Annotated in this window: 52 protein-coding genes and 2 tRNA genes; 29 read left to right on the top strand and 25 right to left on the bottom strand. The window is 41.2% G+C overall.

The genetic code is table 11. The annotated features are described in order from the left end of the window. On the bottom strand, positions 1-419 hold a 419-nt coding region (locus ACTB1O_RS02245), incomplete at its 3' end, for an asparagine synthetase B family protein (protein ID WP_462993511.1). A 202-nt stretch (positions 420-621) separates the two neighbouring features. Between ACTB1O_RS02245 and ACTB1O_RS02240 the strand changes: the two genes are divergently transcribed. Then, positions 622-3,192: an oligosaccharyl transferase, archaeosortase A system-associated gene (locus tag ACTB1O_RS02240; RefSeq protein ID WP_462993510.1), complete on the top strand. Its 2,571-nt coding sequence runs from the start codon at positions 622-624 to the stop codon at positions 3,190-3,192. Positions 3,193-3,291: 99 nt separating this feature from the next. Here the strand turns inward: ACTB1O_RS02240 and ACTB1O_RS02235 are convergent, their stop codons facing one another. Further along, positions 3,292-4,458 (bottom strand): YcaO-related McrA-glycine thioamidation protein, encoded by a 1,167-nt coding sequence (locus tag ACTB1O_RS02235; RefSeq protein ID WP_462993509.1) that lies wholly within the window; start codon positions 4,456-4,458, stop codon positions 3,292-3,294. An 82-nt stretch (positions 4,459-4,540) separates the two neighbouring features. On the opposite strand from ACTB1O_RS02235, the gene ACTB1O_RS02230 reads away from it, so the two are divergent. Then, the gene (locus ACTB1O_RS02230; protein WP_462993508.1) at positions 4,541-4,825 is read left to right on the top strand and encodes a DUF2098 domain-containing protein; all 285 of its coding nucleotides are present in this window, start codon (positions 4,541-4,543) and stop codon (positions 4,823-4,825) included. 73 nt (positions 4,826-4,898) lie between these two features. Here the strand turns inward: ACTB1O_RS02230 and nikR are convergent, their stop codons facing one another. After that, the gene (gene nikR, locus ACTB1O_RS02225) at positions 4,899-5,330 is read right to left on the bottom strand and encodes a nickel-responsive transcriptional regulator NikR (protein ID WP_462993507.1); all 432 of its coding nucleotides are present in this window, start codon (positions 5,328-5,330) and stop codon (positions 4,899-4,901) included. 333 nt (positions 5,331-5,663) lie between these two features. Between nikR and ACTB1O_RS02220 the strand changes: the two genes are divergently transcribed. The 8 genes from ACTB1O_RS02220 to ACTB1O_RS02185 all read left to right on the top strand — a co-directional run bounded on the left by ACTB1O_RS02220 (position 5,664) and on the right by ACTB1O_RS02185 (position 10,729). Next, entirely contained in the window at positions 5,664-6,899 is a 1,236-nt protein-coding gene (locus tag ACTB1O_RS02220; RefSeq protein WP_462993506.1) for a translation initiation factor IF-2 subunit gamma, read from the top strand. After that, positions 6,896-7,276 carry a type II toxin-antitoxin system VapC family toxin gene (locus tag ACTB1O_RS02215; RefSeq protein WP_462993505.1) on the top strand — a complete coding sequence of 127 codons (381 nt, stop codon included), beginning with the start codon at positions 6,896-6,898 and terminating at the stop codon, positions 7,274-7,276. The genes ACTB1O_RS02220 and ACTB1O_RS02215 overlap by 4 nt, the downstream gene beginning before the upstream one ends. Before the next feature lie 29 nt (positions 7,277-7,305). Next, on the top strand, positions 7,306-7,878 hold the full coding sequence (locus tag ACTB1O_RS02210) for a DNA-directed RNA polymerase (protein WP_462993504.1): 573 nt from the start codon (positions 7,306-7,308) through the stop codon (positions 7,876-7,878). After that, positions 7,862-8,065 carry a transcription elongation factor subunit Spt4 gene (gene spt4 / locus ACTB1O_RS02205; RefSeq protein ID WP_462993503.1) on the top strand — a complete coding sequence of 68 codons (204 nt, stop codon included), beginning with the start codon at positions 7,862-7,864 and terminating at the stop codon, positions 8,063-8,065. The genes ACTB1O_RS02210 and spt4 overlap by 17 nt, the downstream gene beginning before the upstream one ends. A gap of 2 nt (positions 8,066-8,067) precedes the next feature. Further along, complete coding sequence (locus ACTB1O_RS02200; protein WP_462993502.1) at positions 8,068-8,553, top strand: GTP-dependent dephospho-CoA kinase family protein; 486 nt, start codon at positions 8,068-8,070, stop codon at positions 8,551-8,553. Between the two features lie 80 nt (positions 8,554-8,633). After that, complete coding sequence (locus ACTB1O_RS02195) at positions 8,634-8,939, top strand: 30S ribosomal protein S24e (protein WP_462993501.1); 306 nt, start codon at positions 8,634-8,636, stop codon at positions 8,937-8,939. 5 nt (positions 8,940-8,944) lie between these two features. Continuing rightward, the gene (locus ACTB1O_RS02190; protein WP_462993500.1) at positions 8,945-9,127 is read left to right on the top strand and encodes a 30S ribosomal protein S27ae; all 183 of its coding nucleotides are present in this window, start codon (positions 8,945-8,947) and stop codon (positions 9,125-9,127) included. A 6-nt stretch (positions 9,128-9,133) separates the two neighbouring features. Then, positions 9,134-10,729 (top strand): bifunctional N(6)-L-threonylcarbamoyladenine synthase/serine/threonine protein kinase, encoded by a 1,596-nt coding sequence (locus tag ACTB1O_RS02185; RefSeq protein WP_462993514.1) that lies wholly within the window; start codon positions 9,134-9,136, stop codon positions 10,727-10,729. Positions 10,730-10,888: 159 nt separating this feature from the next. On the opposite strand, the gene ACTB1O_RS02180 is transcribed toward ACTB1O_RS02185, so the two are convergent. The 5 genes from ACTB1O_RS02180 to ACTB1O_RS02160 are packed head-to-tail and all read right to left on the bottom strand — an operon-like array spanning position 10,889 to position 15,478. Next, entirely contained in the window at positions 10,889-11,725 is an 837-nt protein-coding gene (locus ACTB1O_RS02180; RefSeq protein ID WP_462993499.1) for an ABC transporter ATP-binding protein, read from the bottom strand. Then, positions 11,722-12,843, bottom strand: a complete 1,122-nt coding sequence (locus tag ACTB1O_RS02175; RefSeq protein ID WP_462993498.1) for a FecCD family ABC transporter permease — start codon at positions 12,841-12,843, stop codon at positions 11,722-11,724. The genes ACTB1O_RS02180 and ACTB1O_RS02175 overlap by 4 nt, the downstream gene beginning before the upstream one ends. Continuing rightward, positions 12,843-13,658 (bottom strand): methyltransferase domain-containing protein, encoded by an 816-nt coding sequence (locus ACTB1O_RS02170; RefSeq protein WP_462993497.1) that lies wholly within the window; start codon positions 13,656-13,658, stop codon positions 12,843-12,845. The genes ACTB1O_RS02175 and ACTB1O_RS02170 overlap by 1 nt, the downstream gene beginning before the upstream one ends. Further along, a complete protein-coding gene (locus ACTB1O_RS02165) occupies positions 13,655-14,911 on the bottom strand; it encodes an ABC transporter substrate-binding protein (protein ID WP_462993496.1) in 1,257 nt (418 codons plus the stop codon). Before ACTB1O_RS02165 ends, ACTB1O_RS02170 begins: the two co-directional genes overlap by 4 nt. Positions 14,912-14,914: 3 nt before the next feature. Further along, entirely contained in the window at positions 14,915-15,478 is a 564-nt protein-coding gene (locus ACTB1O_RS02160) for a hypothetical protein (RefSeq protein ID WP_462993495.1), read from the bottom strand. Positions 15,479-15,664: 186 nt separating this feature from the next. On the opposite strand from ACTB1O_RS02160, the gene ACTB1O_RS02155 reads away from it, so the two are divergent. From ACTB1O_RS02155 to ACTB1O_RS02125, 7 genes are all read left to right on the top strand, one after another. Next, positions 15,665-15,859 (top strand): hypothetical protein, encoded by a 195-nt coding sequence (locus tag ACTB1O_RS02155; RefSeq protein WP_462993494.1) that lies wholly within the window; start codon positions 15,665-15,667, stop codon positions 15,857-15,859. Then, on the top strand, positions 15,807-16,016 hold the full coding sequence (locus tag ACTB1O_RS02150; protein WP_462993493.1) for a hypothetical protein: 210 nt from the start codon (positions 15,807-15,809) through the stop codon (positions 16,014-16,016). Before ACTB1O_RS02155 ends, ACTB1O_RS02150 begins: the two co-directional genes overlap by 53 nt. Before the next feature lie 168 nt (positions 16,017-16,184). Continuing rightward, positions 16,185-17,918, top strand: a complete 1,734-nt coding sequence (locus tag ACTB1O_RS02145) for a CotH kinase family protein (protein WP_462993492.1) — start codon at positions 16,185-16,187, stop codon at positions 17,916-17,918. A 30-nt stretch (positions 17,919-17,948) separates the two neighbouring features. Continuing rightward, on the top strand, positions 17,949-18,764 hold the full coding sequence (locus ACTB1O_RS02140) for a polyphosphate polymerase domain-containing protein (protein ID WP_462993491.1): 816 nt from the start codon (positions 17,949-17,951) through the stop codon (positions 18,762-18,764). After that, complete coding sequence (locus ACTB1O_RS02135; protein ID WP_462993490.1) at positions 18,758-19,393, top strand: DUF4956 domain-containing protein; 636 nt, start codon at positions 18,758-18,760, stop codon at positions 19,391-19,393. The genes ACTB1O_RS02140 and ACTB1O_RS02135 overlap by 7 nt, the downstream gene beginning before the upstream one ends. A 118-nt stretch (positions 19,394-19,511) precedes the next feature. Further along, complete coding sequence (locus ACTB1O_RS02130; RefSeq protein ID WP_462993489.1) at positions 19,512-19,943, top strand: hypothetical protein; 432 nt, start codon at positions 19,512-19,514, stop codon at positions 19,941-19,943. A 219-nt stretch (positions 19,944-20,162) separates the two neighbouring features. Beyond that, on the top strand, positions 20,163-20,765 hold the full coding sequence (locus tag ACTB1O_RS02125) for a GNAT family N-acetyltransferase (protein WP_462993488.1): 603 nt from the start codon (positions 20,163-20,165) through the stop codon (positions 20,763-20,765). A gap of 137 nt (positions 20,766-20,902) precedes the next feature. On the opposite strand, the gene ACTB1O_RS02120 is transcribed toward ACTB1O_RS02125, so the two are convergent. Further along, positions 20,903-21,454 (bottom strand): hypothetical protein, encoded by a 552-nt coding sequence (locus ACTB1O_RS02120; RefSeq protein WP_462993487.1) that lies wholly within the window; start codon positions 21,452-21,454, stop codon positions 20,903-20,905. Positions 21,455-21,583: 129 nt separating this feature from the next. Then, on the bottom strand, positions 21,584-22,591 hold the full coding sequence (gene rnhC, locus ACTB1O_RS02115) for a ribonuclease HIII (protein ID WP_462993486.1): 1,008 nt from the start codon (positions 22,589-22,591) through the stop codon (positions 21,584-21,586). A gap of 241 nt (positions 22,592-22,832) precedes the next feature. On the opposite strand from rnhC, the gene ACTB1O_RS02110 reads away from it, so the two are divergent. The 3 genes from ACTB1O_RS02110 to ACTB1O_RS02100 all read left to right on the top strand — a co-directional run bounded on the left by ACTB1O_RS02110 (position 22,833) and on the right by ACTB1O_RS02100 (position 25,376). Beyond that, on the top strand, positions 22,833-24,260 hold the full coding sequence (locus ACTB1O_RS02110) for an MATE family efflux transporter (protein WP_462993485.1): 1,428 nt from the start codon (positions 22,833-22,835) through the stop codon (positions 24,258-24,260). 56 nt (positions 24,261-24,316) lie between these two features. Continuing rightward, positions 24,317-24,865 carry an RdgB/HAM1 family non-canonical purine NTP pyrophosphatase gene (gene rdgB, locus ACTB1O_RS02105; protein WP_462993484.1) on the top strand — a complete coding sequence of 183 codons (549 nt, stop codon included), beginning with the start codon at positions 24,317-24,319 and terminating at the stop codon, positions 24,863-24,865. 364 nt (positions 24,866-25,229) lie between these two features. After that, the gene (locus ACTB1O_RS02100; RefSeq protein ID WP_462993483.1) at positions 25,230-25,376 is read left to right on the top strand and encodes a 50S ribosomal protein L40e; all 147 of its coding nucleotides are present in this window, start codon (positions 25,230-25,232) and stop codon (positions 25,374-25,376) included. Positions 25,377-25,590: 214 nt separating this feature from the next. Here the strand turns inward: ACTB1O_RS02100 and ACTB1O_RS02095 are convergent, their stop codons facing one another. Then, entirely contained in the window at positions 25,591-26,244 is a 654-nt protein-coding gene (locus ACTB1O_RS02095; protein ID WP_462993482.1) for a putative phosphothreonine lyase domain-containing protein, read from the bottom strand. Between the two features lie 229 nt (positions 26,245-26,473). Between ACTB1O_RS02095 and htpX the strand changes: the two genes are divergently transcribed. The 4 genes from htpX to ACTB1O_RS02075 all read left to right on the top strand — a co-directional run bounded on the left by htpX (position 26,474) and on the right by ACTB1O_RS02075 (position 30,617). After that, positions 26,474-27,361: a zinc metalloprotease HtpX gene (gene htpX, locus ACTB1O_RS02090; RefSeq protein ID WP_462993513.1), complete on the top strand. Its 888-nt coding sequence runs from the start codon at positions 26,474-26,476 to the stop codon at positions 27,359-27,361. Positions 27,362-27,498: 137 nt separating this feature from the next. Continuing rightward, positions 27,499-27,569, top strand: a tRNA-Gly gene (locus tag ACTB1O_RS02085). A 222-nt stretch (positions 27,570-27,791) separates the two neighbouring features. Next, a complete protein-coding gene (locus tag ACTB1O_RS02080; protein ID WP_462993481.1) occupies positions 27,792-29,501 on the top strand; it encodes a PAS domain-containing protein in 1,710 nt (569 codons plus the stop codon). A gap of 162 nt (positions 29,502-29,663) precedes the next feature. Continuing rightward, positions 29,664-30,617: an aminoglycoside phosphotransferase family protein gene (locus tag ACTB1O_RS02075; protein WP_462993480.1), complete on the top strand. Its 954-nt coding sequence runs from the start codon at positions 29,664-29,666 to the stop codon at positions 30,615-30,617. An 18-nt stretch (positions 30,618-30,635) separates the two neighbouring features. Here ACTB1O_RS02075 and ACTB1O_RS02070 read toward each other — a convergent pair whose 3' ends face one another. After that, complete coding sequence (locus ACTB1O_RS02070; RefSeq protein WP_462993479.1) at positions 30,636-32,027, bottom strand: MFS transporter; 1,392 nt, start codon at positions 32,025-32,027, stop codon at positions 30,636-30,638. A 98-nt stretch (positions 32,028-32,125) separates the two neighbouring features. Then, positions 32,126-33,211, bottom strand: a complete 1,086-nt coding sequence (gene cofH, locus ACTB1O_RS02065; RefSeq protein ID WP_462993478.1) for a 5-amino-6-(D-ribitylamino)uracil--L-tyrosine 4-hydroxyphenyl transferase CofH — start codon at positions 33,209-33,211, stop codon at positions 32,126-32,128. Positions 33,212-33,419: 208 nt separating this feature from the next. On the opposite strand from cofH, the gene ACTB1O_RS02060 reads away from it, so the two are divergent. Continuing rightward, positions 33,420-33,493, top strand: a tRNA-Val gene (locus ACTB1O_RS02060). A 304-nt stretch (positions 33,494-33,797) separates the two neighbouring features. On the opposite strand, the gene ACTB1O_RS02055 is transcribed toward ACTB1O_RS02060, so the two are convergent. Together ACTB1O_RS02055 and ACTB1O_RS02050 are read right to left on the bottom strand one after the other, a co-directional pair. Then, positions 33,798-34,325: a hypothetical protein gene (locus ACTB1O_RS02055; RefSeq protein WP_462993477.1), complete on the bottom strand. Its 528-nt coding sequence runs from the start codon at positions 34,323-34,325 to the stop codon at positions 33,798-33,800. 73 nt (positions 34,326-34,398) lie between these two features. Further along, positions 34,399-35,319 (bottom strand): hypothetical protein, encoded by a 921-nt coding sequence (locus tag ACTB1O_RS02050; RefSeq protein WP_462993476.1) that lies wholly within the window; start codon positions 35,317-35,319, stop codon positions 34,399-34,401. A gap of 155 nt (positions 35,320-35,474) precedes the next feature. On the opposite strand from ACTB1O_RS02050, the gene ACTB1O_RS02045 reads away from it, so the two are divergent. Continuing rightward, entirely contained in the window at positions 35,475-35,999 is a 525-nt protein-coding gene (locus ACTB1O_RS02045) for a hypothetical protein (RefSeq protein ID WP_462993475.1), read from the top strand. Here the strand turns inward: ACTB1O_RS02045 and ACTB1O_RS02040 are convergent. Next, positions 35,991-36,788, bottom strand: coding sequence for a DUF2321 domain-containing protein (locus tag ACTB1O_RS02040; protein ID WP_462993474.1), 798 nt, complete (start codon positions 36,786-36,788; stop codon positions 35,991-35,993). The genes ACTB1O_RS02045 and ACTB1O_RS02040 overlap by 9 nt on opposite strands. A 174-nt stretch (positions 36,789-36,962) precedes the next feature. Here ACTB1O_RS02040 and ACTB1O_RS02035 point away from each other — a divergent pair, with 174 nt between their 5' ends. The 3 genes from ACTB1O_RS02035 to ACTB1O_RS02025 all read left to right on the top strand — a co-directional run bounded on the left by ACTB1O_RS02035 (position 36,963) and on the right by ACTB1O_RS02025 (position 37,674). After that, positions 36,963-37,088, top strand: coding sequence for a hypothetical protein (locus ACTB1O_RS02035; RefSeq protein ID WP_462993473.1), 126 nt, complete (start codon positions 36,963-36,965; stop codon positions 37,086-37,088). An 86-nt stretch (positions 37,089-37,174) separates the two neighbouring features. Then, positions 37,175-37,423: a hypothetical protein gene (locus ACTB1O_RS02030; RefSeq protein WP_462993472.1), complete on the top strand. Its 249-nt coding sequence runs from the start codon at positions 37,175-37,177 to the stop codon at positions 37,421-37,423. Next, positions 37,420-37,674, top strand: a complete 255-nt coding sequence (locus tag ACTB1O_RS02025) for a type II toxin-antitoxin system RelE family toxin (protein ID WP_462993512.1) — start codon at positions 37,420-37,422, stop codon at positions 37,672-37,674. Before ACTB1O_RS02030 ends, ACTB1O_RS02025 begins: the two co-directional genes overlap by 4 nt. A gap of 58 nt (positions 37,675-37,732) precedes the next feature. On the opposite strand, the gene ACTB1O_RS02020 is transcribed toward ACTB1O_RS02025, so the two are convergent. The 9 genes from ACTB1O_RS02020 to ACTB1O_RS01980 form a co-directional block, all read right to left on the bottom strand. Next, positions 37,733-38,491, bottom strand: a complete 759-nt coding sequence (locus tag ACTB1O_RS02020) for a hypothetical protein (RefSeq protein WP_462993471.1) — start codon at positions 38,489-38,491, stop codon at positions 37,733-37,735. 142 nt (positions 38,492-38,633) lie between these two features. Beyond that, positions 38,634-39,245 carry a helix-turn-helix transcriptional regulator gene (locus ACTB1O_RS02015; protein ID WP_462993470.1) on the bottom strand — a complete coding sequence of 204 codons (612 nt, stop codon included), beginning with the start codon at positions 39,243-39,245 and terminating at the stop codon, positions 38,634-38,636. Positions 39,246-39,332: 87 nt separating this feature from the next. Beyond that, positions 39,333-39,641, bottom strand: a complete 309-nt coding sequence (locus ACTB1O_RS02010) for a hypothetical protein (RefSeq protein ID WP_462993469.1) — start codon at positions 39,639-39,641, stop codon at positions 39,333-39,335. Between the two features lie 110 nt (positions 39,642-39,751). Then, positions 39,752-41,401, bottom strand: coding sequence for a PEGA domain-containing protein (locus ACTB1O_RS02005; protein ID WP_462993468.1), 1,650 nt, complete (start codon positions 41,399-41,401; stop codon positions 39,752-39,754). A 57-nt stretch (positions 41,402-41,458) separates the two neighbouring features. Then, entirely contained in the window at positions 41,459-42,886 is a 1,428-nt protein-coding gene (locus ACTB1O_RS02000; protein ID WP_462993467.1) for a hypothetical protein, read from the bottom strand. A gap of 21 nt (positions 42,887-42,907) precedes the next feature. Next, positions 42,908-44,473, bottom strand: coding sequence for a hypothetical protein (locus ACTB1O_RS01995; protein WP_462993466.1), 1,566 nt, complete (start codon positions 44,471-44,473; stop codon positions 42,908-42,910). Further along, the gene (locus tag ACTB1O_RS01990; RefSeq protein WP_462993465.1) at positions 44,470-47,724 is read right to left on the bottom strand and encodes a tubulin-like doman-containing protein; all 3,255 of its coding nucleotides are present in this window, start codon (positions 47,722-47,724) and stop codon (positions 44,470-44,472) included. Before ACTB1O_RS01990 ends, ACTB1O_RS01995 begins: the two co-directional genes overlap by 4 nt. A gap of 5 nt (positions 47,725-47,729) precedes the next feature. Further along, on the bottom strand, positions 47,730-48,515 hold the full coding sequence (locus ACTB1O_RS01985) for a hypothetical protein (RefSeq protein WP_462993464.1): 786 nt from the start codon (positions 48,513-48,515) through the stop codon (positions 47,730-47,732). 147 nt (positions 48,516-48,662) lie between these two features. Continuing rightward, positions 48,663-50,068, bottom strand: a 1,406-nt coding sequence (locus tag ACTB1O_RS01980; protein WP_462993463.1) for a PGF-pre-PGF domain-containing protein, incomplete at its 5' end; no start/stop codon positions are given.

Raw genomic sequence — 50,068 nt, 5'->3', positions numbered from 1 at the left:
CTCTTCCGATCTAAGAGCTCTTTTTCTTTATCATCCCATATTGCAAATGCCCACATCCCATTGAATTTATCAAGGCATTTGTGCCCCCATTCTTCAAATGCGTGAATAATTACTTCACTATCGGTTTTAGTCCGGAATGTGTGGCCTGATTTGATTAGCTCTTCCCTTAGCTCCTGATAGTTGTATATTTCGCCGTTGAAAACAAGCCATATGGTTTCATCCTCGTTTGCCATTGGCTGTTTTCCGTCACAGGAGAGATCGATGATGGAAAGTCTTCTATGAACAAGTCCTATCTTCTCGCCTGTATAAACTCCGAAATCGTCAGGACCCCTGTGCATTAGAGAGTCTGACATACCATTTAGAAGTTTTATATCGGGTTTGTGACCCGAAAAGACATACTGTCCGGCAATTCCACACATATGATACCACTTTATTTGAAAACTATGGTTAATATGATTTTGTTGATGCTGTTTTACTATTCTGGTTTATTTAATATGTACCACACTTCGGTATTCCTCATCCAAATGTGTTAAGGCAGACGCTTTCATACTCTGTTTGTTTATGTATGTAACAAAAATCTATAATAAATTCAAATAAAGATATTAATCTTAGGAATATTGCATGAACATATTTGAAATTGCCAAATACAGGAATTATATAATACTCGGGCTACTGGTGATCTTTTCGGCATTTGCCCTGTGGATCAGGCTGATTCCGTCCGAAGGGCTGGTGACGGATGCCGGTGTCAATCTTCTTGGAAATGATCCCTGGTACAATCTCAGGCAGATTGAGGTCATGGTATCAAACTCACTTCAGTATCCGTGGTTTGACCCTATGACACGCTATCCTATCGGAACACAAAATTTCTGGGGCCCTCTGTATCCTATGCTTGCGGCGATTATGTGTATTATTACAGGAGCTGCAACCAGGACAGAGATAATGTATGTTTCATCATGGCTTCCGCCTTTAATGGCGACAGCAATGGTGCCTTTGATGTATCTTATCGGTGAGAAGGTCGCAGGTTGGAAGACCGGCGTTATTGCAGCCCTTTTTATGGCTGTTGTCTCCGGACAGTATGTGTACAGGTCGATGTTTGGATTTGTCGATCACCATATTGCCGAGGTTCTGTTCAGCGCACTCTTCTGTTTTGCATACTTGTATTACATCTCATATACAAGGGAAAATCCTGTTGATTTCAAATCAGCTGATACACTGAAGATACCTGCACTTATTGCGGTTTTCTCAGGAGTGGCATATGTTCTTGGACTTTATGTGATGCCGACAATGGTTCTCTTCGCCTTTATTGCAGCGGTTTATACGGGTATTCAGTTCATATGGGACAGGCTGAAAGGAAATTCAACTGAATATCTTGTCCTATTAAATGTCGTCACATTTTTAGTTGCAATCATCGGAGTTTTTTTAATAGGGATACGCCACGAAGGCATGACTATGGTAGTATATTCACTTGGCCATATCTTTGCATATCTTGCAATAATTTTTGCAACACTTGCACTTTATGGACTTGAAAAGGGATTGAAGGATAAGTCGTTTTCATATTACATTGGAGCATTATTTGGCCTCATTATTGTGGGAATTCTCTTTATGGTGTATTTTTTACCTGAGTTCTTCTCTTTTTTTATATCAGGCCTCTTTTCTTTCTTCGGATATACAACAACACTTCTGACTATTCAGGAGGCAAAACACTGGGAACTGGCATCTGCGTGGCAGGCGTTTAACTTTGGTATTTTAATGCTTATACCTGGTTTTGTAGTGGCTGCTTACAAATTTATAAAAGAGTCACGCCAGACTTATCTTTTCATAGTTGTCTGGTCGGCAGTTGCACTTTATTCAACGACAGTTCAGATAAGATACGAATATTACCTTGCGGTAAATGTAGCCATTTTATCAGCTGTCTTTGTTGCCTGGGCAGTAGAATATGGATTAAAAGATCTCCTGCTTTTGATCGGGGTGGATTTAAAGTCAGAATCTCCGGCTTTATCAGAGAATGAGGAAAAAACCTCAAAATCAAAGAAAAAATCACATAAAAAACCATCCACGCCTAAAAAACCAAAAGTATATGGTGTAAACGTTCTGGTAGCAGTACTGGGAATTATTCTTGCAGTTTTATTTTTCTATTCATCAGTAACACTTGATCTTGCAACAGCGAATGGTCTTAAGAATGCCGGGATGACGCCTGACTGGCAGGAATCTCTTGAATGGATGGGTGAAAACACTCCGGATACCGGAATAGACTATTTTATGGCCTATGATCCTGATACATATGAAAATCCTTCCGAGTCATATGGTGTTATGACCTGGTGGGATTATGGTCACTGGATAACATTCATTGCAAAAAGACCTCCGAATGCAAATCCTTTCCAGGAGGGGGTAGGAGATTCCGCGGCATTCTTTATCCAGCAGGATGAGTCTGATTCTAACAAAATTCTTGACAAGCTCAATACACGTTATGTTATAACAGATGTTGAGATGGATTCACTCAAATTCTGGGCAATGACAACCTGGTATAATCCTTCTCTTATGCAGACACCATATCAGAAAGATCTTGCCCAGATGGCACAGGACGGAAGCATTAGTTCTACAAGGCTCAATAATGAGAATTATTACCAGACAATGATCTCGAAACTGCACAATTTCGACGGTTCAATGACAGAACCTGACATGGTTTATTACATTGAGTATGTGGACGGCGCACAATACGGCTCACCTTTGCCGATAATTGCAGCGGCTGATCCTCTTTCATATGATGATGCAAAACAAAAAGCGGATGCATTCAATGCAAACGCAAAGGCAGGCACAGGTGCGGTTTTATTAAATGTGGATCTGTTATCTCCTCTCTCAGAGGTTCCTGCACTTCAGCATTACCGAATAATCCATGAATCGCCGACAAATGTTGCAGGTGACGGTTCTGATCTGCGTTATGTAAAGACCTTTGAATATGTTCCCGGAGCGATAATTAAGGGTGAGGGAATAATAAGCCTTCAGCTGACAACAGATCAGGGAAGGGAATTTGCATACAGACAGAGAAGTACTGACGGTGAGTTTGTTGTTCCTTACTCCACAACAGGTGACAACTACGGAACAAAAGTTTCCGGGGAATATATTATCGAAGGTACTGATAAGACATTCTCTGTCAGTGAAGATGCGGTATTAAACGGCCTTTACATAAATTAAGGAAAAAATCTTATTTTTTTTAAATTTCAATATTTATTTCAATTTTTAATTTTTGATATTTTGTCTGGTTTTGAAAAAAAATTATTTATTGAATATTTATCAGAACATCTGTTTGTTCTGTGTTTTTTTACGTGCAGGATTCACATAAGAAATTTCAAATCCGGGAATCACAACCCTTACAACAGGAATTTCTGTCTTTGAGAGATCGCAGACGAAAACATGTTCTGTATGCTCTTTTAGCTCTTTTAACACTGTTCTGATATCGTCATCAATGTAATCTGTGCTTCTATCTGGGATTTCTGATATGGATATTTCATCTCCTTTATCTGAAAACCACATCCTGTTGATCTTTTTAAGCCTCTCGTATCCTGCTTTTTCTAAAATTGCCCTGCGGTTCTCATTTTCACGGTCCCCTTTAATGTAGCTTCCCCTGCTCTGTGCAACTTCAGTTAAGGCTCTGAATGCTGCAATTTCAGGATTTAAATGAGTGCCCGAACCGGTTACAAGAAGTCCCGGGTCTTTTGCAACTGTATCGTCTCCTGCTGCTGCAACAGTGTGAACACCGGTTTTTCCGTTCAGGTACCAGAGATGAATTTTTATTCCGTTATCCTCAAATGTCTGTATGAGATCCAAAAGCGGCCCTTTTTTGTCAATTATGAGCTTTTTTCCAAGTAAACGGTTTTTTTCCGCACAGCTCAGGGCGTCTCTTTCTATTACTTCATATATGGCGTGAAGAACTGCCTCTTCCATTACATTTCCTGATGCAAGGCCGTTTGTATCACTTCTGAACAACTGCTGTGCCATTCCGACAGGATCATAAGGATGAAACACAGCGTTTGCGGGGATAAAAATTTCGCATTCGTTTAAAATATCCCATGCAGGGATCCAGTGCATCTCTTCTCCCATCTCAGGCTCACGCGGCAGGATGAGATCTTTTGGATCCAGTGCCTTTGTAAGTCCGAGCTGCTCATAACTTGAAAACTCCATTCTCTCGCCGCGGTATTCTGCACTAAAACGCTCTATTGCCTCCATCATCGCAGAAACCTCGGCATCAGCCGGGGTGAGTCCCTTTCCCGCGTGCACTTTTGTTCCGCCCCATGCCGCATTTGGCCTTATTGCGGAGAATACAGGAATATTTAACCGGTCAAGATCTGTGATGTCTGTACTCTCTAAAACACCGATCTCACTCATAAGCGCCTTTATTCTTTTGAGGGTATTTTCCGGCTTCTCTGCCCTGTGTGTCCCGTTGAAATATTCTTTTTTCACTCTGTTTATCGGGATAACCGTCATTGTAGAAATTTTTAGACTCCCAATGTTTATATTTTAGACGCACACAAACCTATCCTGTATGCCGGATGAGGAAATATCTGTGGGCGATATCGTAAGGTACCCGCGTACAGGAACAACCGGAAAGGTTGTGGAAATTGATATATCAGACGGATTTAATTTCGCAAAGCTTGACTCCACAGGGCTTAAATACAGGACTGATACGCTCATTCCCGCCAAATCAGTGACTGTGAAAAAAGAACGCAGTGAAAGTGCTGATCTCGACAGACTCAGAAGGCCTGAGGATCTGAACTCTGAGGATATTGCGTCTGCATTTGATGATGTGACAGGTGTCGGTGCAGGATAAATTAAACCCGGAAAAAAGGATAAAAATAAAAATTTTAAAAGATTAAAACATTTTTTTTATTGCAGTTTTAAATTCAGTGCTGGTGCTCTTCTACCGGTATTGTTGTGAGCTTTACCGAATCCACGCCTTTTTGTGCCATTAGTGTCTCTGCAATCTTTTTAATTTCCCCTGCATCGCCGCGTACAAGTATGACCTCAAGGCATTTTTCATGGTTTACATGTGAGTGAAGGGAGGACTGGATAATATGGATGTGTTCGTGCTGAATTTCGGTGAGTGTCTGCAGAAGCCCACGGTGTTCATGATCGTACACCATTGTAATTACTCCCTGTCTTTCCCCCTGCACATCGGACATCCACTGGTAGTATGTGATATAACTCCGTATTGCATCGCGGATTCCTTCAGAACGCGATGAATATCCGCGGCAATTTAGAATTTCATCAAATTTGTCCAGAAGATTTTTTGGAAGTGATATTCCTATTCTTGAAAGGTCTGATTCATGTACCATAATAATCACGTTTTTGTCACAAATAAGCAGAAATTTCCTTTCTGATTATTCATACTTATATATGATTTTACTTTTTGTGTGCTTTATTATAATTGTTTCTTACTAATTGTGCTAAAATATGGTATTTTTGGTTTAAGAAACAGAAGTGCGGGTTCATACAGGAACAGATAATTCAAATATTTTTTTTGTATTTTTATACCAAAGTTTATTGAATTTACAATATAAATATGTACAAAGATCACTCACAATTCTGTAATGTTTTTCTGGGTTTTAATTATCGCAGAGCAGGTGCATGAATTGATGATATATATCAATAAGGAGGTTTGAGAAGTAGTGAGTAGCGAATTTATCCCTGATGTGAATATTGGTCTTGTGGGCCATGTGGATCACGGAAAGACCACACTGGTTTCAGGAATTACAGGTCAGTGGGCAGACAGGCACAGTGAAGAGATAAAACGTGGTATATCCATCCGCCTTGGGTATGCTGATGCAACAATATACAAATGCCCGAAATGTGAAGGCTCTGAATCATATTCGACGTCTGAGGAATGCCCTGTATGCGGTGGGAAGGGCGAAGCATACAGAACATTTTCGTTTGTTGACGCGCCGGGTCACGAGACCCTTATGGCTACAATGCTTTCCGGATCAGCTTTAATGGACGGCGCTATGCTGGTTATTGCAGCGAATGAGATATGCCCGCAGCCACAGACAAAAGAGCACCTGATGGCTCTTGAGCTTGTGGGAATTAAAAATATAATAATCGTCCAGAACAAGATAGATGTCGTCTCACAGGAACAGGCACTTGCTCACTATAAACAGATTAAAAAGTTCGTTAAGGGAACTATTGCGGAAAATGCACCTGTGATCCCTGTTTCCGCACAAAAAGGCATCAATATCGGGGTTTTGTTAAAGGCCATTGACGAATACATTCCTGCTCCGAAACGTGATCCAAACGATGATCCCCTTATGCTTGTGGCACGTTCTTTTGACATAAACAAACCGGGATGCAGCTGGCGTGATGTAAACGGCGGTGTCATCGGCGGTTCTTTAACCCAGGGTATTCTAAAAGAGGGTGACGATATAGAGATAAGGCCCGGAAGAAAGGTTGAGGCTGAAAACCAGATTCACTGGGAGCCTATAACAACAAAGATTACAACAATAAACGCAGGCAACAAAAAAGTTGCAGAGGCAACACCGGGTGGTCTTCTTGGGATCGGGACAAAACTGGATCCGGCAATTACAAAAAGCGATGCGCTTTCAGGCCAGGTTGCCGGACATGTGGGAAAGCTTCCGCCTGTCTGGAACAATCTGTCATTTAAGGTTTCCTTAATGGAGAGGGTTGTCGGTGCAACAGATGATGCGCTAATCGAGCCCCTGAGACATAAAGAGCCTCTGATGCTCTCTGTCGGAACAGCAGTGACGGTCGGTGTCGTTGTCAACACAAAAAAAGACGTCGTTGAAGTTGTACTGAAGAGACCTGTATGTGTGGCCGTAGGCTCACGTATTGCAATCAGCAGGCAGGTTGGCGGACGCTGGCGTCTTATCGGTATGGGAACACTGGTAGAGTGAAAGTCCTTTTTGATGCCAATGCACTGATGATTCCGGGACAGTTCAATGTGGATGTATTTTCCGGAACCGAGGCTCTCATAGGCTCTTTTGAGCCTGTAACCCTCGAAGGTGTGGTGTCAGAACTTGAAGGGATATCACTTGGCAGGGGACGTGACGCCTCCGCCGCACGGGTTGGTCTGTCGCTTTCCCGGCGGTGTAAGGTTTTAAAAAATCCTGACAACAGTATTCCTGTCGATGACATGATATTGAAATATGCAGATGAGAACGGCTGCACTGTCATGACAAATGACCGGGGGCTTAGAAATAAGCTTCTTGACTTTCATATTGATGTAATAGTATTAAGAAATCAGAAGACTCTTGAGATTTTAAGAGGCTAATATCCGGGCAGAAAAAGGAGAATTAAGACATGTATTATAAGATAAAACTTCAGGACAAGGTGCGTGTTCCGCCTGTCCGTCTTGGAGAAGACTTAAAGGTTGTTGTTCTTGACGAACTTCAGAAACAGCTTGAAGGCACTATTGACAAGGAAATCGGAATTTTCATAGCAGTAACCGAGATTTACGATATAGGGGAAGGCGACATCATACCGAGTGACGGCGCAGTCTATTACTATGTCGAGTTTAATGCTGTTGTACTGCGTCTTGCGATGCAGGAGATAGTTGAGGGAGAGGTTGTTGAGACCACAAGTTTCGGAGCATTTGTATCTCTCGGACCAATTGATGCAATGCTTCATGTAAGTCAGATCTCAGACGAATACATCAACTACGATGAGAAGAACGGAAGACTGATCTGTCAGGAAACAAAGCGCCAGATTGCAGTGGGCGACGGCGTACGTGCCCGTGTTGTATCTCTGAGTCTTTCTGAGCGTGATCCGCGTGAGAGTAAGATTGGTCTTACCATGCGTCAGGCAGGTCTTGGAACTGAGAACTGGATTGAAGAAGAGCTTGAGGCAGCAAAGGCAGATGGCGCCAAAGAGTAAGAAGCAGGTACGGGTCTGCCGCAACTGTCATCACGTTGTTGAAGGCGAGTCCTGTGTCACATGCGGAAGTTCAAATTTAAGCGAAGACTGGGCAGGTTATCTGTATATTGTTGATCCAAAAAATTCGATGATTGCAGAGAAGATGAAGATCGAGATGCCCGGAAAATATGCCTTAAAAGTACGCTGAAAATGTGGTTTCTGCCGGAAACTGAGAGAGATAAATTTAAGGAGCCCTTTGGGGCCCTTTTTCCTGATATAGTTAAGGCTCTGGAGTATCTGGGTGATGCACCTGTCTATGCAGTAGGGGATGTTGTTACAAGAAACCTCAGAAGAAAAGGCATTGTGCCTGATATTTCTGTGATAGACGGCAATACCATGCGTGAACCCTGCCTCTGTACACCTCTTCTGCCTGTAAAAAGAATTGAGGTGAAAAATCCTGCGGGGTACATAACCGAAGAACTCATCTCTGCGCTCAGGGCAGGAGTGGATAACCCTCCGGCACTTGTGCATGTCGACGGAGAAGAGGATTTGGCGGTAATTCCTCTTGTTATGATGCTTCCTTTGAAAAGCGCAGTTCTTTACGGTCAGCCCGGGGAAGGGGTTGTTGTAAGAATTGTGGATTCTGCGTCAAAAAAACGTGCACAAGAGCTTTTCTCCCTTTTTGTAAAGGTATGATCTAAAAAAATACCTGTCTTTTTTCTTAATTACGGCTATTGGTTTTAAATAAATTTGTAGACAATATTTGAGGGATATCGATGGACTTCGAATTTACCAGAGACGAGGAAAATAAGCTTCTTAACCGCACAGAGCTTGATTTTGTCCTTACATATGAAGGCGCAACACCTTCAAGGAAAGAAATGATGGGCAAACTCTGCGCACTTCGCAATGTAAATCCAAAAAATTGTGTGGTGGATTCACTTGCAGGAGAGTTTGGAAAGCAGGAAATTGTAGGTCAGGCACGCTTTTACGAGAGCGAGGAAGAACTAAAGGCAACAGAACTTGACTACATTGTCAAACGCTGCAACAAGGAAGAGAAACCTGAAGAAGAGGCGGAGGCCTGAACATTATGGCAGCTAAACAACCGGCAAAAAGTAATGCCGTAAAGCGTTCCTCAATGTATAAGATCGAGGACGACAAGGCTGTTGCACAGCGCAGACACTGCCCGCGCTGCGGCCCCGGTGTATTTATGGCACAGCACAGCGATCGTGTTGCATGCGGTAAATGCGGATATACAGAATTTAACAAATAAATGACAATGCCTGGTGATGGGCACATACTGGGTATTGAGGGGACAGCATGGAACCTCAGTGCCGCTGTTTTTGGAGAGAAATTAATTTCTCTGTATTCTAATCCTTATAGTCCGCCGAACGGAGGTATTCATCCGCGGGAGGCGGCGCAGCATCATGCGACTGTTCTAAAGGATGTTGTTTCAAAGGCTCTTTTGGGCGTTGATCAGGACAAAATTTCAGGCATCGCTTTTTCAAGAGGTCCCGGCCTTGGCCCGTGCCTGAGGACTGTTGCAACCGCTGCACGCTCGCTTGCAGTGGCACTTGATGTTCCCTTAATTGGTGTTAACCACTGTGTGGCACATGTCGAGATAGGGAGGCATGAATGCGGCTGTGATGACCCTGTAGTTCTTTATGCGAGCGGTGCGAATACGCAGGTTCTGGGATTTTTAAAATCAAGATACCGGATATTTGGCGAAACCCTCGATATAGGGCTTGGAAATGCACTTGACAAGTTTGCAAGAAGCAAAGGACTTCCCCACCCGGGAGGTCCGCTTGTCGAAAAATATGCAAAAGAAGGGACTCCTGTTGATCTTCCCTATACTGTAAAGGGTATGGACCTTGCATTTTCCGGCCTGATGTCGGCTGCGAAGGACTCAAAGGCGTCTCTGGAGGATACATGTGCAGGATTTCAGGAGACTGCCTTTGCAATGTGTGTTGAGGTGACAGAAAGAGCACTTGCACATTCAGGAAAGGATGAGGTGCTTTTAGTCGGCGGAGTCGGAGCAAATTCCCGCCTTTCAGAGATGCTCAAATCCATGTGTGAGGAGAGGGGCTGTGAGTTCTTTGTCCCGGAGAAAAAATACATCGGTGATAACGGTGCGATGATAGCATACACGGGAAAGATAATGCTTGAGGCAGGGCAGACGATTCCTGTTTCTGAATCAGGTGTAAATCCTTCGTACCGTTCTGATGATGTTGAGGTTTTCTGGCGCAAAGATACAGGAGATGTCTCCTATGGGAAGGCAAATCTCATAGAAAACGGCTCTGCAAGGGGTGCCGAGGCTGTTGTGACTGTCTGCGGCAAAAATATCCTCAAAAAGCGACTTTCAAAGTGTTACAGAAATTCTGCACTTGACAGACGGCTTATTGCGGAGAGGACACGTGCAGAAGCCCGCCTGATATCGCTTGCACGAAGAAGCGGTGTTTTAACACCTGTTATCAGGGATGTGACGGCAGACTCAATTGTTATGGAAAATGTCTCAGGCGACATGCTTAAACTTGTCCTGACAGAAGAGAATGTGCTCAATGCAGGCATTGCTGTGGGAAGACTTCACACGGGAGGAATAATCCACGGGGATCTTACAACCTCAAATATTATTGTGGGGGGTGGTGAACCGGGCAGGTGTTATCTCATTGATTTTGGCTTATCTTACATCTCGTCAGAGACAGAGTCGCGCGGTGTTGATGTGCATGTTTTCTTGCAGACTCTTGAGAGTACGGCACCTGGTCACGATAATCTGGTGTTTAAGTTTTCAGAGGGCTACAGGGCGGCATTTAAGGATGCAGACGAGGTTTTGGAGCGTGTCTCTGAGATAAAACAGAGGGGCCGTTATCTTCACTGATAAAAGAAAAAAAGACCATTTTTAAGTTCACGTGTGAGGCAGTTTATTATTTAAACTCTAAAAAAAGATGTGGATTTTTTCATCCCGTAATTTTATATATCCATTAGGAATTATCCCTTAGCAAAGCTGATTGCTAATTATGCCGTTTTTAAATGTTTCTTATACTGATGTCTTAAACGGTATTTTATCAGGAGGAACCGGCATGCAGCAGTCGCTTTTAATCTGGCTTAATGGAACAACAAGCGGGGTGTTGCCATCATTCAAGTCCCTGATCTCTGCTTCGACACCATATACAAATGCAATATTTTCCCGGGTTAAAACTTCTCTGGGGGTTCCTGTGGCGATAATCTGTCCCTTTTTCATCATTATAATCTCATGAGAATACTTCGCCGCCATGTTAAGATCATGAACTGCCATCATTGCTGTAATTTTACCCTGGCTTACGAGTTCCTCAACAATCCTCATTACATCCATCTGATGCCAGAGGTCGAGATTTGAGGTTGGTTCGTCAAGGAGCATAAGCCCGGTCTCCTGGACAAGGGCTCTTCCAATGAGTGCTTTTTGCTGCTGTCCTCCGGAAAGTGCATTGAAAGACGACAGGGCAATATCCTCAAGCCCGAGAAGATCTATTACATCCCAGACTCTTTCCTCATCCCCGCCTGAACTTGTCCATCCGAGATGCGGCCTTCTGCCCATTAAAATAACATCAAAAACGGTATGTGGAAACACCCTTACTGAAGACTGTGGCACATAGGACATCTGCTTTGCAAGTTCACGCCTTGAAATATTCCCTGTTGACTTTCCGTTAACTTCAATAGATCCATTTTGGGGATTAAGTATCCTGTTTATGCATTTGAGAAATGTCGATTTGCCGCATCCGTTTGGCCCGAGTACTGAAACCATTGAGCCTTCTCTGATATTCATTTCCATCCCTGAAAGAACAGGCACTGAATCGTACGCAAATTCAAGATCCCTTACAGAAAGTTTGATTTTCATTGCCAGAACTCCTTTTTCTTTCCTTTAAGTATCAGGTACAGGAAGAACGGTACACCAAGCAGTGAAGTCATAATTCCTGTCGGGATTATAACCGGGCCGATTATGTTCATTGCAACTGCATCTGCGGCAATTAGAAGCATGGCTCCGAGAATACCTGATGCCGGAATTAAGATTCTGTGATCAGCTCCGATTACCATTCTTGCCATATGGGGTGCAACAAGCCCTATAAAGCCTATTGTTCCTGTAAAGCATACGATTGTTGCAACAAGGAATGAGGATATAAGCATCGTAAACATCCTGACCCGGTCTGCATCAACTCCAAGACTTTTTGCTGAATCATCCCCTATTGTCATAAGATTTAGATCCTGTGCTTTTAACATCAGAAGCGGAGTGCATATTGCGAAAATCACAAAAAAAAGCAGAAACTTGTTCCATGAAAATGCAGACAGATCTCCCATACCCCATGTTGTCATAAGACGGAGCTGTTCATCGTTTGCAAAATAAGCCATGAGCTGTGAAAGTCCTGAAAACAGGTAATTCACAGCAATTCCGGCAAGAATGAGGGTCTCTGATGTGGCGCCCTTAAGGGCGGCAAGGGCAACAATAAAAAGAGAACAAATCATTGCAAAAAAGAATGCATTGGCAATCAGGAGATAAGCCCCGCCAATTAAGGCAACGCCAAAAACTGCAGCCAGAGCAACTCCAAAATGTGCTCCTGCTGATATTCCCAGTGTAAAAGGGCTTGCAAGTGGATTTTTAAGCACAGCCTGCATTACACATCCGCATATTCCAAATCCGAATCCGGCAAATATTCCACCTATTATTCTTGGGAACCGGATATTCCATACGACCTGTTCATATACTTCGTCCATATAGAAAAATGACGGTGTGAATTTTGCAAAGAGTGTCTCATAAACCTGAAAAAATGAGATGTCCAGCGGCCCGAGAGTAACTATGAATCCAATAGCAATAAATATCGCACCTAAAATTCCGGCCAGGAATGTCATCTTTTTTCCTCTAAGCCTTTTATGCTCTTTTTGAACCTCCTCCAGCTTTTTATTGCGCTCTAATCTGTGTTTTTTTGCATGTTCGGATACCGGTTCGTATTCCGGATCCATTAATGGAAAACCTCCTTTTCCCACCAGATCCTTGCGGAGTAATTGGTTCTTTGTGATTGGAATCTGCCATTTTCATCCGGTATCAGGGTCTCTTTCATGTATTCCCTGATTGTATCCTGCATATCCTCTGTGTAGTTTCCTCTCTCTATCCAGAAATCCGCCGCTTCATTAGTTGAATCATAATTCTGGTTTCTGTTTGTTTTTTCAACAGAGACATTTGCATAGATACCCATCTGGTGAAGCACATTTGTAATAGTGTTGTAGTCCGGCGATGCAATATCAGAAATATCAGTCCCGAGTCTTTTCATCAGTTCAGGATCGGGCATATGGCGGGCAGGCCCGGCAAACCAGAGAATATTAACAATTCTCTTCGCTGCCGAGTCCAGTTTTTCAAGTCCTGCTCTTAGATCGTCAAATCCAAGTGAATTTGACGCAAATACAACGTCATGCACAGGAATGTCAATGCCGATTTCAATATCCTCTATTTTTTTGTTTACTGTGGAATAATTTGTAATGCCTGCTTTTTTCATATTTTCTTCAAGATAGGCAAGCATTCCCTTTGAAGGCTCAAGTGCAGTTAAATGAGCGGAATTTTGTGCAAGTGGTACTGCATATCTTCCTGTTCCTGCTCCCATGTCTAAAACGGTATCTGTTGGCAAAAGACCAAGCAGCCGGACATTTTTTTCAACTTCAGCTGATGTTCCTAAGACCACTTTATTAAATGATTCTGCTCTGTTATCCCAGTTAAAAGAAGGATTTGTATTCTTTTTTCTGAATATTTTCCATATCCGGTTGTGGTCAACTATGCCCATCATATTTTCTGCTCCACCGGGAATTTGAGATATTCAGAGTATGCGGTATAAACCCCGTCAACTCCAAGGAATGCTTTTTTAATTTCATTACCTTCGGCTTCCATATCTATGTCTGCGAATTTGTCAGGATAGAGTATCTTTGCGATATAGATCAGGTTGATGAGATTAATGTCAGTCGGACGGCCACGGCAGTTTGGATAAAAGACATTATAGACCTTCCCTTCTTTGACGGCTTTAATTGACTGAAGTTCAGGAGCGTCAAGGATGAACTGAAGGCCCACATCTTCAGGGTCAGAACATGCAACAAGGACAACATCAGGATTCCAGGCGATTATCTGTTCAATTGCCACATTTACATCGCCGTCTGCACATTCCTCTGCAACATTAATTCCGCCTGCCATAGTCAGGGCATCATAGGTATTCACTGTTCTTGTAAAGTCCCTGCCCTCTTTTGCGTCATAAAATCCCTTCTTTGCGCCTCTTGGAGCGAAATAAACAGTCAGCCTTTCATCTTCAGGAATATTGTCTGTTATGGATGTTATCATCTCAATTTTTTCATCCATTAAGGAGACAAGTTCATCTGCCTCTTTCTCCTTTGAGAGAACCTCTCCTACTGATACAAAGTGGTTTTTCATTGTGCTGTATTCAAAGTCGCATCCGGAAACAAAGACCGGTGCGCCTGCCTTTTCGGCCATGTCATCAGCACGGTCTTTCCAGAATTCAGCTTCAAAGATGATGTCCGGCCTTAAGGATGCCATATACTCATAATTGACCTCATATCTTGTGCTAGTCTGTGGCAGATTGTTAAGTCCGCCTTCTGTGCAGCTGTCCCAGCATTCCTCACAGTAAATCTCATTTCCTGTGGTCATAGGGCATACACATCCTGATCCTACTGTGCACTCATCTGATCCAACAAGAAGGGAACCATCGCCGTAAGTGATTACCAGGCGTGAATTATCCGGATTTGTGGTTATTATTCTCTCAATCGGCCGGTAAAACGTCATAGTTCTTCCATCCATGTCAGTTACAGTGTGTGGTTTTCCATCCCAGACTGTGTAAACATATGCTGCATCCGAGACCTCATCAAGAGTCAGGTCACCTTTTTCAAGCATGTAATTGCATACTGCATTTGATACCATTGTCTCCGTAATCTCTACGTCTGCTCCGAGAGGGAGAGTGTCTGCCGCAATTACTGTTGAAAATATAAATGAGACCAAAAAAAATGTGGTAATTATTATTTTATTTGAAATGTTCATATTCTATGCCTCCTTTCTCTTTGCCGTAATCATTATCGCCCCTGTTGTTATGAAGGCAATAATAACCGCCAAAATTCCAAATCCCGGGCTTTTCTTTGTCTCAAAATCTAAATCATCATTAATATTTTCCGAAGCAGAATCATCTCCAAGTGTCATCCATCTCTCTTTTCCTTCTTCAATGTCCGGAGAAAGTGTCAGGAGATTAACCCATTCTGTTTTAAATCCTGTTTTTCCATCTCCTTCTCCGGTTAATTCATATGATGCCGATTTTTCATCTGAAAGATAAAATGCAATTTTATTGCCTGTACGGTCAGTTTCAAAATTTTTTGAGGAAGATACCTGATTGTCATTATCTGCAAAAGTCCATCCCGCAGGTATGGTCTCTACAATTCCGACAGCGAAAGGTTCGTCTGCACTAACGGTGAATTTGATTGTAGCAGTTTTATCTGAAAGTGAAACATCCCTGTCAATCATGGGTGCACCCATGACAGGTACAAGCAATAATGCTGAAATCAGCATTAATGCCGGGAAAATTCTTATTATCATCCTTTTTTTATATGTGTTCATTCTCAAACTCCTTGTAAAAAATTATATCTTTGTAAAATTTAGTAATACTTTCTTTAAACATTTACATAAAAAAACCTTTTTAATTTATATTTATTGTTTAACTATTCTGATTTTTTTAAAAAAAAGTAATTGATTATTATAAAATCCGGATTCAATAGAAAACCTTTGGATTTTTAGAGATTATCTTTGAGAGAATTTCTGACAGAGGAGAATGTCTGCAATGCGGGAATTGAGGTTGGCAGACTTCACAACGGCGGGATAATCAATGGTGATCTCACTACCTCAAATATGATAGTCGATGATAGTGGCTTAAAAGGTGTTTATCTCATTGATTTCGGGTTTTCATATATATCATCCGAGACAGAGTCACGGGGGTGTTGATGTTCATGTATTCTTCCAGACTCTTGAGAGTACGGCACCCAAATGTGAAAATTTAAATGAAGCTTTTTCAAAAGGTTACAGGTCGGTTTTCAGGGAGGCTGACGAAATTCTGGAGCGTGTCTCTGAGATAAAACAGAGGGGCCGTTATCTTCACTGAACATCCTGCATTAAATAAATATGAATCTGAGTATTATTACTGTTATTCCTGATTAATCAGGGGATTTTTTTAATTTTTAAAAGGGTTTTATCATTTAAAATTTTACTTTTGTTTAACCACGACCATATATATCATATATATAACATAATGTAAAGATTACTATACATTGTGTTAAGAGATGATGACAAAAAGCAGGATATTTTGGGAAAAGACAGGTCGGAAACAGATATCCGTCCATATAAAAAAATATTTTTTTTAATTTTTCTGACGGTTGCCTTAACTGCAGCGGTTATCTTTAGCTGTGGCTGTACTGAGGCCCAAAACGGGAATGAAAAAACAACCACGACCACAGAAGTTTCCTGGGATAAAGATGATTTTTCGCATGGCAGCAATGCAGATCCGGATTACTCAACCGTATTTCCTGACGATGAGGTAAATGAGATCACAATTACCGTATCGCCGGAAAACTGGCAGATTATGCTTGATGACATGACAGCAGAATTCGGAGAATTCGGCGGATCTTCCACTGCCCGGACCAAAGCAATGGGAGGTGGAGGCGGAGGAAACCGGGAAGAAAGCTTTGATTTTGATCCGGTCACCGTTCCGGCAGACATCACCTTTGACGATAAAGAATGGACTGATGTCGGTATACGGTTCAAGGGGCAGTCAACCCTTGGAAATACGTGGACGAGCGGCTCGTATAAGCTCTCACTGAAACTGAATTTTGATAAATTCGAGGATGAAAATCCGGAGATTAAAAATCAGCGGTTCTATGGATTTGACGAACTGAACCTGAAGAGCGGATTTGGTGACAGCTCACTGATGAGGGATAAGATTGCCCCGGAAATATTCAGTGATGCAGGAGTTGCTGCTCCCGATACAGCGTTTTACCGTGTGTATGTCGATTATGGAGAAGGGCCGGTATACTTTGGCATGTACACCATGATCGAGAGTGTTGAAGACACCCTGATTGAGACTGCTTTTACTGACGATTCAGGAAATGTGTACAAGCCCGAGGGAACAGGAGCAACGTTTGCAGAAGGCACATTTGGCACTGAATACTTTGAAAAGAAGACGAACGAAGATGAGGAGGACTGGAGCGATGTGGAAGCATTGTATACCATTCTCAATGACGATACACGGACAACAGACCCCGAAGAATGGAGAGAAAACCTTGAAGAGGTATTCAATGCTGAAGGATTCATCAGGTGGCTTGCTGTTAATACGGTTATCCAGAACTGGGACTCCTATGGAATTGCTAGCAAGAATTACTATCTCTACACCGATCCATCGGACGGGACGATTACCTTTATTCCCTGGGACAACAACGAGGCAATTTCCGCAGGAAAGAATGCAGATGCCGCAGGCGGACAAATGGGGCAGCCAGATGACGTGCAGATAACAAACGCCGGCATCCCGGATTTCGGAGGAGAGATGCAGACGCATGAATGGGTTGAGGGTGAGGACACTATGCCTCCCGCAGGAGGAGGCAGAACCATGGGCGGCCAGCAGATGGCCCCGCCACTGGAAGCCACAGGGAATGAAGATATGATGATGCAGAACGGAGGCGGAGGGAAGGGAACAACGCTCTCGCTGAGTCTGGATGAGGCTGACGATTCCTGGCCGCTTATCCGCTACCTGATGGACGACCCCGTGTATCATGCAATGTATCTGGATGACATTGAGGAAGTCGTAAAAACCGTCTTTGAACCGGAAGCAATGGAAGAAAAATACCAGTTTAATTATGATCTCATCAGCCCCTATGTCACCGGTGCAGAGGGAGAAACAGAAGGGTATACCAATCTGAAGAACGCGGCAGAGTTTGATGCCTCACTAAGTGAGCTCATCGAACATACATACAGCCGCTATGATGCGGTTATGGAGTTTATCTCCGAACAATAACGAAAAAACCGAAAATATGGAGATTAAAATATGAAAGCAATATCAGGGAATAATCCGGATGAGGATAACAATATAACAGATAAAATTCTGTCCGGAACAAAAAATTATGAAATAATAACCCTGGATGAACTGAAAAAATCTGACGCCAATCTCATGAGCAGACGTGAGTCAAAATACCTGATGAACTTTGAGGAATGCATGGAGATAATCTCTGCACTGTCAGGAGATTACAGAATCCTTGATGTTGACGGCTGCACATTAAGCGGTTATGAAACTGTCTATTATGATGACAATTCCTTCATAACCTATCATCAGCACCACAGCGGAAAACTGAACCGTTACAAGCTGAGAACCCGCCGTTATCTCTCTTCAGGCGAAAGCTATGTGGAGATTAAGGAGAAGAAAAATACCGGGGTTACGATAAAGAGGCGTATTGAGACCGGTGAATCCGGAATACTCCCGGAAGAAGATCAGGACCTGTTTTTGAAATCCAACTTTCCGTATGACTATCATGATTTTCATCCGGTTCTGACAACAGAATATTCAAGGGTTACTCTTGTATCAAAGAACTATGATGAGAGAATCACATTTGACTTTGGCCTGACATTCAGCAATTTCGATAAGAGAATCTCATTGTCGGGGGTTGTAATCGCCGAAGTAAAAAGCGGCAAAAATGCCTCTGACTCAAAGGCTCTCTCTGTAATGCAGAAGTATGGTGTCCGGAAGAGGAGCTTTTCAAAGTACTGCATCGGAGTATCGCTCATATATAAAAACCTGAAGCACAACCGTTTCAAGCCAAACCTGATGTATCTCTCCCGGATTTCCGGAGGTGAGGCGCTGTGCTGACGGATTCCACTCTGCTTTTGATTGCAGGCTTTTTCCTTAATTTCATCAGTGCGTTTATAATTGTCAGATTCATCTACTATCCAAAAAAAAGCGGGCACAATTTCATATTTACATTTCTTGCATTCAATGCAATAGTGTATTTCATAATGGGCCTTTTCACCAGCATAGAACTCTCTATCGGTGCAGGGTTCGGACTATTCGCTCTCTTCTCAATTCTGAGATACAGAACAGAGACTGTCCCGATAAGGGAGATGACATATCTCTTTGTGATGGTCGCACTTCCAATCCTCAATTCAGTGCTCTTTGAATCAGGCGAGTACAGCAGGATTTTGGTCATAAACCTGATGCTTATCTTTGTCATCTGGATTCTTGAAAACGGCTGGGGCTTTAAAAGTGAGCCTATGCAAAAGGAGGTTTTGTATGAGAAGATAGAGCTTGTAAAGGCAGGCAGAAAAGAGGAGATGATTGAGGATCTAAAGGAGAGAACAGGACTTAATGTTCTGGATATTGAAGTGGAGAGGATTGATTTCCTCCGTGATGCTGCTGAAATAAAAATATTTTATTCAAAAGATTCCTCAGAGAAACAAAAAACCAAAAACGAAACCGGGGTTTCAGAGGCATGTGACTAATCAGAATCTTTTTGTTTATCTGAATCTGTTGATGAATTCATCAGATTAACGGATATTATCCCAAAAAAGGGATGCAGTGTTTCAGAAAAAAATTTGTAAATAAATATGAGGAAATAATATGGAAAAAAAGAGTAAAAATAAGATAATTTTATTGTTCGCAGTTTCAATGACTGTACTTTGCCTGATTGCTGGCGGATGTACATCACAGACAGAATCAACTTCTGATGTTATGACAACAGAAGATGTCATAATTGAAAAACCTGAGATTACAGCTGAAAAGATGCCTCCCGGAGAAATGCCTGCTGAAGGTATGGGTGAAACAGGGGGCGCTGTTCGTGGCGGACCTGACTTAACCGCAGCTGCTGAAACTCTCGGGGTTACTGTTGAGGAGCTTGAAGCCGCCCTTGGGGATATGGATGAGTCCGGACAGGTAGATCTGGATACAGCTGCTGCAACTCTCGGAATTACTGTTGAGGAGCTTGAGGCTGCACTTGGGCCTTCAGGCGATATGCCTCCAGGGGCTATGCCTCAGGGTGCACCTCCTGCATAATCCTGAAAACAACTTTTTTCACATTTTTTAAATCAGAATATTCCTGCTGCATGGCTATGTTTAAAAAAAATCAGCCGGCCTGAAGAAAAGATATAACTTTTCGCACCTTTCTGCCGGCAGAAGGCCTTTGATAAGGCACATCTCTGAGATTCAGAGAATTTTTTATCGTGTGTATTATGGTTCATCAGGTAGATAAAATTTTACAGGACCTGTTGCCGTATGAATACAGAATTTACAGGAAAAAAACTTATTTTTTCATATATGTCTGATAAGGATCTGCCTTTTGTTTCAGGCATGCTCGAGAAGACATCTGTCTGTGAATGGCTTTTTTTCGGACCGAATAAGCCTGAGGTTACGAGAAGCTATTTTGAGCCGCTGATATCAGGTATAAAACAGGATATTTCTGAAAACAGGCTTCCCCGTGCTCCTGTGTTTACAATACGCGACAAAAAGACGGGCTGTTTTGCTGGGCAGTGTGCACTTCTGCCTGTGGATTTCAGTGACGGTGCATACCTTATCGGCTACCAGCTTGATGATACCAGCTGGAGGCGTGGATTTGGTGCAGAGGCATGCAGATTTTTAGTATATTATGCATTCTGTGTTGCAGGGGGCTACCGGTTAAACGGCGACTGTGTCAGGGAAAATAGAGCCTCGTGGAAGATAATGGATAAGTGTGGTTTTAAAAGGGAAGGTGTGCAAAGGGGATACTGGAAGCACAACGGCAGATATTATGACAGGATACTGTTCGGACTTCTTTTCGATGACCTGGATGCAGGCATGATAAATGCATTGAAAGAAGAATTTGAAAAAGGGGAATTATAGGCCGGATTTTTTTGAATTCTGATTACCTTAAGCTGATTATAATATCTTCCCTGTTAAAAAAATCTGTCCGATCGATCTTTCGATTGCTAATTTCTCAGAGGATTTTTGAAGAGCTGAATTTCCGGCTAAAAAAAAGATTATAATTCCAGATTTTTGTCAAGAATTATGGTTCCCCTGTTGTCATCATCTACTACAAGGATACGCCATGTGCCTGAAGGCGAAAATTTCTGGACGCCGCTGCCGCTGTTAATTCTTCTGATATCGTTTGTAATCCATATGTTACTGCCCTCGCCTATATTATAGTAGAAAATATAGAAATCCTCGCCGGCATCCATACTGTCGCCTGTCATTGTAACAGACTGGGTTATTTTTTTGCTGTTTCCGTCCGGATCATAGAGATAAAATTTGGTGCCCTCAAGTCCGCTGTGAGTGCCCTCAGTATATCTGATATCAAGATTGTCACCGCCCGTCTGGGAAATTTTTATCACCGGAATGTCAAAATCGTGAGGCGCGTAACGGTCATATCCCATAATAGTCCCTGCTTCAAACATTGCGAATTTTGGCTTTTCAAGTCCCGTTTCCCCTCCTGCAATGCCTGTGGCCATTACGGTCACAGTTACGGCAACAATCACCAGAACAAATATCATAAGAATTGTTCCGAGATTTCCGGATACCCCCAAATCATCCATCTGTTTCAAACACCTTTTGTTAAAAGAGTTATATTATTATAAATATTATTTTTGATTATGTTCCGGACAATTTTTAGAGGTTTTTCTGAAATCAAAGGGAAGTCTGTGCTGTTCATCTGTTTCATTTTGTTATTTCAGAATATCTTCCGTTGTCTTAAAGTGAACTTTTGCATATTTTAAGAGTGCATCCCTGCCTAATTTACTGACAATCTCCTTTCCTGCCCGGATTACGGCAGGTGATGCACCTTTCGGCAGAATAATTCCGGCATCCTTTGACAGTGATTCCATCTTTTCAAGAAATGTATCTCTTGCAAGAATTGATGCCGCTGCAACCGCAATGTTTCTCTCAGCCCTGTGCATCTGAATCAGTTTTATCTTTCTTCCCTTCGTCTGGAGTCTTCCGAGGATGTACCTCTCGTCTGCAAACTGATCAGATATGGCTTTATCACAGTCTTTTTTGGCGAGAACATCCTCTATTGCCTTTGCATGTGCCCATGCAAGAAGTGAATTTAAGTTTTTGTTCTCCTGCCTGAACTGCTCATAGAGACGGTTGTATCTCTCGGGAGAGATCTCTATTATCGAATAACAATCAGGGCAGTTTTCCCGGATTTTTCCGGCAATTTTTTTTATCTGACTGTCACCCATAAGTTTGCTGTCGGTAACGCCAATTTTTCTTAAAAATGAGGCTGATTCCTCATCAACATATATTCCGGCGGTGACAAGAGGCCCGAAATAATCTCCCTTGCCTGACTCATCTGTTCCTATGATCGGAAATTTCAGGGTATTTAATATGGAATTATCAGTCGCATTTTTGAGTGATTTTTTCCCCGGCTCTCTTTTATCCGCTGCTCTTTTTGTTTTCTCTTCTGTTAATGATAAATCTGCAGTTTTGCTGATAATTTCCTTTAGTATTTTGAGATTTCCCTTGTCTTTCACCTGTGAAAAATCAAATTTTATATCGCCTTTTTTGTTTTGATATATCCGGAAAAGCTCTGTTTTTTTGTTCAGACTTATCCAAAACTGTATTCCGTATGCAATCTCTTTTGGTTCGGAAACTTTACAGTCCTGTTTTTCAAGAACGTTTTTAATATCGGCATATAATTTTGAGAGAGAGGGACTTTCCTTCAGGCTGCACACATCCGTATCTGCATGTTTTATCCTTAACCTGACATTTAGTTAATGTTTTTTTTAGATTTCATGTCTGAAACAGATGTAAACCCTGCAGGTTCAAAGAGTTATATCATCTTCTGTGGCAAAATTTTAACTGAATATACAGACATTTTTAGATAAAATGCAGATCTTTACATATGATTTTTCAATAAAAGATCAGCTCTGAAAAGCAGTCAGAATTTTCATAAAAATAAAAAAGGGAACTAAGATGGAAAAAGATAATTCAGCAGATATTTTTAAAAGCAATGGAAATATCGGGGGAATTATGACCCGCGGGGTATCTCTTTTAACGGGAGAGCCAAAAAAAGCGATAATCAAACTTTCAGGGCCGATGATTGTCGCAATGCTTCTGTTCTCGATTTATAACCTTGTTGATGCGGTATGGGTTGCAGGGCTTGGTTCAGGGGCGCTTGCAGCGGTAGGTTTTGTAATGCCTGTTTTTATGATTTTAATAGGTCTTGGAAACGGTCTGGGTGTCGGAGTCAACTCGGCGATCTCACGCCTGATTGGTGCAAAAAACAGATCGGGGGCTGACAATGCCGCAGTCCACTCCTTTCTCTTTACAACCGCACTTTCTCTTGTAGTGACAGTCCCGCTGATGCTTCTTTTAGAGCCCATTATGATTGCGATGGGTGCGGGAAGTGCAACTGATCTGGCAGTTACTTACGGACAGATTATATTTGCAGGTACGGCTCTGCTCATCTTTACAAATATCGGATATGCTGTTTTGAGGGCAGAGGGGGATACGAAGAGGACGATGTATGCAATGGCCCTTTCAGCTCTTCTTAACATGGTTTTGGATCCTGTTATGATATACTGGCTGGACTGGGGAATTGCCGGTGCCGCATGGGCTACTCTGGCCTCAGTCTCGGTTGTATCATGTCTTATTTTATACTGGTTTTTGGTTAAAAGGGACTCGTATATTTCTCTTCGGCTCAGTAATTTCTCCTACAATAAAAAAATTATAAAGACCATCCTCTCTGTCGGCATGCCTGCAAGTTTTGAGTTTTTCCTGATGTCGCTTGTGCTTGTAATAATCAATATGATACTTGTCGATGTTGCAGGAACAGATGCCGTTGCGGTTTACACAGGCGGGTGGCGTATTGTAATGTTTGCAATAATTCCCCTTGCTGCAATCGCAACCTCATCAGTATCTGTTGTCGGTGCGAATTTCGGCGCAAGAAAGTTTGAAAACTTAAAGGTTGTCCTGAATTATTCTGTAAAGATAGGAATTGCAATAAGCATCTTTACAAGCGTTGTAACGTGGGTGTTTGCGCCGCAGATAACTTCTCTGTTCACATACTCTCCTGAAAGTGCTTATCTGGCCCCGTCATTTATAGGTTTTATTCAGACGATGTGCATGTTTTATCCGTTTGCAGCTCTAGGAATGATGTCTTCATCCGTTTTTCAGGGAACAGGCCGTGGTATGATATCTTTTATCATAAATATCTTCAGAAACCTGGTATTTATTGCAGTATTTGCGTATGTGATGGGGGTTGTGCTTGGTATGGGTGAGGTAGGAGTCTGGTATGGGGTTGTCCTGGGGAATGTATCTGGAGGACTTCTGGGCTTTGCATGGGGAACTCTGTACCTGAGAGTTCTTGTAAAACATGAGAAGGGAGAGGCCCCTGCTTAATTCTTATGGGAGATTTATCTGTATTACTGCGAGATTAATAGAAAGAGGTAGTTTAGTTGGAAATTACGGTTGTCACAGGTAACGTCAATAAGGCAGAAGAGGTCGCATCATTTTTTGAAGGCCTTGCAGATGTGGGTCATATAAAAATAGATCTTCCCGAGACGAAAAGCGATGATGTGGGGATTGTTGCGAGGGGAAAAGCGGAGGCTGCTTTTCAAATTCTAAAAAAACCGCTGATTGTGGATGATACGGGCTTTTACATCCGGGAGCTGAACGGTTTTCCCGGAGCATATGCCGCATATGTTCTTGACACCATAGGAATGGAGGGGATCCTCAGACTTATGGAGGGTAAGGAGGACAGGAATTCATATTTTGAGACCGCAGTTGCGTATGCCGATTCTGAAGGAATTTTTGTGTTTAAGGGCAGGGTGGAAGGTGAAATAACAAAGGCCCCGAGAGGTCAGGAGGGTTTTGGGTATGATCCGATATTTGAAACCGGAGGCAGGACATTTGCAGAGATTGGGATGTCTGAAAAATCAGCAGTGTCCCACAGGGCACGTGCGCTTGCTGTTTTTAAGGACTGGTTTTTGGAGAACCGGAAATAAACAGGCGCGCCTGCGTTCTCATGAGATGCCTGCCTGAAAATTCCTTTTAGATCTTTTTTGTGATGGCTTTTTGGGGATTTTTCATAAAAATCCGGTTTCAGGTTTTATAAGAATTTCATCTTATCTGCCGGGCATTAAATGTGTGGTGTCCGGTCATATGGAAGAGCAGGAAAAAATGCAAAGGCCGGGGGGATTTTAAAGAAATTTCGCCAGCTTTTCCTGCTTTTTCCGTGACAATGAAGTCTTTTGAATCCCTATGTAACCTGTGCCTGTGCTTTTAATATCATCCGTTTTCCAAAAATGTTAATACCGCAGACATCGTTGTATATAGAACTGAAATTTAGATTTACAGGGGTATACAAATATGGCAAGATTTCCAGAGGCAGAAGCAAGGCTCCTTGACGTAAAAATATGCATGAAATGCAATGCAAGAAATGCAAAACGTGCAACAAAGTGCCGCAAGTGTGGTTCAGACAATCTCAGACCAAAGAACAAGGAAAGAAAAGCATAATCTATTCTCTGCGCATCCAGATTATGCGCAGAATTTCTATATTTTTTGCAAAATCGTGCATGGCGTCTTTTCGTCATGAACATTTCTTCCGTTATGACAAACCGGTTTTAATAAAAACTGCCTTTTTTGGACAGGAATTATTAATTACCTGATTTAAAAAAAGAATTTTAATGATTTTTTTGATATTACCAGAGGTAATCCCAACCTGATTTTATCAGGCGCTGTAGTATGTTACTTTTTTGCCGTGTTCTGAATATTCGCCCTGGTAGGTCTCGATATTTCTTTTGTATCCTATGCGCTGCTCAACACCGAGTTCATTTAAGACTTCCCTGATTCGCATAACATCATCCTTATCCTCCCAGTCGGATGTATTTACATAGATTACAGTCCTCTCATCTCTTGAGTCGGGATTATGTTTTGCTGTTGATACTTTTGATGTGATGCCGAGTCTGTTTTCAACTGTTGCATTCCTTATTTTTTTCCACATCTCATCAGCTCCTTCTTTTTCAACAAAAACAAGCCATTTTCCGCCTTTATCCTCGTCGTCCTGACTTGCTGCAAAGTCAGGTGCGTCCTGCACAATCCAGTAGACATGCGTTGTTTTTGACGGATAAACTCCCTCTCCCCCACAGATTTTTTTGTATATTTCCTCAGATGTTTTGAAGTCTTCTATGAGTGCATCGGCAAGCATCTTGTATTCGGCTGAAAAATCCCGGAAGATATCCTCAAAATCTTTCCGGAAATTTTCATCTGCCTCAACCCTTTCAAAAAGATACCGCCCGCGTTTTTTAAGCTCCCTGTTGAGGATGATCTCGAAAATTCCATAAGCAACATCGCCAATTTTCTCTGGTGCGCTATCTTCCTCCATGTATCAATTGTTGAAAATCTATCTATAAAAGATTTCGATCTTGAATTTCTCCTGAAAAATTTTTGAAACAGGTTCTAATTTTTTTTCAGCCGTTTTTTACAGAAAAAAGCTGATTTTTATTCAGACCTGAAAAGATATGGGGGTATCCCCCGGGTTTCATCTGATTTTGTTTAATCTTTGCCGGTGGCAGGATGTATTTATGCAAAGTTCTCCTAACATATATGTTATCATGATAGGTAATTGGAAGAGGGACTGGGGACTGACAGGTCGTGTCTTTCTCACATGGATTTTAATCCTGGCAGTCTACCTGTTCTTCATAGGCGCAATTAATTTCTTTTTCCCCGGATATTTCGTATTCTTAATAGCAATTGCATTTCTCTTTGCATTCGGGCAGTATTTCTTCTCAGACAAACTTGTTCTGGCATCAACCCGTGCAAGAATCGTTGCAGAGGATGAGGAGCCTGATCTTCACGTGATGATTGAAAAACTCTGTAATGAGGCAGGACTTCCCAAACCGAGGATTGCTGTTATGCCGTCTCCGGTTCCAAATGCGTTTGCGACAGGAAGAAGCCCTTCTCATGCAGTTGTGGCGGTTACAGACTCGATTATGAGAACCTTAAACAGGGAAGAGCTTGAAGCAGTTTTGGCACACGAGCTTTCGCATGTTAAAAACCGTGACATCCTTACGATGACGGTTGCGAGTTTCCTTGCTATGATTGCATCAATTTTAATGCAGAATGCGCTGATTATGAATCTCTTCGGCGGGAGAAATAACAGCGGTGCATGGATTGCGATCTGGATTGTTTCAATATTTGTCTGGATTATTGCAACCCTTCTTATGCTTCTGCTCTCACGCTATCGTGAGTTTGCGGCAGACAGGGGAAGTGCGATGATTACCGGCAATCCTAAGGCACTTATATCGGCTTTAAAGAAGATAAGCGGAAGAATGGATTATGTCCCTGCAGAAAAGAAGCAGGAGATTGAGGGTGCAAATGCCTTTTTCATAATCCCTGCAATTTCAGGAAAGAGTTTAACCGAGCTTTTGGCAACCCACCCGCCGCTTGAGAAGCGTATTTCAGCTCTTGAAAAGATTGAGTCTGAAATTCGCGGGTACTGAAAATTATAAGATTAAAATCCATTTTTTCCTTCAATTTTTAATAAACAGAGTTCTATACAAAAACATAATCAATATTTTTAATAACAAGCAACAGCAAAATAGTATGGCACAGGCATTACGATGCTTGAGCAGATTCTGCACTGATGGTCTAGTGGCATGACTTTGGCCTTCCAAGCCAATAGCCCGGGTTCAATTCCCGGTCGGTGCACTCGTTTTTTAATATTTTTTTTCTTAATTTCTCTGTTTCAATCTGATTTTTCTCATTTTAGCCGTTTTTTGCTGTCAATATCTAACAAATCTCATATAGTATTATCCCCTAATGAACTTCTTAAGAAAAACAGGGATTTATTGAAGGATTTTTGATATTATGGAGGCCGGAGATGACCTATACAGATTCTTTTTTGAGGAACACAAATATCCCTCTTTTATTTTGAAAAAAAAGGAAAAATCCGGCGATTACATTATAGTTAATATAAACAGGGAAGCTGAATCTGCGGAAAAAATAAAAAAAGAAGATTTTATTGGAAAATCCCTGCCGGAAGTGTGCTCCTCTTTTAAGACTCCTATATTTTCTATTACAGAAAAAGATGAGCTGAGGGCATTACTGGATAATCTGACCCCAGGAAGAGATGTTAGAAAAGGACATTCTTTTGTACAGTCCGGTTTTATTGTTTACACCACCAATTCCGGTGAGGTAATTTTTTCTTATAATCCCAAAGATGAGATTGTGCGGGATTTGAAGACTAAGGCTAAACAGCTGGAAGTTATTCTTGACAAACTCCCGATAGGGGTATGGTTTGCTGACAAAAACGGAAAGCTCGTCTTTGCAAATCCTGCCGGGGAGGCGATCTGGAATGAGAAGAAATTCGTTGGAACCAAAGATTACGGCGTATTTAAGGGATGGTTCTATGATACGAAAAAACCTATAGGGGCAGAGGACTGGGCACTTTTGAGGACCATAAAAAACAGGGAGACGGTTGAAAGAGAACTTCTTGAAATAGAGTCATTTGACGGGAAAAGAAAGATGATCTATAACTGGTCACTTCCTGTAACTGATGAGGAGGGGGTTCTCCTGGGCGCTGTTATAATAAACCAGGAGGTTACTGACACAATAAAAGCCAGAGAGGCGCTTGAAGAGAGCGAGGAGAGGTTTAGATCTCTTATAAACTATTCTCATGATCTGGTTACAATAGTAAATCCGGATGGCACCATAAGGTACCAGAGTCCGTCCGGAAAAAATATTCTTGGGTATGAGGACGGGTCCTTAATCGGAGAAAAAATAATGGATTATCTCCATCCTGATGATTTAAAATACGTAATGGAGCAGTGGGAGAATTTACTGAAAAAATCCGGCAAATTGTTCACACACCCTATAAGATTTAAGCGTTCTGACGGTTCTTATGCATACGTAGAGACTGTGGCTACCAATCTTATTGATAATCCTGTCATATCCGGAGTTCTGCTTAATTCAAGGGATGTTACAGTAAGGCACGAGGCTGAGGAATCAATAAAAAAGAATCGCAAAAATTTTTATGATATTGTAAGACAGCTTCCTATACCTCTTCTTCTACAGGATAAACACAGGAAAACCCTGTATCTGAACGCAGAGTTTGAAAAACTGTTTGGTTATAATATTAAGGAGATTTCAGACTGTGAAGACTGGTTTTTACTTGCCTATCCTGATGAGGATTACAGGCGTTTTGTGAGATCCGGATGGGAGATACGGCCGGGCCGCGGAGAAAATGCCGGTGATGAAGAGCACATATATGATGTAAGCTGCAAAGACGGCTCGGTTAAGAAGATCAATTTTCTGACTGTTCACCTTGATGACGGGAGAGTAATTGTCCTGATGCAGGATCTTACAGAGAGATATTTATCCATCGAGAGGGAGAAGGCAGCGCTTATTCAGATAGAGGATAACATCAGGAAACTTTCGATTTTAAATGACTCCATAAGAAACCCGCTTGCTGTGATTGTCGGGATTGCAGATATGAGCGGCGGACGCGAAAGTGAGATTATTCTTGGTCAGGCAGAAGAGATCAACAAAATGATAGATGAGCTTGACAGGGGATGGATTGAGTCTGCAAAGATACGGGATTTTTTAATCAAACATTACGGGCATGAGAAAAAGAACAGCTGAAAATTAATGTAATATTGCCGGATTTCATATTTTTTTGAATGTATGATTTGTGAGGTATATTGATCTTAAGTAGCTATGGCTGGCATTTTTCAAACATAACGAAGACTATCAATAAAAAAAACCTATATATCATTCCAAAAAATTTGACGTGATTAAATAATTATGGAATCATTCAGTAAAATTCAGAAAAAAATCTATGATTTAACCCAATATCTGGAAGTTAAAAAGATAGAGAGGGGATTTTCATTTGAGAGAAAATATCTCTTAAAAGGCGGTAAAGGGGAGAATTACCTGCTAAGAATTACTGAACTGAACCAAAATGTGAATGCAGAATATAAAAAAGCAGAGTTTGATACAATCAAAAAAATTAGTGAATTTTCATCCCTTGTCCCAAAGGCCCGATTTTACGGGATATCTGATGATGAAAGCCTCTGTTATATGGTGCTTGACTACATCCCCGGCAAAGATGCGGAGGAGGCGTTAAAAGAGCTTTCTCCGGATGAGCAGTATAGCCTCGGGGTTGATGCCGGAGAAGAGCTTTTGAAGCTTCACAGCCTTGATGCACCTTCAGGCCTTCCCGAATGGCATGACAGGCACTCATCTAAATATGCATACAAATGTGCACTGTTAGATGAGCTTAAATTAAAAACCGGGATAATCGATATGGATAAAATTTCCCGCTTTATTTTGGATAATAACTGTAATATGAAATGTGAAAGGCAGTCATTTCTTCATGATGACTATCACCCGGGAAATCTTATTGTAAGAGACGGCAGGCTTTGCGGCATCATTGATTTTAACAGGTATGACTGGGGTGATCCTGTGCATGATTTTGTAAAAACGGCATATTTCTCAAGTGCTGAAAGTATCCCCTTCTCTGTCGGGCAGATTAACGGGTATAACGGCGGTGAAGTACCTCCTGAATTCTGGGAAAAATATTCACTTTACACTGCAATGATGATAATACCTGACATAGTCTGGTCACACTGGTATTCAAAGCAGACAGGCTCGCCTGAACAGACAGAAATGATGTGGGAGAGGGTAAAAAGAGTGTATCTTGATCACAATGGCTTTGAATCTGATATTCCCTGCTGGTATAAGGAATATAAATCATAATGTCCTGACTTTTCCGGCTTAATTTTCTGTTTTATTCTTTAGTTTTTCTTTTGGATTTCTTACATATGATGCAACCGTTCCTATGGCACAGAGTGCGACAAATATCATGAATGCAAGGTTTACTGATTCGGTTATAAGTGCCGGCGGGACTTCTGCAAGCGGGACTCTGTCCATTATTATTGCAAAGACCATCATTGATATTCCCATTGATGCCATCATTCCGCAGAGCCGTGTTGTCCCGAGCATTCCGGATGCGACTCCATAGTATCTTTCACTGACGCTGTCCATGACGGCATGTGTGTTCGGCGATGAGAAGAGTGCGTATCCGATTCCCAGGAATGCAAGGTTTGCAATGATTATTGTAACCGGTGTCTCTTCTGATAAAATTGTGAAGAATATGAGGCCGACTGTTATCATTGCCATTCCAGCGGTTGCGAGAATTCTTGACTCGATTTTATCAGAGAGTCTTCCTGCATAAGGAGAGAGGACAGTCTGAAGAAGGGGCTGTGCAATCAGGATAATTCCTGCATTTAAGGGTGAGAATCCCTTTATCAACTGAAGGTATATCGAGAGCAGAAATCCGATTGCAAAGGTTGCACTGTAGTTTATGAAAGCGGCAAGGTTTGAGAATGCAAAGACCCTGTTTTCGGTTAAGAGTTTTATGTTGAATACCGGATGTTCGATTCTTTTCTCCCACATGAAAAAGATGATTCCCGAGATTATTCCGGCGAGAAGGATTAAAAATCCCCGTGTTTCCGAGATTCCCTGAAAACCTATCATTACAAAGAATATCGTGACTGCGTAGAGTACTGAGCCGGTGATGTCAAATTTCGATTTATCTTTTGGATATTTTTCAATTTTTAAGTATTTCAGTCCCAGAATTATGATGAAGATGCCGAGTATCACATTCAGATAGAAGATGCTTCTCCAGCCGAAGAATTCTGTCAGCACTCCGCCGATTACAGGCCCGAGTGTAAGACCGGAGTAGACGAATGCGATGTTTATCCCAAGTGCCCATCCCCTGAGGTTTGCCGGAAATACGCTTGTTATTATGGCGACAGATGTTCCGAATATCATGGCGCCGCCTATTCCCTGAAATACCCTGCACAGGATCAAAATCTCGATTGAGGGCACCAGGGTTGAGAGAAGGGAGCCGATTGTGTAGATTATTATTCCGTAGGTGAATATCTTCGCCCGGCCTCTCATATCGGCCAGTCTTCCCATAGGGACTATCATGACAGCCGATGAGAGCAGATATGCTGTCGGGACCCATGAGAGGAGGATTGCGTCTGATAAAAACTCCGTTCCTATCTCAGGTATTGCGATGTTTATTGACGAGCCCATAAAGGGCGTCAGAAAAGATCCGAGAGAGGTTATAAGAAGAATTATTCTCCTCTGCGTAATATCCATCTGTTTAATTATTTGTTATTTAAGGTAAAATGCTTTATCGCATTTAAATCTGGGAAAACTTTTTTTTATGGTTTTAAAAGGAGTTGGTGCCCTTTTTTTCAGATGAGCTGATATCTGGTGTCTCTCTCTAAAAGCTCCCTTCCGATATCGACTGATATCCTCTCCATCTCAAGAGGGTCTAAGTAATCCGTATTTTGTGCTCCGGCACCTTTTGATATTGATTCTTCAAACATTGTGCCGCCGACGTCGTTTGCGCCTGCGAGAAGTGCAAGCTGTGCGAATTTTATGCCGTGCTTTACCCATGATACCTGGATATTGTCGAAATTGTGAAGGTAGAGGCGTGATACGGCATACATCAGGAGATCCTCTCTTCCTGTGGCACCCGGTCTTGCAAGTCCGTTTTGAAAGATGGGTGTATTGAAGTGGATAAAGGAGAGCGGCACAAATTCGGTGAAGCCTTTTGTTTCGTTTTGTATATCCCTCAAAATTTTTAAGTGGGATACTATGTCCTCATTTTTTTCCACATGTCCGTACATTATTGTGGCGGTTGTCATTATCCCGAGACTATGGGACTCTTTTATGATTCTTATCCACGTCTTCGTATCAACTTTTCCCGGGCAGATTACATCCCTTACCGGGTCTGTGAGAATCTCGGCGGCTGTTCCGCACATTGTCCCGAGTCCGGCATCTTTTAGTCTTTTTAGCATTTCGATAGTTGTGATGCCGCTTTTTTGTGCTCCGTATGCGACCTCCATCGGATTGCATGCATGTATGTGGACATCCGGTGCTTCTTTATGAATCAGTCTGATTAATTCTGTGTAGGAATCCGCATCGAAATCCGGATGAAGTCCGCTTACTGTGCAGATTTCGGTTACCTTCCGTTCTTTTGCCTCCCGTATCTTTTTTCGGAGGTCTCCTTCATCATAAAAATAGAGTTCAGGGTCGCCGGGCTTTTTGCAGAATCCGCAGAATCCGCATGAGTTTATGCAGCAGTTTGTAACATTTATGTTCTGGTTTCTGACATATGTCACAATATCTTTGCATTTTTCAGAGCGTATCTGATCAGCTGCCTTTGCGATGTCAAATATCCCGCTTCCCTTTGTTTTGAAGAGAAAGAGAGCCTCTTTTTCTGTTAAAATATGTCCTGTGAGAGTATCGTTTAGAATTTCTTCAGCATTTAACATATACAATAACTCTGATGGAGAATCATGTGTTATATCACTTTCTGCTGAAGATAATCACAGTTGAATTTCATGGCAAACACTTAAAATATGGATTTAACCGGTTTTTTAAGAAAGGAATTGTCTGAGTTTTATATGGATTTTTACACGTTTATGCACAATTTCAAAACCCTTAATAGAACATAAACTGAACAGATTAAAGGCAACATGTGGACTTGTGGTCTAGCTGGTCATGACGTCGCCTTCACACGGCGGAGGTCTCGAGTTCGAATCTCGACGAGTCCATTTATTTTTTTGAGTTTTTTCTAATTTTCGCTGTCATATTTCAGCATTTCATACAGTTTTACATTTATATACGATTTCGAACCTTTCGACAGGCCGTTTACCATCTGTCGAAGAAATTGAAATATTTCGACAGATTGTATGTGATGTGTCGATAAAAGAGTGTGTGGTAGGGATCTTAGGGTCATTTTTGTGGAGGTTTTTCTGAAATTTAAATTATTAATCCTGTCTTTTAATCCACTCATCACTCATTTAACTCCGGTCTGAGTGTTCAATTTCCTCAAAAAAATAATTGAATATAAAATATTCACTTTTTTTCCAAAAGAGCTTTTTTTATTAATTGTGTTCGAATATAAAATATTGAAAATATATTTGTAACGATTTCATGGACGATGAAAATAGATGTTATTATTGAAAATATAGAAAATGAAATTAAAATAGTTGTAACGATTTTGTTTGAAAAATTAGGTAATAAAATACAATATTTATCATATGAGAAAATCACCTGAAAATCTTGTGATAGAACAATATAATATAATAATAGAGATGCTATTGAGAGTCCAAAAAGATAAATTTCTAATTTTGCATCAAATTTGATGCTATTGATGGCTTTTTCAATATAAGTCGTATGAGCAGAGGGCTCTTTTCCATTTAATCTCACTTCTTTGAATTCTAAATGAAATATTTCAGTGAGTTCGTTTGTCGACAATAAACCTAAAATAATTGCAATACAGGCTATGATTCCCGAAATTAATATTCCAATATATGAGGGAATTAAATTAAATATTGTTTGTTTGTAACTTTCACTGATTAAAAATGACACCATTAAAGACATTATATATATACAAATAGTGTATATGATAAATTTATTTTTTATAGGTGGCTTCTGAATCATTTTAATAAATACCTTATCGGTCACTTAATTTTTTTGTTTTTTCTGGTGCTTTATAATTTGGAATATAATTTTCAGCATAATTTATTGCAGAATTAATTTTGGATAAAGAAAAATCTTCTAAATTTTCTGTTTCCCTTAAAGAAGGCATTTGTTTTTTTGTAAATTCAATATTCTCATTACTTTTTATTTCACTTTTTTTTCCATTTGATTCAAATTTTATCTTCCAATTTCCTTCTCCATGTGCGATATAATCCAGAGATACACTGAAATATTTGTCAGCTTCAGAAATATTTAGATTTCCTTCCTTATTTTCATAAATTTCTGTCAAGCTAGTTGTGTTTGTACTATCTTTAATTAAACCTAAAATATTTTTCAACTCATTATCTGTTTCTGCATAAATATTTGGCATATCATAGTGTAAACTAACGGAAAAAATATTGTCGGATTCATTTATAACTGTCCAAAAATCCTTTTTTTCTGTAATTGGATTTATCTCTATACGATATCCATGTTCCAATAGAATCTCATTCAGATGAGTTTTAATGGCATTAAATAAATTATTATAATTTTCAAAAGGTTTAGATTTATATTGAATCGAAATCATTTGGTTTTTTGTATCATATAAAAATAAAACAAATGGATTAGTTATTATTTTTTCTTTGTAATAACCTATATTTTCATCGTGTTTTGGAAATTTCGACTTTGTTGGTTTACCAATATATGCTGCTATTAGATTGTTATTTTCGTCTTTTACAAAATTATCAAATTGAAAACCTGTTTGATTTGGTTTATAATATGAGTAATAGTCTGGATTTTCAATAATAAGTTTACCTAAAAAATTAAGTATTTCAATTTTATCAGAAAATTCTCTATTTTTAAATAATCTTTTTTGTTCATTCATATAAACATTTAATCTTGCAAAACAGAATTCCATAATCAAATACCCCAAAAATGATATAATCTAATTTTTATTCAATCATATTAATAACATTTTGTCTTATGATTCTAATTGAAAACCAATGGGTCACTCCTTCTTTCACGAACTAAATAATGATAAAAATTATCTTGCATTATTGAAATGTTATTATAATGGCTGATTCTGCGAATTTTGATATGTGGCTTTTAATCATTCAAGCAATTATTCAAGTATTACTAATCATTTTCACTGTGTTTTTGACTTTGTATTTTAAAAATTATTTTTGTCGAAAGGGCATAGTTAATGGATTGAAATTAGAAATAATCCGGAATTTAAGAAGAGTTAAGGATTTGGATAAAAGTTGCAATGATATTATTTCTGAATATAATGGTGATTTAGAGTATCATCTTGTTCCTTTTAAATTTATTGATATTTCAAGAAAAGAATGCGAAGGTAAAGGGTATTTCAATAAATTGGATGCAGAATTGGTATTAGATATTGACGAATTGTATGTTATTTTTGAAAGGATAAATGATCACATCAATGAATTTAATAAAATAAGAGATTTTCGAGATATAGAGGTCAATGTTGTTGCATCAGAACAAAAACAAATAATATCGTATATGAGGGAAGATATAGAGATTGTTAAAAAGATACAAAAGACTGATATTATCAGTAAATTTATTGATTCAGCTTGATATTGCTTTGATTTCTTTCTCTAAATTATTTTTCCAATCTTGATCTAATTTGATATGAATAAATCCATCTATATCAGATGGTAATTCAACGCTTTCTTCATAAAGCATTATAACATTATTTCTGCCTAATAATCCTATAAAATAGCCAAATTCAAAAACTACATTTTGTCTTGCTCTTCGCTTTAAAGAATGGATTATCCTGCGGTAATATTCTTCTTTTCTTGTATTTTCCAGATTCATACTTTTTTTACTAAGAAATTGATTGTTTGATTCTGGTGGAGATAAGTATTTTACCCCTAAATCATCCCCTGTGAATAAAATAATGGCAAAACTGGACTTCCTGCCATAATGTTCTACTTTTTCAATAATTGTTTTCCCCAAATTAGCTTCTTTATGCAATATGATTGGGTTGAAACCTAATTGAGAGATATATAGCTCTATTTGATTTTTAATAACGTCATTATGTCCATGAACAATGAAAACATTCCTACTATCGGTATCTGATAATGTAATATCATTGGATTTTTTAGAATCAGGTTTGTTGTTTTTCCAGGGAAAGGATTTTCCACAATATTCACAGAAATCCGGAACACTTGCAGGAAAATAATAATTTGTACCGTAACTACCCGGACCATGTTCTCCTCCAGGTATTGTTTTTTGGCAATTAGGACATTTAGTAATAGTTTCAGCACCACAATCTGGACAAAAAATTTTCTTTTCTTCTGGATGTAAATTAACAAAAGACGTAATCTGATGACCGTTCAAACAGATTTGTTGAATGTCTTTCATAATTCATTATTATATTTTTATATTATATTGATTTTGTGAAAAATTCAAAACAATAATAAAAATCAGTTTTATCCTTTATCTTCTCCTCATAAAAATCATTAAGTTCAGGGTTATACTATTCTGGATCAATAATCTCTTGATTTTTCAAATGTGATCAGGAATAAAATTCACACCATGAACAAAAAAATAAAATCAGAAATAGCCCGAATCCGGGATGACGAATCCATATATTCTGATGAATCAGGGTGTCACGGAGTGAAAACCGCTGATGAAAAACAGCTATGGACTGAGGCATTTTAATCTGTTCTTTAGGGTTACAGTAAATCCATAGAACTGATCCAAAACGTCAAAACTTATTTCATTTTATCTGACAATAGTATGTTATTATGACGGAATCGGTAACTGTCGTTATCACTCTTGACTCAGAGCGTCTTGAAAAGCTTAAAGCGCTTCGCCGTGCACCTGAACAGGAATTTCAGGATTTGATAACACAGCTTATTGACGAAGCGGATGATGACATTCTCTCGTCTGAGGAACTTGCATCTCTTAACCGTGGTCTTGATGATCTAAAAAACGGACGTGTGCATTCTGCAAAAGAAGTTCGTGAACTTCTGGATCAGGATGATACAGCCTGAAATATACACTTGGATATACTGATGAAGCAATCAGTTTTCTCAAAAAAATAGATCGTTTTGCTGCTGCTGTAATCATAAAGAAGATTGAGAGCATCTGTGAAGATCCAATCCGGTTTACAACAACTCTTCGTGGTCATGCCGGAGTTTCCCGACTCAGAGTTGGCGATTATCGGGTTTTAATGAGTATTGAACAGGATAAAATCCATATAACAGTAATCAGCATTGGTCACAGAAAAAATGTATATCAGTAACAATATTTTAGGACTAAAGAATTAGAAAATAAAAAAAAGATAATTATAATTTTGGGAATTACCCAAAGAGTCCGCCCAAAAGACCCTTATCTCCAAGTTCTGCCTGGGATAACACTGAAAGCCGGTTCTGATCCTGTTCGAGCGCCTGAATCTGCTCCTGTATCATGGTTTTGAGCTCCTCATCGCAGTCGCACTGGTTCATGAGCGTGTTAAGGTTCTCTATTCTCTGCCTGTTCTGCTCAATCTGTACCTGAATTTCTTTCGCTGCATCCGAATCGCCGCCGAAGAAGAATCTTGAAACCGCGTTTCTGTTCTGTATCTTCTCCTCGGAATTGTACTGGGCTTTTACGGAATTGTTAAACTCCTTTGCAATCGCAGATATCTGATCACCGATTCCGCCGGAGATGTTTCCTGCCGCAAGGAGTGTCTGAACCGCAACACGGACAGTGTTCTGGTTCTTTAACCTGTTGCTGGATTCAAGGCCTGAGATATTTGCGTTCTCTTTTTGCATCAGTTTTATCTGGGACTTAATCTCCTGCTGGTTTTGGGAAGCGGAAGTAACTCCGGCTGATACTCCTGCTCCCTGTCCGGCAGATTCATTCTTATTTGCCTGCGAAATCACTAAGCCGCCTGACTGTTCTGACGGCTGGCCTGCACCTTTGAGCTCATCGCTGATACCTGCTGCTGTTTTGTTGGACGCATCTGCGGCCTGGAATCCGCTGCCTGTGCCTTTTAAATCATCCGTATTTTTTGCCGCTGATACCGGAAATGCGAGTAATAACGCCGCAATTAACATGATTACAATTATTTTTCTCATATGACCAAAACCTCGTATGCTGGTTAATAGTGCTAATTAACTATATATATTATTTCCATTTTTTTTGAAGTAAAATTTATCAGGATTTATTATCTTATATCCTAAAAAAGCTAAAAAATGATGTTTATGTTAAATAAAGTTTTTATACAGGACAGTATTCATCCAGACTCAATGAATTTTTTCTGTAATAATCATATAAATCCTCAGCCCATTCAAGGCTTTCTTCTGAAGAAGAGATGAAATCATAAATGGAATCATATGTATTTGTGCCATTCAAAAACATGCCAAGTGAAATTTTTTTGTCAGTAATAGTCAGTCCGACAGGGATTATCTCTTTATTAACATAAAAAGTCAGATTGTCATAACCGGCATATTCTTCCATCTTAATATAAGAAGGGGAATTCATGAGTTCCAAAGCAAGTTTTTCAGATATAACCAAACCCACTTCGGCTCCTTCCCTGACTTTTTCAAGAATTGTTGAGGCAATTTCAGGATTAGCCCAGGTGGATATCCCGTGGATGTGTCCGGCCTCTTTAAGGATATCATGATAATACCCAAACCCCTGTGAAAAATTGACCGGTGGATCGCATATAAATGAAGCATCTCTTATAGCGCCGATATTATGAATTGCAAAGTCAGGTAAAAGGGAATAATTATGAGTCTCAAAAAATTCCGGATAAGATGATACTAACAGCATTGTGTCAAAAAATTTTTTAAGATCTGTTTTTTCAGTGGATTTCTTCTCAGGATCCATATGATGTTTTATAAAAAGATCAATATCCCTGTCATTCGCATATGATCCTAAAAAACTGCGTATAACATCTGAATATTTAATGATTTTTTAAGCATCAAAAACTGCCATATTAAATTTTTCAGAACTAATTTCTTCAAAGATAGCTTTTAAGTGACAAACTAATGCAGATCCGATTTTTGTGAGAATTAATTTCTCCTCAGAATTATCTATGGCCAGAATATTTTTTAATAAAAAAATGGCCTCCTGAGTTCTCTCTCTGGAAATTCCAAAAAATCCGGATAGTGAATCAGAATGAAAAGGCCGGGAATCTAAGGCCAGAAAAATCTCCAGAACACCCGGATTTAAAATCCCAAAAAAATTATCCTTTAGATTATCTGCATCTGCCCGATAAACCATAAATAAATACTATTATTATTGTTATTTAATCAATTTGATTGACCTTTTGTTTTTGTTATAAAAAAACGATTTTCTGTTCCGGTCTGCGAATTAAAAAGGAAAAAAATGATTCATGTTTTTGTATCAGCACTTTCTTTCTCCTCATAATACTCATCAAGGTCTTTGCTGTATTCCTCGGTATCAATAATCGATCTCTTCTCCTCATCACCAACAGATACAGCATCGGAAAGGCCGGCCGTCTCAACCGTAAAAGTCTCCTCGGCCTTTATATCAGCACTTCCGTATCTCTCCTTTGCGACCTGAAGGTGAGCTGTAATTGTGTGCTCACCCGTGCCTCTTCCGGAGAGCATCACATCATATTTTCCCGGGTCAGTGAAGTGGTCAATTGACACACCGTCGATGTAAACCGTGCATACAAAACCCCTGTAAGGCCCTCCCGCTGCATCGGCTGTGATATGTGCTCTTGCAAGCATATCATCCTCCTTAATCGTCGCAGGGACGTCCATAACGATCTCAGGCTTAACCCTGTGTGCAGCGATGTCTTTTATCAGAAGTCCTAAAATGAGAAAGAGAATGATAAACGGCGATATGTATATCACAAGATTGTTGAGATTCGGACTGATATCCTGATGATTTACAACCCCGTCGGAATCGACATCAAATGCGGCCTTAATCGCTGCCTCCGCATAGTTTATTGCACTCTCCGAGTCGCCTTCCTCATAGCTTTTTATTGCGGAATCAATCAGCTCCTGTGCCTTCTGCGGGTTGTATCCGATGTTATCCAGAACCGCTCTCTCAGCCTCCTCTATCGCCTGCGGTGCCATGGAAATGAGAACAAAAGAAAATGAAGCTCCTCCTGCTTTGACATCTGTCTCTTCTGAAACACTCTCATAACCGAATTTTTCCACCAGAATAGTGTGCAGTCCCTGTTCAACTGATATTTCAACAGGAGTTTTTCCGGAAATCTTACCGTCTATGAAAAGCGCTGCACCCCCGGGCACGGTTACGACCTTTAAAATCACTTTTGCAAGTGTAAGGTCTGCTTTCACTTCTGATATCTTTCCGGCCGCAACATCCACCTTTCCCTGCCAGTTGTCATATCCCTCTTTTTTGACCACAACATCATATGTTCCGGGGGCTACCTCCTCAAGCGTCAGTCTGGTATTTCCCTTAAATTCGCCGTTTAAAAACACCTGTGCATTTGAGGGAACAGACTCAAAGGTGATTCTGCCTGTCGTCGGCACAGGCTCAAACGTATGGGTAACCGACTGCGACATACCTTCGTTTATAGTCACGGTTTTTGAATAATCGGAGTAGTTGTCAAGCGTCAGGAGAACAGAATGCTGTCCTGTGGGAAGCTGGTATAAAATCGTATTCGATATCCCGTAAAATTCCCCGTCAATATATATATCTGCACCCTGCGGTTTTGTTGAGACTGAAAAAGCCTCCCCCACAACAGGCTCCATCTCGTGGCCGATATAGGTAACTCCTCCCTCTTTCACCTCAAATACCTTCTCCCATGTCCGGTACCCCGGCAGTTCAAGCCTGATGTAGTGAATTCCGGGAAAAACGTCCAGTATTACTGCATTGGTCTGCCGGCCGAGAAATTCGTCATTTAAGTAGATCTCGGCACCTTCAGGATTTGAGGTGACAGATATAGTTCCTTTTTGCAGTTCGGCGCTCACAGGCAGGGCTGCCGCTGATAAAAGGAGAAAAAAGAGAATAACCGGACCTGTTCTCAGAAAGAGGCTTTTTTTCATGAAGGATACCTGCTATGCTTCCTGTATGTCGGCAATCTTTCTTCAAAAAGCGGTTTTTTATTCACCGCTCTCCCTGTCTGTGAAGAGGCGGTATATTCCCGATTCAGGGATTAAGGCCGTTGCCGAATCTTCAGATAACAAAAGCGTGGTCTCAGTAAGATCCCAGGAATATACCGACTGATTATATCTCATCAGATAATACGGCTTATCCGGGTTATATCCCGAAGTCAGGTCTATTGTAACATTCCCCGGCTCCTTTATTATTATCTCGTATGCACTCCCTACTCCCGAGAGGCCGTTTGGAACGTTTCCGGGCGCTGAGTTCAGTCGTGTAACATTAAGTATATTCTCCGGAACAATCGTAGCAGAAGGCGTTATATGGGGGATTTCGGTTGTATTCTCTCCGGGACTGAAAAATCCCGGACTGATTACAAAAAGGAACAAAACCGCTGAAATAAGAATTATAAGTATTCCGAGAACAGCCAGAATCTGAATTCTGCCCTTTCTCTTCTTCTCCATATGCTCCTCATACTCAAGCATAAGATTCTCCCGGTCATGGTCGTTTACCTTCCACTTCCCGTAATCTGCCTCTTTAGGGGATTTATATCCATACTCTGTCTGTGTTTCATATGCAGAAGATGAAAATTTTAATTCAGGGGTCTCAAATTCCCCGATATTCTCCTCATCAAGAAATTCCCTGAAGAGACGGGATTTGTCAGGCGGCAGCTTTTTTGTTGCCTTAAACCCTGAAACAAGCGCTTCCTCAAGTTTCTGACGCGAAAGATTCTTTGAAATTTTCTGTCTTATAACAAGGTTCTGGGCGAAAACACCCACACTTCTGTATATGCTTCCCCATTTTGGATCATCGATTCTCTCGGTGTTTAAATCGATATTGACCCTGCCTGAATACTTCTCTGTCACAAGGAGATCTGCATCCCTAAACGTCCTTTTGGAGACGACAATCGTAAACCCTGCAGATATGTATGAAAGAAGTTTTTCTGCAACAGCAACCACAAAATCTACCGACTTTGAGAGATCATCAGATACGCATACGACCTCTTTTCCCAAAAGCAGTCTGCCGACAGAGTAGTCAGCCGCATTTGAATCTGAAAGTTTTGTAATCACCTTTTTGTTGCGGTCATCAAAAAAAGCGTCATCTGATGCAAGATCACGCACCTCATACTCTATATCAAAAAGCCTTCTCTCAACCCTGCCGTAAAATTCTTGAATGAAAGAGAGATCAATTCTTGGCGGAAGTTCTTTTATCCATCCCACTTTTTCAAGATAGATGAATGTGTCAGGCCGCCTTCCCTTCTTCTGCACGTTAACAGCGGTTCCAAGCAGAAGAACGCCGTTTTTCGTGCTTATATACAAAGACGCCGTGCTCTCATCAAGCCTCTCTGCAAGATTTAATGCATATTCATCCCGCAGGGTGCCTGCAACAGTCTCGCCGTCTGTTGTAAATATTCCGTATGAATCATCCATTTTTTAAACCCCCCTGCATAATCACAGGCCGAATTTGAAGATCTCCGTAAACCTCCACGGTGCAATTTCTGTCGGGGAGATCTCCTCTTCCATTCCTTCTTCTGTCGGGAAAGGCTCTGCGGATGCATCAACGGATACGGCAACAAAATACATCGAGATGTCATTCATCATGTTTACAAGGTTTTTAAAGACCTTGTTTGAACTGAGAATATCAAAGAGATTCTTCTCAATTTTCAGCGCCTCTCTTGACTTTTCAGGGATATCGGATAATTTCCCGGCGTTCATTGACTGAATAAGTTTTCTTATCTCATTGTTCTTCCAGAAGATCAGATCAGTCTTTGTGACAACAAGGGCGTATTTTTTGTTTGAGCTGAAAAAGTCAAGGTAATTCTTACCTTCAAGGTCAATTAAGGTCTTCATATAGCCTCCAAACTCCCTTGCAAGCTGTGAATGCCCTTTCCTGTTGTCAGTTATCTTCTCGCCGTCGATTAAAAAGATGACCTTTCCGGCTTTGAGGAAATTGCCGTACATTGTCGATATAATAACGCTCTTTGTAAACTCGGGGTCAAGCAGTTTTTCAGAGTGGTGCAGTTTTATGTATTTAACAAAACTGATAGTCCCTGTATTCTTCCGGACCTCCCCGATTGGGATATTGAGCCTTTCACTCAGAAGGGATACAGCCTTTTTGAAGTTAATCTCATTAATTTCGTCGTAATACTCTCCGGCATAGTCAACTACAGTCCATTTGACCGGAATTAAGCCGAACTTCTTTCCGGTGAGCTGGTACATCACCATCTGGTAACGGTATGTCCTTGCGAGAATCTTTCCATCAAGAACGTCTGCGTAAAGGCTTGATATACGAAGGTCGTCTCCTTCGTCATTAGGATCGCCGGTTAAAACAACACCCTCGTTTGAGTGCCCCTTTTCAAAGTTTTCGGATATGTAGCTCCACAGGCCAAGGACAAAATATGTCTTCCCTGATGATCTCGGGCCGAATATAAATATGTCAGATGCCCGAACCCCGACCGTCAGCTTCATTGTAAGCCAGTATAAGATCAGGGAGAGAACAATTCCCGCACCAAAAAAGAAGATGCTCTGTGCCGCATAGGCATCAGTTACCCCGGATGCAGGTGCAATTGCTGTTGAATACAACTCATATGCAAGAAATCCGATAATGATTGTGAAGAATATTGTAAAGAGAACTTTTGCAAATTTTGCAAGATTGTCATAGCGGTTTGTGATTACCGACTTTCCGACAAAAACAGCTCCCAAGAGGACTCCTGCCGAGAATGTGACCAAAAGAAGATATACGTTTGCCCAAGGGGTCAGCAGAACATAAAATACAGGTATTGCCGCAAATATGCCTGCGTAAATTACCCCGTTTATTCTTGAATCCTCATTAAAAATCATCCCGATTGCGACTGCGAAGAAAAGACCGCATAAAAACTCGACAAAAACGGTAAGCTCAAACGGTGCCGGATGAAGCTTAAAAACAGGAGCAATCGTTGTAAAAATGTATGCCACAATTATGCTGATGGGGAGCGCTAAAAGAAGATAGATTTTTCTTCTTTTATTGTTTATTATCATTCCCCGACTGCCTCTTTGATATCCTTTTCAGTGTATAAATCCAGAACTCTTCTTTTAGCCTCTTCAACCTGTGCCTTGTCACCAGTCTCAAGGTCAGCAATCTCTGCCGCTTCTGTTAAAAGCAGTGTTTTGTTGCGGACAACATACTTCCCCTCATGAAGATAGAGTGCATGGTGGAGGATGTTGTTCTTCGCCTTCTCGTACTTCTCCCAGTATCCGCCGCCTGTTGTAAGAGGGGATATATTGTCAAGGAAACTTGCCGCTGCAAAGAAAGTGAGTGATATCTCCCAGGGCTTTGTGTAGTTGTGGGAGTTTACCTTTGCACTGTCAACACCTTTTAGGTCGAGCGATTTTACAAGAGTGCGTCTGAAATCAGCGCCTTTGTTGTCTATCAACTGTGAAAGCCACCTTGAAGGTGACGATGCGACAAGGGCCGCCTTATCAAAGCTCCATCTCTCGGTGCCGGCATCTCCGTATCCTATGGATATGTTGTTTATACCGAGTTTGTGTGCGTCAACAAGCTCCTTGTATTTCCACTGCACAATATTGTAGAGTTTCTCAATCTCGGCTTTACCCTCAGCATCGTAGTCAAGAACAGAGAGGTCTGAATCGTCGTTTAAAAGTGAGAGAATGTTCGGGTTAATCTCCCCGAACCATGTCCTGTACATTCCCTCAATGGTTGTGTTTCCGCTCTTTCTCTTCTCATCAATAGTCCTCAGACCGGATTCATAGGCATCAACATCCGCATTAAATTTCTTCCTTGGATCAAATGTTGTGCTGATGAGACTGTCAGTCTTAGCCATAAATTCGATCTGCTGCTGCATCATCTTTCTGGACTGAATCAGGGCATCTATCTCAGTGTTTATATTTCCAATCTTGGACGAATATCCCTCACGGTTGTTTATTATGGCGGTAAGTGCATCCCTGATGCCTGTCAGAATCGATGCAGTGTCACTGCCGGAGAATGAATTTATAAGGACAGATTTCTCATCGGAACCAAGATTGAACCTGGACACCAGAGGTCCTGCTGTTGCCTGCCTTAAAGACACAAGTCTTGAATCAAATTCTCTTGTCAGGAATTTGTCCTGAATGAAGACATCGAAAGGATCGCGTATTGAAATCTTTCCCGGATGCATCTGTGAAATCTTTCGGATTCTCTCCTCCTTTGTTGCCTTCTCACTCCGAAACATCTCGGAATTTAACTTCTTTCCCAAAAGACTGTCTGTAAAGCCCTGCTTTTTAGCAACTTTGAGCATGTAGTCGTTGAAGAAGTATAAAGAGACAGACTCTGCAAGATCCTTTAGGTAGGAGAAATCAGCCGATGTTGCTTTTTCAAGTCGTTCAATATCTCCCTGCAGATCGCCGAGAGGAAGTTGAGAGAGCCAGACATCACGCTTTATTGGTTTTGCCTTGTTCTTATCAGACTGGTTTAATTTTTCCTTTAATACAAAGAGAAGGCCTGAGAATTTGTCCAGGAATGCTTTTTCAAGATCTTCTATTGAGTCCTTGCCGCCACCTGTGCCGTGTCCGAGTGCGACGTAGTCATCAACAGGTTTTGCAAGTGCGTTGACCTCGGTTCTTATCAGATCAAGCATATCGCTCTGCTCTTTTGTGATCTCCCCGAGTTCGGAGCGCTTCTTATTAACCCTGGTATCGGCCTCGCTTATCTCTCCTTTTAGTGCCGACTGGCGGGATGAGAGATCACTGGATATCTTTCCAAAGTTTTCTTCTCCGCGAATTATGTTTAAAAGCGCAATTCTTGCCGATTTTTCGTTAACAGCAAGTGTCTTTTTCTGGAGGTCTGACATAACTTCGAGAAGGTGCAGGTTCTTTTTTATAATCTCATAGAGTTCCTGATCCTTCGCGTTTTCGTGCGGTTTACTCTCATTTTCAAGAGACTTCTTCAGCCTTGCAACATATTCTGCGAGTTTGTCAAAATCCTTTATCGAAGAGACGTCTTTTAACTCCTCGGGCATGTTGTTTGTGACCGCCGATTCTATTATGGACTGCGTCTTGAAATTCAGAAGATCTGTTATCTCATTCTCCCAGACTTTCTTTACCTTCTCAATCTCTTTTCGATAGGAGTTGACATCATCGTGGGTTATTTCGGTGTCTGTCTTTGAAAATTCCCCGGGATACTCGTTTTCACTGGTTGCAATAAAGTCAGAAACCTCTTTTAGAATCTTCCCCCTGTTCTGCGCAATTCCTGAGAAGCTTTCGATTACGTCCTCAAATCCTCTTTTAAGTGACCGCAGGTTTTCAACAGGATATTCTATTACATGGGAATCTGCGAATATGAATCCGGAATAATCCTTTTTGGCATCAACTATTGCCGAGATGTCTGCTGTCGGAAGGTAGAATGAATTTATGAACATATAGGGAAATGAGGAGTCAAACTCGACTACTTCCTGTTTTCTGTCCCCGCCGTCAACATATCCTGTCGGACTTAAGGATGAGACGATTATATAATTAAAAAGCTTATCGTCCTTCATATTCAGGTATTCAATCTCTGATAATGCAATTGCGGCGTTTAACTGCTCCTTATCGCCTTCACTTGCCGCCGGAAGCACAACAAACAACCATATTTTCGACTCCTGACCGCGTTTTTCCTTGATGTAGCGGGCGAGATCGATAAACATTCCCGAGCCTGTACCGCCTCCGAGACCGACTATCAATGCAACAGGGCCGTGACCCTGAAATGACGGGAACTGCTCCCCGCCCTGGGTTATGGCTTTGTAGAATACCGCCTTTGATATTGCACGTCTGCGGTGAACTCCTCCCCCGAAGTCATCAACAATGTTTTTGTCAACCTTCTTTAACATCTGGTAGTCGAATCCGTATTCCGGGTCATTCATCCACCATACATCGACAAGAGGACGTTCACGTCTCTTTTTTACCTGGTCTGTTATCTCCTTTGATGTTAAGGATGAGACACGCTCAACGTTTGCAAGGTCAGGAAGGTGGTAATGGTAGCTTTTAACGCTCCCCCCCATCTGACTGTTTGTCCTCTGGATCTCGCCGACCCTCGCCTCGATCTGTTCCGATCTTTTTATGTCATCCTTTCTCTGGTTTGAGTCGGTGTCGAGTGTGTAGAGAGTTAAGCGTTTTCCGTCGGTAAGATAGTGCTCTAAGAACCATTCATGGGTATAAAGGTTTGATATGAGCTTTTTTCCTGCCCCTCCGATTGCGACAACGGTTAACTCGTCAGGCATCTGGAAGGGTTTTCCTTCGATTATATCATCATGAGCCATTGTTTTTAGTCCCCCTTGTATTCATCCTGAAAATCCTGCATGTTCCTGGCCCGAATCTGACCAAATACAACTCCGGCCCCGAGTCCTATGACAAAGAGCACAACTGCAATTAAAATCGCGGTTACAAACGGAACAGTTGCATCTTTTGGTGATTCAACGTATTTTAGGAGTTCGTTTGCCTCCTCTCTGAGTCCTCTTGAGTACAGGTCATCAATAAGGGCCCTCATTTCAGTGTCAGTGACGGCATTTAATCTTGATGTGAACTGTTCATCATCAGGAATTGTCACAGAAAATGTCTCGGTCGTCCCTGTTCCGAGGATATCGCGATTTTGATCAAGTGCTTCAATATGGTAATAGACATATCCTGTTGTCTGTGTGATTTTTTGTGTCACGACAACACCCTCCACCACTTCAACCGATGTAAGAACAGGCACTCTTCCGGATACAGTTACCAGAATGCCGTCTAAAAATTCCCCGTCTTCTGTAAGCTCAATCTTATGGTCGTTTAATGCCCCGTCTCCGCCGGAGATGTTAAAGCCGCTGCCCTCAATCTGCCAGAGGTTAGTGCCCGGAACCGGCATCAGATCGGTGTTCATCTCGATAATCTGTGCCTGTTTAGGAATGCCGCTCACTTCTATTGTATATTGTATTAATTCCCCCTCGTTCTGTGAATTCAGAAGATTTCCATCCTTTAATTCCGCAACTATAGCGGCGGACGGAGCACATATCAGAAGGAATGAAATAATCAGTCCCAGCGATATGCATACGGATGCCCGATTCATTATTCGCATACTGAGAAGATTTATTTTATAACAGTTAAATATTTCTCAAATAAATTTGTTTTTCGGAGTAATTCATATGTACCGGATTTCATTCTGAAATCTGAGATTCAAATATTGTAAGGTCAAAAAAGGATTGTTTTGAATGTTAAAATTTTATTATTTTGTTCTCAGGAAAAGTAACATTCCAAAGATTAATATTGCAAATAAAGGTGCAAATCCTACCGGGGTTGCCTTAGGTGTTTTTTCCGGGGCAGGTGCTGCTGTAGTCTCTTCAGGTATTCTAACATCATCTGTCTCTTCAACAACCACAACATCGACTGTCTTTATTGATTTTTCTTCACTGACTATGGTTGCACCTTCTGATGTAGCGATTCCGAAGTATGAGAATCCCGGTGTTGTTGCACGGTAGCGATAGTTGTTTGCATCCTCACCGATAAGCTCTGTCGGGAGTTCTTCCCATGTTTTTGTCTCTTCGTTGTATCTTATCATTACGATATCGCCGAAGGTTAGTCCGTTCTTTGAAAGCCAGTCTTTTGTAACTCCAAATTCGAGTGTTCCCTTTGAGACATCAGAAGCATCAGCCCAGTATAAGGTCACCTGCTGATACTGATATACCTGCATGTCAGGGTTTTCTATTCCCCGCGGGAGAGCTGTCTTTGCCACAGTTATCATCATCTTCGGAGTATCGTCTTTTACTGTCACTGTGACTTCAGATACTGCAGTCTTTGTAAAGGTAAATGCCGCTGTCCCGCCGGCCTGAACATTGCCTGAAACTCCTGCACTGATTGATGATGTACTGCTACCCCCTCCGCTGGAGGATGGTCTTGTTGTTGGTGAGGGCCCCGGTACGATAGCAATTCCAAATGTGGGTGCCGCTACAATTGCGACAGTATTGGTAAGACTTGCCGGCACAGTCAATGTGATGGTCTGTGTTGCAGAAATGCCATAGCCTGTCGTTGCTGGGAGGGTGATAGTTACTGCTGTTCCACTGTCTCGAATAATTGCATCGTTAAATCCTCCAGAATTCGCGGCTATCAATGCGTTTCTTACTTTAGTCCACTGAGCTCCCTCCGCATTTGCTGTAATATTATTTATGATGTCCAGGGCATGGGTATCTGTGTATTTATTTACATTATCTGCTGCAATCCATGTTGCACCTGTCAGTGTAACGATGATGGTTTTACCACCTGCAATTATGTTGGCCTCATTAAGACCTGCATCAGTAACTGTTCCTGTAATTGCTGCCGTTGCATCTGTAGAGATTGCAAATGTCGGTGCAGCTACAATTGCCACTGTTTCTGTCAGGTCGTGTGGGACATTCACTGTTATGGTCTGAGTTGATGTTATGTCATATCCTGCTGTTGCCGGAAGGTTTATGGTCAATTCTGTTGCTGATGTTCTCACAATTGCCTGATTGAATCCTCCTGTGGAATTTGCTATCAGTTGGGTTTTTACTTTATCCCATTCAGCTGCCTGGTCTCCCGGTGTAAGATTTTGTATTAGTGTCAGTGCCCGTGCGTCGTTGTAAAAAGTCCCCGCACTGTCTGCTGCAAACCAGGTTG

The organism is Methanomicrobium sp. (genome assembly GCF_055145805.1).
Note: the sequence above shows the minus strand (reverse complement) of the source record. Positions and strands in the feature narration are given on the sequence as shown.

What these genes read in the sequence shown, in the direction of transcription:
- ACTB1O_RS02240 (WP_462993510.1), top strand. Translation starts at nt 622, where the DNA reads ATGAACATATTTGAAATTGCCAAATACAGGAATTATATAATACTCGGG.
- ACTB1O_RS02230 (WP_462993508.1), top strand. Translation starts at nt 4,541, where the DNA reads ATGCCGGATGAGGAAATATCTGTGGGCGATATCGTAAGGTACCCGCGT.
- nikR (WP_462993507.1), bottom strand. Translation starts at nt 5,330, where the DNA reads ATGGTACATGAATCAGACCTTTCAAGAATAGGAATATCACTTCCAAAA.
- ACTB1O_RS02210 (WP_462993504.1), top strand. Translation starts at nt 7,306, where the DNA reads ATGTATTATAAGATAAAACTTCAGGACAAGGTGCGTGTTCCGCCTGTC.
- spt4 (WP_462993503.1), top strand. Translation starts at nt 7,862, where the DNA reads ATGGCGCCAAAGAGTAAGAAGCAGGTACGGGTCTGCCGCAACTGTCAT.
- ACTB1O_RS02200 (WP_462993502.1), top strand. Translation starts at nt 8,068, where the DNA reads ATGTGGTTTCTGCCGGAAACTGAGAGAGATAAATTTAAGGAGCCCTTT.
- ACTB1O_RS02195 (WP_462993501.1), top strand. Translation starts at nt 8,634, where the DNA reads ATGGACTTCGAATTTACCAGAGACGAGGAAAATAAGCTTCTTAACCGC.
- ACTB1O_RS02190 (WP_462993500.1), top strand. Translation starts at nt 8,945, where the DNA reads ATGGCAGCTAAACAACCGGCAAAAAGTAATGCCGTAAAGCGTTCCTCA.
- ACTB1O_RS02185 (WP_462993514.1), top strand. Translation starts at nt 9,134, where the DNA reads ATGCCTGGTGATGGGCACATACTGGGTATTGAGGGGACAGCATGGAAC.
- ACTB1O_RS02180 (WP_462993499.1), bottom strand. Translation starts at nt 11,725, where the DNA reads ATGAAAATCAAACTTTCTGTAAGGGATCTTGAATTTGCGTACGATTCA.
- ACTB1O_RS02175 (WP_462993498.1), bottom strand. Translation starts at nt 12,843, where the DNA reads ATGGATCCGGAATACGAACCGGTATCCGAACATGCAAAAAAACACAGA.
- ACTB1O_RS02170 (WP_462993497.1), bottom strand. Translation starts at nt 13,658, where the DNA reads ATGATGGGCATAGTTGACCACAACCGGATATGGAAAATATTCAGAAAA.
- ACTB1O_RS02165 (WP_462993496.1), bottom strand. Translation starts at nt 14,911, where the DNA reads ATGAACATTTCAAATAAAATAATAATTACCACATTTTTTTTGGTCTCA.
- ACTB1O_RS02160 (WP_462993495.1), bottom strand. Translation starts at nt 15,478, where the DNA reads ATGAACACATATAAAAAAAGGATGATAATAAGAATTTTCCCGGCATTA.
- ACTB1O_RS02140 (WP_462993491.1), top strand. Translation starts at nt 17,949, where the DNA reads ATGAAAGCAATATCAGGGAATAATCCGGATGAGGATAACAATATAACA.
- ACTB1O_RS02130 (WP_462993489.1), top strand. Translation starts at nt 19,512, where the DNA reads ATGGAAAAAAAGAGTAAAAATAAGATAATTTTATTGTTCGCAGTTTCA.
- ACTB1O_RS02125 (WP_462993488.1), top strand. Translation starts at nt 20,163, where the DNA reads ATGAATACAGAATTTACAGGAAAAAAACTTATTTTTTCATATATGTCT.
- ACTB1O_RS02120 (WP_462993487.1), bottom strand. Translation starts at nt 21,454, where the DNA reads ATGGATGATTTGGGGGTATCCGGAAATCTCGGAACAATTCTTATGATA.
- ACTB1O_RS02110 (WP_462993485.1), top strand. Translation starts at nt 22,833, where the DNA reads ATGGAAAAAGATAATTCAGCAGATATTTTTAAAAGCAATGGAAATATC.
- ACTB1O_RS02100 (WP_462993483.1), top strand. Translation starts at nt 25,230, where the DNA reads ATGGCAAGATTTCCAGAGGCAGAAGCAAGGCTCCTTGACGTAAAAATA.
- ACTB1O_RS02095 (WP_462993482.1), bottom strand. Translation starts at nt 26,244, where the DNA reads ATGGAGGAAGATAGCGCACCAGAGAAAATTGGCGATGTTGCTTATGGA.
- htpX (WP_462993513.1), top strand. Translation starts at nt 26,474, where the DNA reads ATGATAGGTAATTGGAAGAGGGACTGGGGACTGACAGGTCGTGTCTTT.
- ACTB1O_RS02075 (WP_462993480.1), top strand. Translation starts at nt 29,664, where the DNA reads ATGGAATCATTCAGTAAAATTCAGAAAAAAATCTATGATTTAACCCAA.
- ACTB1O_RS02070 (WP_462993479.1), bottom strand. Translation starts at nt 32,027, where the DNA reads ATGGATATTACGCAGAGGAGAATAATTCTTCTTATAACCTCTCTCGGA.
- cofH (WP_462993478.1), bottom strand. Translation starts at nt 33,211, where the DNA reads ATGTTAAATGCTGAAGAAATTCTAAACGATACTCTCACAGGACATATT.
- ACTB1O_RS02055 (WP_462993477.1), bottom strand. Translation starts at nt 34,325, where the DNA reads ATGTCTTTAATGGTGTCATTTTTAATCAGTGAAAGTTACAAACAAACA.
- ACTB1O_RS02050 (WP_462993476.1), bottom strand. Translation starts at nt 35,319, where the DNA reads ATGGAATTCTGTTTTGCAAGATTAAATGTTTATATGAATGAACAAAAA.
- ACTB1O_RS02045 (WP_462993475.1), top strand. Translation starts at nt 35,475, where the DNA reads ATGGCTGATTCTGCGAATTTTGATATGTGGCTTTTAATCATTCAAGCA.
- ACTB1O_RS02040 (WP_462993474.1), bottom strand. Translation starts at nt 36,788, where the DNA reads ATGAAAGACATTCAACAAATCTGTTTGAACGGTCATCAGATTACGTCT.
- ACTB1O_RS02035 (WP_462993473.1), top strand. Translation starts at nt 36,963, where the DNA reads ATGAACAAAAAAATAAAATCAGAAATAGCCCGAATCCGGGATGACGAA.
- ACTB1O_RS02030 (WP_462993472.1), top strand. Translation starts at nt 37,175, where the DNA reads ATGACGGAATCGGTAACTGTCGTTATCACTCTTGACTCAGAGCGTCTT.
- ACTB1O_RS02020 (WP_462993471.1), bottom strand. Translation starts at nt 38,491, where the DNA reads ATGAGAAAAATAATTGTAATCATGTTAATTGCGGCGTTATTACTCGCA.
- ACTB1O_RS02015 (WP_462993470.1), bottom strand. Translation starts at nt 39,245, where the DNA reads ATGGATCCTGAGAAGAAATCCACTGAAAAAACAGATCTTAAAAAATTT.
- ACTB1O_RS02010 (WP_462993469.1), bottom strand. Translation starts at nt 39,641, where the DNA reads ATGGTTTATCGGGCAGATGCAGATAATCTAAAGGATAATTTTTTTGGG.
- ACTB1O_RS02005 (WP_462993468.1), bottom strand. Translation starts at nt 41,401, where the DNA reads ATGAAAAAAAGCCTCTTTCTGAGAACAGGTCCGGTTATTCTCTTTTTT.
- ACTB1O_RS02000 (WP_462993467.1), bottom strand. Translation starts at nt 42,886, where the DNA reads ATGGATGATTCATACGGAATATTTACAACAGACGGCGAGACTGTTGCA.
- ACTB1O_RS01995 (WP_462993466.1), bottom strand. Translation starts at nt 44,473, where the DNA reads ATGATAATAAACAATAAAAGAAGAAAAATCTATCTTCTTTTAGCGCTC.
- ACTB1O_RS01990 (WP_462993465.1), bottom strand. Translation starts at nt 47,724, where the DNA reads ATGGCTCATGATGATATAATCGAAGGAAAACCCTTCCAGATGCCTGAC.
- ACTB1O_RS01985 (WP_462993464.1), bottom strand. Translation starts at nt 48,515, where the DNA reads ATGCGAATAATGAATCGGGCATCCGTATGCATATCGCTGGGACTGATT.